This window comes from Muricoccus nepalensis (assembly GCF_006438825.1).
In the GTDB taxonomy this organism is placed as follows: domain Bacteria; phylum Pseudomonadota; class Alphaproteobacteria; order Acetobacterales; family Acetobacteraceae; genus Roseomonas; species Roseomonas nepalensis.
Genome location: NZ_RCZP01000015.1, coordinates 1 through 57,671, shown reverse-complemented (window position 1 = coordinate 57,671; position 57,671 = coordinate 1). Strand labels below are relative to the sequence as shown.

At 64.9% G+C, this 57,671-nt stretch carries 36 protein-coding genes and 4 pseudogenes (1 of these 40 running past the window's edge); 19 read left to right on the top strand and 21 right to left on the bottom strand.

Annotated elements, in window-relative coordinates; translation table 11 throughout:
• The 4 genes from EAH89_RS15770 to EAH89_RS15755 form a co-directional block, all read right to left on the bottom strand.
• A protein-coding gene (locus tag EAH89_RS15770; protein WP_140884653.1) for an AAA domain-containing protein crosses the window boundary here: on the bottom strand, nucleotides 1-3,298 show its 5' portion. 1,526 nt of this gene lie to the left of the window's left edge; only the first 3,298 of its 4,824 coding nucleotides appear in the window; the start codon lies at nucleotides 3,296-3,298; the stop codon falls past the left edge of the window.
• A gap of 446 nt (nucleotides 3,299-3,744) precedes the next feature.
• Entirely contained in the window at nucleotides 3,745-7,608 is a 3,864-nt protein-coding gene (locus EAH89_RS15765; protein ID WP_140884652.1) for a hypothetical protein, read from the bottom strand.
• 627 nt (nucleotides 7,609-8,235) lie between these two features.
• Entirely contained in the window at nucleotides 8,236-8,727 is a 492-nt protein-coding gene (locus EAH89_RS15760; protein WP_140884651.1) for a DUF421 domain-containing protein, read from the bottom strand.
• A 1,784-nt stretch (nucleotides 8,728-10,511) separates the two neighbouring features.
• Nucleotides 10,512-11,132, bottom strand: coding sequence for a hypothetical protein (locus EAH89_RS15755; protein WP_140884650.1), 621 nt, complete (start codon nucleotides 11,130-11,132; stop codon nucleotides 10,512-10,514).
• 290 nt (nucleotides 11,133-11,422) lie between these two features.
• Here EAH89_RS15755 and EAH89_RS15750 point away from each other — a divergent pair, with 290 nt between their 5' ends.
• Nucleotides 11,423-11,770 (top strand): H-NS histone family protein, encoded by a 348-nt coding sequence (locus tag EAH89_RS15750; protein WP_140884649.1) that lies wholly within the window; start codon nucleotides 11,423-11,425, stop codon nucleotides 11,768-11,770.
• Nucleotides 11,771-12,425: 655 nt separating this feature from the next.
• Here the strand turns inward: EAH89_RS15750 and EAH89_RS15745 are convergent.
• From EAH89_RS15745 to EAH89_RS15725, 5 genes are all read right to left on the bottom strand, one after another.
• Nucleotides 12,426-12,845 carry a hypothetical protein gene (locus EAH89_RS15745; protein WP_140884648.1) on the bottom strand — a complete coding sequence of 140 codons (420 nt, stop codon included), beginning with the start codon at nucleotides 12,843-12,845 and terminating at the stop codon, nucleotides 12,426-12,428.
• 173 nt (nucleotides 12,846-13,018) lie between these two features.
• Nucleotides 13,019-16,366 carry a UvrD-helicase domain-containing protein gene (locus EAH89_RS15740; RefSeq protein WP_140884647.1) on the bottom strand — a complete coding sequence of 1,116 codons (3,348 nt, stop codon included), beginning with the start codon at nucleotides 16,364-16,366 and terminating at the stop codon, nucleotides 13,019-13,021.
• A complete protein-coding gene (locus EAH89_RS15735; protein ID WP_140884646.1) occupies nucleotides 16,366-19,074 on the bottom strand; it encodes a PD-(D/E)XK nuclease family protein in 2,709 nt (902 codons plus the stop codon). The genes EAH89_RS15740 and EAH89_RS15735 overlap by 1 nt, the downstream gene beginning before the upstream one ends.
• Before the next feature lie 433 nt (nucleotides 19,075-19,507).
• Nucleotides 19,508-20,275, bottom strand: a complete 768-nt coding sequence (locus EAH89_RS15730) for a hypothetical protein (protein ID WP_140884645.1) — start codon at nucleotides 20,273-20,275, stop codon at nucleotides 19,508-19,510.
• A 226-nt stretch (nucleotides 20,276-20,501) separates the two neighbouring features.
• The gene (locus EAH89_RS15725; protein WP_140884644.1) at nucleotides 20,502-23,888 is read right to left on the bottom strand and encodes an AAA domain-containing protein; all 3,387 of its coding nucleotides are present in this window, start codon (nucleotides 23,886-23,888) and stop codon (nucleotides 20,502-20,504) included.
• Between the two features lie 333 nt (nucleotides 23,889-24,221).
• Between EAH89_RS15725 and EAH89_RS15720 the strand changes: the two are divergent.
• From EAH89_RS15720 to EAH89_RS33445, 9 genes and pseudogenes are all read left to right on the top strand, one after another.
• Nucleotides 24,222-25,450: pseudogene (locus EAH89_RS15720) on the top strand (IS3 family transposase).
• A gap of 239 nt (nucleotides 25,451-25,689) precedes the next feature.
• Complete coding sequence (locus EAH89_RS33450) at nucleotides 25,690-27,288, top strand: SH3 domain-containing protein (RefSeq protein ID WP_408906301.1); 1,599 nt, start codon at nucleotides 25,690-25,692, stop codon at nucleotides 27,286-27,288.
• Between the two features lie 94 nt (nucleotides 27,289-27,382).
• Nucleotides 27,383-30,550, top strand: coding sequence for a tellurite resistance TerB family protein (locus tag EAH89_RS15710; protein WP_161993620.1), 3,168 nt, complete (start codon nucleotides 27,383-27,385; stop codon nucleotides 30,548-30,550).
• Nucleotides 30,547-31,908 carry an ATP-binding protein gene (locus EAH89_RS15705; protein WP_140884641.1) on the top strand — a complete coding sequence of 454 codons (1,362 nt, stop codon included), beginning with the start codon at nucleotides 30,547-30,549 and terminating at the stop codon, nucleotides 31,906-31,908. Before EAH89_RS15710 ends, EAH89_RS15705 begins: the two co-directional genes overlap by 4 nt.
• Nucleotides 31,850-34,162 (top strand): DEAD/DEAH box helicase, encoded by a 2,313-nt coding sequence (locus tag EAH89_RS15700; protein ID WP_140884640.1) that lies wholly within the window; start codon nucleotides 31,850-31,852, stop codon nucleotides 34,160-34,162. Before EAH89_RS15705 ends, EAH89_RS15700 begins: the two co-directional genes overlap by 59 nt.
• A 390-nt stretch (nucleotides 34,163-34,552) precedes the next feature.
• Nucleotides 34,553-35,692, top strand: a complete 1,140-nt coding sequence (locus EAH89_RS15695) for a DUF3616 domain-containing protein (RefSeq protein WP_140884639.1) — start codon at nucleotides 34,553-34,555, stop codon at nucleotides 35,690-35,692.
• Between the two features lie 374 nt (nucleotides 35,693-36,066).
• A complete protein-coding gene (locus EAH89_RS31765) occupies nucleotides 36,067-36,339 on the top strand; it encodes a hypothetical protein (RefSeq protein WP_162559125.1) in 273 nt (90 codons plus the stop codon).
• Entirely contained in the window at nucleotides 36,281-36,709 is a 429-nt protein-coding gene (locus EAH89_RS32190; RefSeq protein ID WP_206667570.1) for a glutathione S-transferase N-terminal domain-containing protein, read from the top strand. Before EAH89_RS31765 ends, EAH89_RS32190 begins: the two co-directional genes overlap by 59 nt.
• 21 nt (nucleotides 36,710-36,730) lie before the next feature.
• Nucleotides 36,731-37,189, top strand: a pseudogene (locus EAH89_RS33445) (hypothetical protein); the annotation flags it as partial.
• Nucleotides 37,190-37,789: 600 nt separating this feature from the next.
• Here the strand turns inward: EAH89_RS33445 and EAH89_RS15685 are convergent.
• From EAH89_RS15685 to EAH89_RS15665, 4 genes are all read right to left on the bottom strand, one after another.
• Nucleotides 37,790-38,851, bottom strand: a complete 1,062-nt coding sequence (locus tag EAH89_RS15685) for an IS3 family transposase (RefSeq protein ID WP_140884638.1) — start codon at nucleotides 38,849-38,851, stop codon at nucleotides 37,790-37,792.
• Between the two features lie 295 nt (nucleotides 38,852-39,146).
• The gene (locus EAH89_RS15675; RefSeq protein ID WP_140884636.1) at nucleotides 39,147-39,464 is read right to left on the bottom strand and encodes a transposase; all 318 of its coding nucleotides are present in this window, start codon (nucleotides 39,462-39,464) and stop codon (nucleotides 39,147-39,149) included.
• A gap of 103 nt (nucleotides 39,465-39,567) precedes the next feature.
• Entirely contained in the window at nucleotides 39,568-39,960 is a 393-nt protein-coding gene (locus EAH89_RS15670; RefSeq protein WP_140884635.1) for a hypothetical protein, read from the bottom strand.
• Nucleotides 39,961-40,316: 356 nt separating this feature from the next.
• Complete coding sequence (locus tag EAH89_RS15665; RefSeq protein ID WP_140884634.1) at nucleotides 40,317-41,321, bottom strand: hypothetical protein; 1,005 nt, start codon at nucleotides 41,319-41,321, stop codon at nucleotides 40,317-40,319.
• A gap of 256 nt (nucleotides 41,322-41,577) precedes the next feature.
• Between EAH89_RS15665 and EAH89_RS15660 the strand changes: the two genes are divergently transcribed.
• Nucleotides 41,578-42,639 carry an amino acid ABC transporter substrate-binding protein gene (locus EAH89_RS15660; RefSeq protein WP_140884633.1) on the top strand — a complete coding sequence of 354 codons (1,062 nt, stop codon included), beginning with the start codon at nucleotides 41,578-41,580 and terminating at the stop codon, nucleotides 42,637-42,639.
• A gap of 325 nt (nucleotides 42,640-42,964) precedes the next feature.
• Here EAH89_RS15660 and EAH89_RS15655 read toward each other — a convergent pair whose 3' ends face one another.
• The 3 genes from EAH89_RS15655 to EAH89_RS15645 all read right to left on the bottom strand — a co-directional run bounded on the left by EAH89_RS15655 (nucleotide 42,965) and on the right by EAH89_RS15645 (nucleotide 44,655).
• A complete protein-coding gene (locus EAH89_RS15655) occupies nucleotides 42,965-43,405 on the bottom strand; it encodes an ATP-binding cassette domain-containing protein (protein ID WP_140884632.1) in 441 nt (146 codons plus the stop codon).
• A 90-nt stretch (nucleotides 43,406-43,495) separates the two neighbouring features.
• Nucleotides 43,496-44,026 carry an isochorismatase family protein gene (locus EAH89_RS15650; RefSeq protein WP_140884631.1) on the bottom strand — a complete coding sequence of 177 codons (531 nt, stop codon included), beginning with the start codon at nucleotides 44,024-44,026 and terminating at the stop codon, nucleotides 43,496-43,498.
• Complete coding sequence (locus EAH89_RS15645) at nucleotides 44,026-44,655, bottom strand: TetR/AcrR family transcriptional regulator (protein ID WP_140884630.1); 630 nt, start codon at nucleotides 44,653-44,655, stop codon at nucleotides 44,026-44,028. Before EAH89_RS15645 ends, EAH89_RS15650 begins: the two co-directional genes overlap by 1 nt.
• Before the next feature lie 83 nt (nucleotides 44,656-44,738).
• Here EAH89_RS15645 and EAH89_RS15640 point away from each other — a divergent pair, with 83 nt between their 5' ends.
• Both EAH89_RS15640 and EAH89_RS15635 read left to right on the top strand, forming a co-directional pair.
• Complete coding sequence (locus tag EAH89_RS15640) at nucleotides 44,739-46,259, top strand: 4-hydroxyphenylacetate 3-hydroxylase family protein (protein ID WP_140884629.1); 1,521 nt, start codon at nucleotides 44,739-44,741, stop codon at nucleotides 46,257-46,259.
• 464 nt (nucleotides 46,260-46,723) lie between these two features.
• Nucleotides 46,724-47,497 carry a Crp/Fnr family transcriptional regulator gene (locus EAH89_RS15635; RefSeq protein WP_206667569.1) on the top strand — a complete coding sequence of 258 codons (774 nt, stop codon included), beginning with the start codon at nucleotides 46,724-46,726 and terminating at the stop codon, nucleotides 47,495-47,497.
• A gap of 20 nt (nucleotides 47,498-47,517) precedes the next feature.
• Here EAH89_RS15635 and EAH89_RS33095 read toward each other — a convergent pair whose 3' ends face one another.
• From EAH89_RS33095 to EAH89_RS31285, 3 genes are all read right to left on the bottom strand, one after another.
• Entirely contained in the window at nucleotides 47,518-47,646 is a 129-nt protein-coding gene (locus EAH89_RS33095; RefSeq protein WP_277753839.1) for a hypothetical protein, read from the bottom strand.
• A 196-nt stretch (nucleotides 47,647-47,842) separates the two neighbouring features.
• Complete coding sequence (locus tag EAH89_RS15625; protein WP_161993619.1) at nucleotides 47,843-48,205, bottom strand: Crp/Fnr family transcriptional regulator; 363 nt, start codon at nucleotides 48,203-48,205, stop codon at nucleotides 47,843-47,845.
• A gap of 71 nt (nucleotides 48,206-48,276) precedes the next feature.
• A complete protein-coding gene (locus EAH89_RS31285) occupies nucleotides 48,277-48,501 on the bottom strand; it encodes a cyclic nucleotide-binding domain-containing protein (protein WP_161993618.1) in 225 nt (74 codons plus the stop codon).
• Nucleotides 48,502-49,304: 803 nt separating this feature from the next.
• Between EAH89_RS31285 and EAH89_RS33440 the strand changes: the two genes are divergently transcribed.
• The 5 genes and pseudogenes from EAH89_RS33440 to EAH89_RS33350 all read left to right on the top strand — a co-directional run bounded on the left by EAH89_RS33440 (nucleotide 49,305) and on the right by EAH89_RS33350 (nucleotide 54,489).
• On the top strand, nucleotides 49,305-49,667 hold the full coding sequence (locus EAH89_RS33440) for a CopD family protein (RefSeq protein ID WP_161993617.1): 363 nt from the start codon (nucleotides 49,305-49,307) through the stop codon (nucleotides 49,665-49,667).
• A 403-nt stretch (nucleotides 49,668-50,070) separates the two neighbouring features.
• Nucleotides 50,071-50,640, top strand: coding sequence for a carbonic anhydrase (locus tag EAH89_RS15610; RefSeq protein ID WP_241667043.1), 570 nt, complete (start codon nucleotides 50,071-50,073; stop codon nucleotides 50,638-50,640).
• 759 nt (nucleotides 50,641-51,399) lie between these two features.
• A complete protein-coding gene (locus EAH89_RS15605; RefSeq protein WP_140884624.1) occupies nucleotides 51,400-52,038 on the top strand; it encodes a plasmid pRiA4b ORF-3 family protein in 639 nt (212 codons plus the stop codon).
• Nucleotides 52,039-52,250: 212 nt separating this feature from the next.
• Nucleotides 52,251-52,601, top strand: coding sequence for an H-NS histone family protein (locus EAH89_RS15600; RefSeq protein WP_140884623.1), 351 nt, complete (start codon nucleotides 52,251-52,253; stop codon nucleotides 52,599-52,601).
• A gap of 1,091 nt (nucleotides 52,602-53,692) precedes the next feature.
• A pseudogene (locus tag EAH89_RS33350) lies at nucleotides 53,693-54,489 on the top strand (EAL domain-containing protein).
• Nucleotides 54,490-55,089: 600 nt separating this feature from the next.
• Here EAH89_RS33350 and EAH89_RS15590 read toward each other — a convergent pair.
• Nucleotides 55,090-55,797, bottom strand: coding sequence for an HWE histidine kinase domain-containing protein (locus EAH89_RS15590; protein ID WP_140884622.1), 708 nt, complete (start codon nucleotides 55,795-55,797; stop codon nucleotides 55,090-55,092).
• Between the two features lie 108 nt (nucleotides 55,798-55,905).
• On the opposite strand from EAH89_RS15590, the gene EAH89_RS15585 reads away from it, so the two are divergent.
• Nucleotides 55,906-57,134 (top strand): IS3 family transposase gene (locus EAH89_RS15585; RefSeq protein ID WP_241667042.1). Its coding sequence is split into 2 segments (ribosomal slippage): nucleotides 55,906-56,242 and nucleotides 56,242-57,134, totalling 1,230 coding nucleotides; the frame shifts between segments, so codons are not numbered across the junction.
• A gap of 254 nt (nucleotides 57,135-57,388) precedes the next feature.
• On the opposite strand, the pseudogene EAH89_RS15580 reads toward EAH89_RS15585, so the two are convergent.
• Nucleotides 57,389-57,671: pseudogene (locus EAH89_RS15580) on the bottom strand (IS630 family transposase); the annotation flags it as partial.

Below are 57,671 nucleotides of genomic sequence, written 5' to 3'. Positions count from 1 at the left end.
GCAGGTCCAGCGGGTCGTCGAGGTCGGCCGAGACCTTCAGGATGCGCTCGGCGACGTTGTTGGCGGCCTCGTGGCCCTGACTGACGACGAGGATGCGCGGCATGCCGCCACGCCGGACCGCCCAGTGGACGAGGGCGCCGATGAAGAGACTCTTCCCCGTCCCGGGAGGCCCCTGCAGTAGCCCGACGGGGCCGCGGCGGAGGATTTCCCTCAGCGCGGAACCCTGCTCGTCGTTCAGCCTGTAGCGCTCGAGCTCGGCCTTATCGGGCAGGGGAGTTGGGAACTCCACGGGATCGAGGCGCAGGCGCTCGTCGAAGTAGTCCACGAGGCGCGGCATCAGCGCGGCGTCCGCCACGATGCGGGTGACCGCCATCTGTCGCCGCTCGAAGCTGGCGCGGCTGTTCGCCTCCCTGAGTTCCAGGCGATCGCCGCTGGCGACGGCGGCCCTGTGATGGACCTGCCTGAGAACGAGCCGGGTCGGCTTGGAGGCGCTGACGTCGAGGTCGCCGATCCGGCGGCTCCCGAGGGTGACCTTCACGCGATCGCGGTTCGCGAACTCGTACGCGAACTCGCCAGGCTCGACGTCGATGACCTGCGCGCCGGTCGCTTGATCCTCGTACAGTCCGCCCGTCGCGATGACATATGGCAGGGCCTCCTCTTCGGCGGCGATCACCGCGTGCCATCGATCGCGGGAGGACGCCTCCGCCGTGAGCGGCGGTGGCGCCTCGACCTCCGACCCGATTTCCTCCTCGGCCGCAGGATCGCCCGCCTCCGCCACTTCGGCCACGTCGACCTCAGGTCGCCTGGCGTCGAGCGCTTCCGCCACCGCCGGAAGCTCCAGGAGGGGATACAGGCCCTGCTCGGTCCACCGGTCCGCCTGCTGGAGCTGGATCACGCCCCTGATCGTCGCGACCCGGTATCGCTTCGCCCAGTTCAGGTGGTGCGGTTGTATTTCGACCAGCTCGCAGTAGGAGGGCTGCCGATCACTCTCGAAGCGCAGACGCAACTTCTGGTCGAAGCCGAAGATCTCGAGGGTGCCCTCGCCGTGGCCTATGACGACATGGAACTCGCGGTTGTCCCCGAGGAACTCCGCCCTATTCCGCAGATCAATCACCCCGATCGCGAGGGTCATCTCGGGAGCCTTGGGATCGATCGTCCGCTCCAGCTCTCGCAGGAGGCCGTCCAGCGCCTGATGGCCCTGCTCGACCCGACCGGCCGCTTGGATCAGGCGGCTCCCTAACGACGGTCCCTCGGGGGAGAAGCCCGCCCTGGCCAGCAGCTCCGCCACGATCGCCGCGACCGCGAGCGCATCGCGCGCGACGGGTGACGGTCCCTCGGCGCCGTCCTCCGTCGCGCTCAGGCGAAAGAGGCCGTCCAGGACCGGACGGGCGTCATCTCCCCTCCCGACGACCAGGATCTTCTCCGAGGACAGCGATCCGTGGACGATCCCGTAGCCGTGCATCTCTTGAACGGATCGGATGAGTGCCGCCGCCACCGCGATGACCTCCTCGGGAGGGTCGTCGCGGAGCTGGTCGAGGGTACGACCGTCCGGCTGGCGGGTGACCACGAAGGCCCCGGCCTTTCCCCAGCCGAAATCGACGACCTCCGGGGTCCACCCCGTTCCGAGCCGCCTCAGCCGATCGGCCCTGGACATCAACGCCAGGAGGCGGACACCGGACGCCTCGTCCCGCTCGACGCCCGCCCAAACCACGACGACGACGCGTTCGGCATCCGACCCGGAGACCCATCCATGCCCTTCGGGCACCTGGACGAGCGCGGTCGGCATCCATCTGAGATAGGGTAGGGTCTCGACATGCCAGACCGACAGGGCGCTCCAGAGCCCCGCCACGTCCGCCTGCCGTGTCAGGACGTCGTAGTCCGCGTGCATCTCCGGCGCATCGGTGAAGCGCCGGTCGGGATCCCGCTCGAGGGCCCGTCGGAACCATGGTGCCAGCTCCGGGGGGATCTCCGGATGGAGTTCAGCCGGGAGCCGCGGCAGTCCCCCATCGGAGGGGATGTCCTCGCCCGTGAGCATGCGCCACGCGATCATACCCAGGAGGAGGACGTCTTCCGAGAGTGGCTGCGGTTCGGTCCCCTGACCTCCTCCGGGTAGCGCCGCGCCGCCGAGCAGGAGATCGGCGCGTGGCACGGGACGGTCTGCCTGCCCCGGAACCGCCGCAGCGCCGAATGCCGAGAGCCGAATCCGTCCGGTGTCGGGCTCGAACCACAGGCTGTGACGTCCGAGATCACGGTGAGCCACGCCCAGCCGGTGGAGCCCCGAGGCGACGGTCAGCAGAACGGCGAGGAGCTCCAGGCGCTCGGCGATCGGCCGATGGTTTCCCCTGCCCAGGTGATCGAGCAGCCTGCGAGCCGACCTACGCAGGTCGAACACCTGCCAGAACTCCATCCCGTAGTCCGGATCGAAATGCCGCAGCGGCAACGTCGACTTTGCCGCGAAATCGTCGTCGCCTGCCTCGAGGTAGGCCAGCACGTCGCCCTCCCTCCCCACAGCCGCACGCCGGTGGCCTTCGGCAGAGACTGGGGTGGGGAGGCGCTCGCAGTCCCAATATCTCAGGAGGCCGTGGCGTTTGGACTGCTTGTTCTCGCAGCGGTACTCCTTCCAGGCGGGCGGGCCGTGGTCCTGGAGGGCAGGGCCGTCTGCGACGTATCCCTCGAACGATGCTTCTCGCGGGATGACCGCCCCGCCCCCCGTGAACCACTTCCGAAGCCAACCGGCGGGCTCCTCCCACGTGAGCGGCTTGTCCAAACGCCAGCCTCGCGGCTTCAAAGGGTACACCGCTTCGTAGGCAGCCTGGTTGGTGATCACATGGAGGAAGTCGCGAAGCAGCCTTGTGTTAGCCTTGTCGATCTCCGGTAGGCCCGAAATGTCTGCGCCCTTATGGGTGAACACGATATGACCCTCGACGTGAGGCGTCGGTGACAGGGGCTTCACCTCTCGGGCGAGCAGATCCCTGAGGACAACGGAATTCTCGTTGATCTTGGTGGCAGCGGACCGTTTCCGGCGAGCGGAGCCAAGATACCAAATGCCGCCATTGCTCGTGACTGCCCCGTCCCAGTCCTTCAGATCGATGACGAGAATCCGATCGTGGGTTACCAAGACCACGTCGAGCTCGCGTCGCTGCCCGTCGGGCGTGTCGTTGCGGATCGACAGGTTGGTGAAGCCGAACCAGCTACGGCAGAAGGCGTTTTGGGAGAGGGCGTCCTCGATCGCCTTGACGCCGCTGACCTCCCTTGGATGAATGCCCTTTGGATCGAGACGCTTGAGTATCACATCCACGGAGGCGACCCTGGTAGCCGGTTGCAGCGAATCGAAGCGACGTTGCCCGGACGGACCATACCATTAGTCCCGGCCGTCCTCGAGCGCCGACGATCGCGAGCTCGTCGACTCCGTGGAGCGGGAGATCGCCTGACTAGTCGGGCAGATCCGGGATTTGGACCGCTAGGAGCCTGTCCCCGTGACCGAAGGGGACCGGCTCCTGGCGATGGAGTACGTCCGGTCGCTGAACGAAGCCGACGCATTGCCGCTTCGGTGATTCCGGATCCAGGCTAACCCTAATCCCTTGTAGAGGTTGACCGGTGTTGAGTTGACCGGATCGGGACGCGCGGGACGACCTGCCGCCTGTTGCGCTGTATCAGTCTGGTCCTCCGTCCAGCCCCGTCTTCCCCTCGTCCGCTTTTGCTCTCGCAGGAACGACATCCCGTCCCGGGCACACGCTGGGTCGCCTACTCGAGATCGTTCTTCGCCGCCTGCTCGTCCTGCCGGATGGCCTGTCCCAGGTAGTCCTCGGCGATCCCTCGAAGCAAACGCGCCGCGTGCGGGAAGTCTCGCCGCATCATCGCAGCCCACTCCGTGTATCGGGCCGCCTCCGCCCTCTCCAGTGCGCCTCCGTCAAGCAGGCCTCGCGATGTCGCCCCGCGTCCGTTCATCACGCCAGTGTGGAAGCCCCGGTCGAGATCCTCGGCCCGCATCGCCCCCAGCACCTGTCGAACCGCCCGGTGCGGCCACGCGCCGTCGCCGGGATCGTCCGGCGACTGGGCCAGGAGCCTGCCAATGGTCAGATCGCCCACCGCGGCCCTATCGGCCTCGGCGCACAGGCGCCTCGCCTCGACGACCCATTCCTTCAGGGCGGCCGCATTGATGTCCCCGGAGGCCTGTCCCGGCAGCGGCGACATCCAGCAGGAGAGCAGTTCATCGGCCTGACGGGCCCGTGCAGCGCGTACCTCGAGGGTAGCGGCGCCGAGGTCCGGCTCGACCGCCCGGTCCCGCCTCAGGAACTGTATTCGGATCAGGCTCACGAACACGGACGGATTGGCGGCAAGCCCCGCATGCAGCAGGCGCGGTCCCCGCTCCGTCCCGACGAGGAGTTCGAGATACGCCCACTCGAGCGCCATCACCGCGTCACCGTCCACGCCCGGGGCGCGGTCGATCTGCCGAAAGAGCTGTTCGACCTCCCACTGAAGGTTCAGGAAGGCATCCGCCCCCGCGTCGTTCACCTCGTTGACGAGGCGTTTCGCCAAGCGCACGAGGAGCGGCCCCGGCAGGTTCGGCGCATCGGGCCGGGTAACGAGCATGAGTGCCGTACTCGCCCTCCCAACCTCCAGGAGACGCTCCAGCGCGTGGGCATGGTCGGCCGCAACCGCACCAGCCTCGGGGATTGCCCATGCCCACCGCCAGTAGAGGTTCTCCACCTCCGGTCCGAACGCCTCCAGTCGACGCCATGTGTCGGCCGTCTCGGGCAGGACGCAGTGAAGGGCCGCCAGCGCCGGGGCCGGTAAGGCTCGTGCCAAGGCGACCGCTACCCAACGGTCCAGCCACGCGGAACCGAGATCCGCGTACTTCCGGCGCGCGTAGCCGTCGAGGAGCGGGGGCACGCCACCGAGATCCGCTGTCGGCAAAGCCAGCATGGCATCCGTCAGCGCCGCGTCCTGCGCGACGTCCGTCGCGTCCGCCAGGGCTGCCCCGAATGCGGCCGCGGCAGGTAGCGCCGAGGCCCACGTTGTGAGGGCCGAGGCCTCCATGCTCGCGAGCAGGGACCGTGCGGCGTCGGAACGCCGCGCCTGCACGGTCCGCTCGTATTCGCGCCAGTCCGGCGCCCGGCTCTCGGCGAGCTGCGGCTGACCCTTCTGGAATAGCCATTCGACCCGGCCGAAGGGGTCGGAGGGGGCGAGCCGATCGTGCAGGCTTTCGAGAGCGGCTTCCACGCCTTCCGCCAGCGGTCGCCCGCCGCGACGGGAACGAAGGCGATGGAGGGCCCCGCGCACCGCGTTCCAGGTCGCGACCCGGTGCAGCGCCGCCATCGTCGGATCGGGCAGGCCGAGGCGCGTGACTACCGCGTGTTGTATCTCCCCCGGCAGGAACTCCAGCCGCGGCAGGATCTCCAGCACCCTATCGACACCGCCAGTCTCGACGAGGTCGCGGAGCCTGCTGCGCAGGGCCTCCTGGAACCCGGCGCGATCCTCGCCGGTCCAGGACATCCACCTTTCGGGCTTCGCGGGCAGATAGACCGGCGGATCGTGCAACGTCCGGAAGCCTACCCCTTCGGCAGAGCGGAGAAACAGCCTCCAGGCCGTCCCTGGTGCCTCCCGGATCACCGCTTCGACCGCCAGGAGGCACGCCGCGGGATCAGCGTAGGTATGGGGATCACTGGGCCGCAGGAGGATCCCGGCCAGCGACGCGAAGGGGCGGTTGCCCCACCTCCCTCCAGGATCGAGGACGTCGAGCCGCGCAAGGAGTACGAGGCAGCGCTCCAAATACGCGGGATGCCAGGCGAGGCGCTCCAGCGCCCAGAGCGCACCGGCGTGCCGACAGTGCCCGGTCACGGCGTTTCCGCCACCGTCCGACAGGAGCGACCGCGTCTCGTCCGGATGCTCGACCACAAAGGTTTCCAGGGCGGACAGCACCGCCTCGGGCGCGGCCTCAGCCAGCAGGGGAACCACGCCGTCGATCGAGGCCATGTCCTGCCAGGCCGCGAACCCGGCGAAGACCCGCTCCACCACGAACTCGATTGAGCGACCACATGTTCCGTCCGGCGCAGTCAGCCCGATCCCGTCGCCGTGGTGTGCCACGACCGCGAGCGAAGTCGCTAGACCTTGGCGGAGCCAGTCCGAGTGCGGACGATCCTTCCCAAAAACGCTGGCCATCCATTGCCGGTCCTCGGGGAGGTCGTATCTAGGATCGCGCTCTATGAAGACCGCTGCTGCCGCCCTGCCCATCGCAACCAGGTCGTCCTGTCCGACGTGCTCTCCGAGAAGGTACCACGCATCAAGGGGCGAGGTGAGGCGCCAAACGTCCCCGGCCCGCCGGAGGGGGGCGTCGTCCGAAGAGACCGCCGGGGTCATCGGCGCGACGACGTCCGCGTAGTCCGCGCCGCCCGCGAGGCCAGAGAGGACGGCGCGATCGAGGAGAGACGTCGGTGCGGTGGTGAGAGGGCCTAGTTCGGTCCACCGGACGATGTCGCTCCAGGCTCCCGCCAGCAAGGCCGGGACAAGCGCTCTGCCGCGCCTCCCCGACGCCCAAGGCGGTCGACGCACCGAGGCCGTCACCGAACGCCTCCGACGCAGGACGGCGATGCTGCGTCCGCATCCTTCCGCCACGCCACCCGCGTCCTCGGGCCGGATACCGGCATGCAGCAGGGCTTTCCGCAGGGCGAACCGGTCGAGGCGCGGCAGGCGCATCACCCCCGCTCCCCTTCTGGCGAGGTCCCGGCCGACCCCGAGATAGACGTGATGTCCCCGCGAGAGGGCGAGGCCCGCGTCGGAGAGGGCGGCGTCCGCGATGGCCGCGATCACGAGCGGCTGCCCCCAGTCCGCCGCGGCGCGGAATGCCTCTTCCGTCGTGGCAACGACGCAGCGGGCGAGGAGCCGGTCGCGGGCCGCGTCCGGCCATTGCGTGGAGGCCGCGAGGAGGAACGCGATCGCCTCGTCGGGAACGTCTCCCTGGACCTCAAGGAGTCCGGCCGCTCCCTCGATCCAGGCACGGACCGTGGCGACTTCCCAGCCCCGGCCTCCGAGCAGCATGTCCGCCGTCGTCGCTGGTCGGGTACGGGCGGCCCAGGACGCCCACCAGCCCTCCAGACCATCGAAGGCGGCGGAGGGCGCGATGCGGAGATGCCGGGCGAGCCACAACGCGACCGCGGGAGCCCCCTCGAGCCACTGCTCGATCTCGCCCGCGGCGACGACCCACACGTCCTTCCAGCGCCCCTCGGCCCTCTTCTCCCGGACCCAGGCGTGACGCTTGGGCCAGGATCGCGGCGTGACGAACACGTAGGTCGCGACGGCCGGATCCAGGTCGAGGGGGCTTCCCGACCTCTTCACGTAGTCGTCTTCGGCCTTGCCGCTGGCGGACCGATCCGTCCCCATCTCCCAGCCGGACGCGCCATCCGGAAGGTGCGGAGAGTTCGACACGCAGACGAGGCGACCGTCCCAGCCCTCGTCGGACACGCCGTCTCCACCGGGAAAATCGATGGTCGACACGGATGCCGCCGTCGCCAACACGAGACGACGCATCAGAAGGGGCAGCGTACCCTGGCAGTCCCGCTTCTCGTGTTCCGCCCAGGTCGTGATGTGGCTCGCGGTGATCAGACGCACGTCACCCCACTAAAACAGGTCACGCCGCCGTGGAAGAGACGAGCGGCCACGCCTCGTCCAGGCGACCCGTCGTCCGTCGCGCCGGTTAGCCTGGTGGGCGACAGATCGGGCGTGCGGGGTCGATGGGCGCCCCGATCCGATCGCGACGTCGGTCGGCAACGCTGGTCGCGTGTCGGGCAGGGATGCCTCGAATCGACCGCCCCGAGTTCGTTTCGGTTTGGTCAGCATCCCGTCGGGTCGCCGAGCCTCTCTAGGTCGGCGGCGGCCCTCTCCCGAAGACGTCGGACAGGAGGACACCGCGTCTCGCACTGACCTGCCCTGGTTAGAGGCAGGCCAGCCGGTCCTCTTTCATGGCGTGGCCCCTATCTCCAGTTTGATCCTACGGCGGCAACCCTCCTGTCCTTACGGCATGCCACTACTCCAACGGCGCTCCCTTGGTGGGAGCCGCTGGTATCCGCCTCAGGGCACCCGGAATGGGTGGGAATGCAGGGCTTCGCAGCGACTTCGACATCGTTAGCGGCATTTGGATGATCCGCGGTGCCCAGCCGTCCGATGTGGCCATCCTGAACTGGGAACTGGTGATCCCCGTGATTCGGCACGACCGCGTAAGTTGCTTAATCGTCTCGGTCATGATCCCTGCCCGCCCTTGAGGACTGTGATCTTCCCACTTGGCTCCAGCACTATCAGCCGGGTGTCGGCTACGTCCTCGACGCCCGACTGGCGCAGGGCTTCCTGGAGGTCGGAGTGGCTGATGGACTCACGAAGCAGGGCGGGCGCCTTTGCCCGCCCGTCGCGTGCGAGCTCGATCGGGGTGCCCTCCACGAGGCCGGAAAACCAAGCAGAGCGAGCGGCGACGTTGGCGAGCACCCAGTGCACTGCCATCAACAGGGTGGTGGCAGCCAGGGTGCCGCCGAGAGGGGCGCTGCCGGTCAGAGCTCTGCTGAGATTTGAGCCGACAATCACCGAGACGATGATGTCGAGGGCTGACCACTTGCCGAACACCCGCCGCCCGGCAATGCGGACGAGAGCTAGCCCGTAGGCGAAGACGACCAAGGCACGGGCGCATTCCTGCCACCAGGTGACCTGACCAGTCGGTCCGAACAAGTCGGTAAGGCTCATCGGCCGAGCCCTCGTGCAGGAGGAGGCGTTTCCATGTGAGGTTCAGGCATCGAGCGCTCTCTCGTAAGACAACAGATCGCGTTGCCTGAGCACCAACACCTCCCCTTGAGTTTCCAAGCAGGCACATGGCTGGCTTCGTGCGAGCTCAGGTCACACATGCGCCCGATGGCGTGACCTCACCGCGAGCGGGCCACCTTTGGTACTGTCCCAGGGACAAGAAGGATCACAAGCGAGGAGGCGACTTTTACCACCGCATGGGTACCGGCGCAGTGCAGGACGTGTGTCGCATGCGCCGGACCCTCCCGCTCCTCACGTGCCTGATCGGACTTCCGGCATCCTCGCTATGGTGGTGAGTGCATCTGGCCCACCATGGCCTTTGGTGGGGCGGGCACGGCAGCAACGTATTGGCGAGCGATGAGGCCGCGTTTCCGGACGGGGGCGCCATGTTCCAAAATACGACGGTTTGGATGAGGACCGAGGTGTCTCGACCTCCTCCGCTCGAGACGCGGGCAGACCTTCAAAAGGTCGTCCTGACGCTCGGTGATTACAATCGCCCCTGAATCATTAGGGATCGACAATCCTAAACGGCTCCTTCAACGGACGCAGAACTCGAGCACCACGGCCGCCGAGGTCTGCTAGGTTGCGGGACCCACCTCGCTACGGATAACAATGACCACTAATATCGGCATACGCCAACAATGGTGGGCAGTGTCGTGACCCGTCCTGCAGCCAAGCCAGTTTCATACGCCGCCGCTCCAGTGGCCGACTTTCCCTCCGCCGTGCACAAGCGCGAGATAAACGGCTCAATCGTCCGTTGCGGTCTCGACGGGGTAGATCCCTCTGATGCCTCCCAGGAGTCTGTCCTGTTTGGCGGCGGGCCGAATGCTCCGGCCGTTGTCAGCGACGTGTCGGAAGCCTGTGTTGGGCTCGATTCCGGTACGGGGGGTGCCAACAATCGCACCTCTACCGGCCGTCTCTCCCGTGTGACTTCGGGGCAAAGACTGCCTGGCACCAGTGTCGAAGCGCTTAGGACCGCACTCCAAAGCAAGTTCGGTCAGCCCACCTACACGCTGCACGAGGGACGTACTCTACAATGGATCGGGCGCGATCCTACGAGGGCGGACAGCTCTGCTGTGGTAGTCGTTGCACGTATCGTTGACCGCCGCGGTGGTGGGACGATTCTTGGGATGGAAATCAAGGAATACGTGGATCCCTCCCCGAGGACGGCACCTGCTCCCGCAGCCTCTGCAGCACCACGACTATGAGGTGCTAACGGATCCGGCCCGCGCACCATGACACCCTGCGCTCGAAACTCAAGGACGAGGAGTGGCTGCTGACCGAGTGGTCCGAGGGCGCCAAGGATTCTTCGACGGTACGAAGCTTGGCAAAGCGCCTCCTATCTCGGAGACGTGCGGTAGAGGTCTCGCGTTCAAGGCCTGCTCACTGCGAACCGCAAGACACGCCTGCCCCTGTGGAGCGCCGCGGGGTTGGACCGGGACCGCCTCCGAGTGGATGCGTTTGGCGTTACGGTGCCCTGAACTATCCTGAGCGCCTTGCTGCGGTCCGGCGCGGGGCCGTATTCCGCCTCTACCGCGGAGCAGTAGGAAGGACGTTCGGCGATTTTAACGCGCCCCCGAGCAAAATGCCTACTGCTAGGGCCCAAGTCGTCCACTTCGTCTGAGACCATCTCAATGCGCTGAGGTCGAACCACAAAGCCGAAGACGTCGTTCACGGCGACGGCCACCCGCTTGAGGCAGGCCTCAACCCGTCGCGCAGCCAACTCCTTACCTCCGCATGCCAAGGAGCGGTTTGTCGTCTTCCCCCGGGGTGTCTGCGGTAGCGACCTCCACGGGAACGCTGCCGTTTTGGAGAGCACTCAGACCACGACGCGACACCGTATACTGAGACGAAACGGCGGAGGGCGTTACCCGCACCAAGCCAGCATCTTGCAGATGGCTAAGCGTTGGCCGCAGATCTTTTGCATAAACTTCGAGGGTCTTAGCGATATCGTGGTTGGAAACTGGACCACTTGAGCGGCCGACTTCTTGAAGGACTGTAAAAGCAAAAGCATCTCTGCCAGCTGACGAGAACTCTTTCATTCGCTGATTACGAACTCCGCTGTTGGCCACTCCGCCCAACGCACTGATTGTGCCCAGCATGAGGGCATCCCCGGGTGCAATGCTGGTGCCCGGTGTCGGGATGGTTTGTCGGGAGAACACGATGTGTGCCTCGTTTAGTGTGGATTTTAAGAGCCGTTGAATCGACAACTCATCATCCGCAATGGCCTCCGCAAGAATGTCTGAAAGGCAACCGAGCTGCTTTTCGGCAAGTCGGATCTGCCCCGCCTGGAGGGCCTCGGAGAAACGTGCGGTGAGCTGCGATACTTCGGCCTGGTCGATCGGCATTGACTCTCTCCTTGAATCTCTAAGTGTGAGTTGCGGGTGCTGCAGAACACAAGCGTTTTGTGCAAGAAAATTTGAACTTTCCTGGCGCGGGTAGAGCTCAGGAAATGATGGCATTGCATTTCATGAGAATGGAGCCTCGGCATCTGACCACCCTCGGCTCGAGGGGCTGGCTTTTGGGCGCAGGATTTGGCAGCCCTCCTACTAAAGCTTGAACAGCTATCAACGGCTTCTACGTGATGGTCAATGCGAGGTATGCGGCCCGTAGCGCTATGTATGCTAGGAGAACGTAGTTGGCTAAAATAGGCGTTCATCTCGACTCCCTCAGCGTCGGCGAACTCAACAGCTTGATAGAGGAAGCTAAAGCTCGCCTTGAAGCCAAGAAGGAGGGCGCGAGGGCAGCCCTCATAGAGGAGATGACCAGCAAGGCCGCCGAGCTTGGGCTCAGCCTCGATGCGCTTCTTGGCAAGCAGGCTGCGCCACAGACCACGGTACGTAAGGTACGTGGTGACACGGGGCAGTCAGTGGCCATCAAGTACAAGGGACCAAATGACGCGACGTGGACTGGCCGCGGCAGAATGCCTCGCTGGCTCACAGAAGCTGTTGAACGCGGCGCGAAGAAGCAAGATTTTGCCGTTTGATCGGCATCCCCGCCAGCGGCTTAGCCTCTGAAGAAGCAGGTAGGTGAAGCCTCCTGCGGTGCTGCAGACTGAGCATGCTGGCGAACAGAACGGTCGAAGGCAGATTTTTCCACGTGTAAGTCACACTACAGCCACCGGGCCCTCCCCTTCAGGGCCAATCAGTTCAAGCGCGCCTCTCGCCGTGGCTATCCTAGATACCATTTCGCGCCGCCTCAACTTCAGCGAGCGCGCCCCCTCGTCTACCTTTTGGGCTTACCAGATGAGCACATCTAGTTTGCGCTCCTTCTCCTCCTATCCACCCAGAATACTCTTTACATGCTGGATCCCGGCCGCAAGACGGGCGCATTGCTTCCTCGCAGCCAGCGCTGCCCAGATCCCTTCCCCACCGCCTGGATTTCTTTCTCTGCGGCTTTGACGTCCACAAGGCGTCAAAAAGCGCTGAATTGGAACCTTCCCAAACTTGATTTATGTCCCTGGGTCAACGCAGAAAACTCACGTCAGGCCGGGGTTCCGATTGGCACCGATCGTGACAATTTTCAGTGCTGGGAGGAGGATAGTCGAAGGTTCAGGGGAGGACTACTAGGCACGCTACTCAGGGATCGGCACCGGACGGGTCGCATCATCGAGTGGTGTCGTGACGACACAGCCATAAATGTCAGCCGCGAAGTGGTTCCGGTGAGGGCTTGAAGCCCGCCTTTCGCAGGCGTTCCGCAGCCAGATCTAGGGCGTTCAGCGCATCGTCCCCCCGCCGATCAACCATCAGTGGCTGGATGTCCTTATTGGCTTTGATGGCGGCGCGCACCTCCCGGAGCCACTTGCGGCTCGCCATCGCCACTTGCTTCGAAGGAGCGCCTAACGCTTCCTCGACGGCTAGGCGGTCCGGCTGGCCCAGGATGAACAGACGGCCGAACATGCCCTGCGCCTCCGACACATGATAAAGGTCGTCCGCGTTAGGTGTCCTTCCGTTGGCGAGCTCCAACAAGGCGTCACAAGCGGCAAGGTAGAATGCACCGGCTTCGGGCGTGATCGGCTTGCGGCCGCCAGGATCACGGCAACTGGTCGTATCAGCTTCCATAAGATCTCCAGAGAGCGAACGAAATGACTGGTTTCGTAACAAGCAAGCCGCTTTCCGACCAGTCCCGACGTTTCAGCGGACGGCATCTGCCCCCCCAATTAGCCGAGAGCCCGGCCAAGGCGGCCGCGCAGGCAGCCAGCTCACTCACGCGTGGAAGCTTGGGGGGCCGGTGGTCACGGTCTAATCCGGACCACGAGCGGTGGCGTCGGCGAGAGGAAAACCAGCAGCCCTTCCGTCGCACCGGTGCTCCCCAGATACTGGCTGAGTTGGCCGCAGTACTCCGTCACGGCCTTCTCGCTCGGCGCGACATCGCTCTTCCAGTCGATCACTTGCGAGCAGCCGCCGTCCGGCTCCAGCACCACGGCGTCGGCCACCCCGAGTATCACCGTCTCGGCTCCATCGAGGAGCCGACTCACCGCAACGGGCCACTCCGGCACGAGACGGGAGCGGACGGCCGCTATCTCCGGCACGGCAAGCCCGCGCATCACCGCGTCCGCCATCTCCAAGGTGTCGGCATCGTTCGGCGCCAAAGCAACCTGGGCGAGGAGTTCGGCGCCGCGTCCTGCAAGCGCTTCCTTGGTCTCTGACGTCTCCCCGGTCAGAACCTCCTCCAACAGCTTGTGGAGCACGAGCCCGCGCGCCAGACCGCCCCGCGTTGCACTGACCTCGGCAACACCAAGCTCCTCTCCGACCAAGGTCGCGACGTTCCCCGCATCGGCCTGCTCGGCGAGGTGGGGCGTCAGCCGCCGGAGACGAGGCGTCGCGTCCATTATGCGATCGGCTTCGGCGTCGAAGGTCGTCCGGTCTTGGAGGTTGGGCGAAGCTTCCGGCATCTCGATATTCGCCAAGGGAAACTCATCGCCGAAGCAGGCCATATCCGTGAGGCCCAGTTCGAGCAAGGCGGCCCAGCTCTTCGGCTGGGGGCCGCCCGGCAGCCGGGGCACCATGAGGAGATCCCGCGGACGGGTCGCCGCCACGTACCACAGGCGCTCGCGCTCAAAGCGCACCTCGCGCTCCTCCCGAGTCAGCGCATCGCCGCAGCCCCAGGGGTGGATGCCGTAGACCGCCATGTGGATACGGCCCAATTCGTCGCAGGCGTAGTCGACCGTGCCGGACAGCTCGGAGGAGGTGTTGACCGGGATGACTACCGGCCATTCCAGGCCCTTGGCGGCATGCATGGTCACCAAGCTCACGGACCGCAGATCGGCGTCGGGGCGGGCATCCGGCGACTTGTCGGCCGCTTCCCATCGCTGGCGCATGCGCTCGGCGAAGGCACGGATGCCGCGCACGTCGTAGGCCCGCGACATCTCCAAGAACAGGTCGACGTTGGCGAGGGCAAGTTCTGCGACGCGTCCCCCGCGCTGCCGCAGCTTGGCCCGGACGTTCAGCCTTTCGACAGCACGGCAGAGCAGGATGTGCGGGGAGCAGATGCGCTTGCGTCTCGCCAGGGAGGCAAGCGTGACCAGCGTGCCCCGCAGGCCCTCGTCTGGCACCAGGTCAGGGTCCATGTGCAGGCCGAGCTGCGCCGGGACAGGACGCCCGGCATTGTCCGTCGTCGGCGGCTGCGCCGCCACCGCGTCAAGCAGCACCTCGTCTGGGAAGCCCACCATCGGTCCTCGGAGAAGGGCGCCGAGCGCTAGGCGGTCTCGGCTGTCCGCCAACACGCGCGCGAGCGCAATGAGGTCTTGCACCTCTTGGCGGCGGTAGAAACCCTTGCCCGCCTGTGTCGCCACGGTCAGCCCGGCATCCTCAAGCGCGCGCTCGTAGCGCCACAGGTCCGTGCCCGTGGGCGAGAGGAGCGCGATGTCGCGCGGCTCGCACGGCCGCAGCCCGCCTTCGGCCCCGCGGTCGCGAACCATGGCACTGCCGACGAGCCGCAAGCAGAGCTTGGCGACCTCGTCGGCTTCCTTGTCGCGCACCTCGGCCGCCTTGGGTTTCTCGAGCTCGAGCAAGAGGCCAGCCACGCCGGGGGACTCCAGGAGGTCGTCGCCGTCGGCCGTCAGGTCCGCGAACCCGGCCTGCCCGTCGGCGGAGAGGCAAGGACGGAACCGCTCGTTCACGTACTCGAGAATGCCCACGCGCGACCGGAAGTTCCGCGAGATGGAGAGGACGCTGGACGGGTCGTCGCGCAGCAGGAACTGGCGCGCCCTGAGGAACGCGGCCAAGTCGGCGCCGCGGAAGCGGAAGATAGACTGCTTGGCGTCTCCGACCAGGAACAGCGATCCGCCACGCAGGGACATGTCCGTCCAGGACGTGCCCGCTTCGGCGCTGGCCGGATCCCCGCAGAGATGCCAGAGGATCTCGAGTTGGACGGGGTCCGTGTCCTGGAACTCGTCGACGAGGACGGCCCGGAAGCGGCTTGCTAGCTCGGCGCGGACCTCGGGGTTCCGAGCCAGCAGGAGACGGGTCTTCTCCAGCAGGTCATCAAAGTCGAGCGCGGCCGCGTCCCGCTTGGCCGCATCGAAGCGCTCCAGCATCTGACGCGCCTCGCCGGACAGGATGTGGAGAATGCGTCCAGCGGCGGCCGATCGAAGCTCGCCGTGCGCGTCCCGGCACGCCTCGTAGAGCTTGATGGTCCGGTCGCTGAGTTCGTCGGCGTGCGCCTGGGTGCCCTTGCCTCCGCCGATGATCTTCTGCCAGGCGGTCCTGCTGCTGACCCGCGAAGAGGCGTTGAAGTCGCCGCCTGCAGTGGAGCAGCACCCCGGGGGACGCAGCGCGATGAACCAGGGGAGCGATGCGGTCTCCTCAGTGGGCAGCGCGGCGAGCTGTTCCTCCAAGGCGTCGACGATCAGAGGCAGCTTCTCGATACACCTGCCCGGCGCTAGTTCGGCGACGAAGGCCCGCAGGGCGGACACGGCGGATCGGAAGCCGTCCAGGGCTTCGGCGGCGACGCAGGAGCAGTCCTCGACGTCGGCGCCACGGCGGGCCCGCATGGCCCCGGCGAGTTTGCGGAGCGCGTCGGCCGTGCCGGACGGATCTGCGAGGTAGAGCGCAGCGAACGCGTCGTCGGCTTGCGGCTCCCCGGATAGGCGGTCTCGCAACCAGCCCGCGAACTCGTCGTCGAGCATCAGCTCGGCCGCGTCCTGGTCGAGCAGCGCGGCGCCCGGGTCTATACCGGCCTCGACCGGGTACGGCGCCAGCAGCATCCGGCAGAAACCGTGGATGGTGGTGCAGGCGAGGCAGTCCAGATCCTCCCTCGCCCGCCTGAGGTTCGCGCGTTGCACCTCGTCCGGCCCGCTGGGGAAGGCGGCCTCTAGGTCGCGTGGTACGGCCCCGTCGGCGACCAGGTCCACGAACCGTACGATTCGCTCCCGCAGTTCGCTCGCGGAGAACTCGGTGAAGCTGATCGCGGCGATCTCGGACGGGTGCCTGCCTGTGGCGAGCAGCACCACCACCCGCCCGGCCAGGACCGAGGTCTTGCCGGATCCCGCACCGGCCTGCACCAGCAGGGTCCGGTCGATGGCGGTGAGCGCGGTGGAGCGGGCGGCCGCATCCTCCAGGAGGGCTGAGTCGAGCGGCATCAGGGAACGTCCCAGAAGGCGGTGATGTCTGGACCGAGCAGCTCACGCGCGGCGGATTTCTTGGGGCCGAGCATGGTGCCGGGGACGACGGGCAAGGCGAAGCCGAGGTCGTCCACCTCGCCTTGCGCATTGCTCTTGGGATTGCGTTCGTCCTTGTAGCGGGAGCCCGCCGCCACGCCGGGAAGCGCGAGTCCGTTCAGCATGTTGGCCTCGGCGGCTGCCAGGGCCTGGGTGAGCTTGCCCATCGCGGCCTTCGGATCGTCCAGCGGGTCGTACTCTCCCTCCGTGGGAGCGCCAGCTTCCTTGGAAGGGTAGAGCAGGCCGGTGTCGATGATCGCCTCACCGCTGAGTAAGGCCTCGACGGCGAAAGCGTAGAGGCACCGCTGCACCTCGCGTCCGCCGCGGAGTTCGTAGCGACGCTTGAACCGGCCGGTCTTGTAGTCGACCACCCGTGCCCGCGAGCCGTCCCCGGCCACGTCGACACGGTCGATGCGCCCGCCCACAGTCAGCCCCGTCCCGGGGACCGGTACGGCTGCGGTCGTGTCCCAGGGCGCCTCCTTGCCCTCGGGCCGTGCGAGCGACCCGAACGGGACCTCCGAGTAGGAGCGCTGGCCCGGCAGCGGGTCGAGAGGGTAGAGCAACGCGTTACTCGCGACCGCGCCAACCTCGTCCAGGGTCCGCCGCCAGAGGAGCATCGGCGGGACCGGTTGCTCCTGCTCCCAGCGGATGGCGAGCTCGGTCAGCTTATCGGCAACGAGACGCTCGACGGTCCCCGAATCCAGGGCTGTGCTGCCACGCGGCAGGTCCGGCACCACTGCGTCAAGCACCTGGTGCACCAGATCGCCGAATGCGCGTCCGTCCATCTCGAGCGGTGCGCTGTCGATCTCCGGTGCACGCATCCCGAGGGCGTATGTCCACATGAACCCGATGGGGTTGCGCAGGAGCATGGCCAACGAGGTCGCGGACTGCGTCCGTCGGAGCGCGGCCACGATCGCGGGATGGCTTCGGCGCGCGACGAGGCCGTCGTGCGTGGTAATGTTGGGGTGACGCCATGCGCGCCAGCATTCGTCGGCGCGCCCTGCCTCTTCCGTGGCCGAAAACTCGTCCGGCCGTGCCATCAGCCGGTCCGGCTCACTCATGGCGTGCCGCGGGATGCCGGTGCGGTAGAGGAGCTCCGGCTCCTGCTCGGTAACCAGAGGGCTGACACCGAGCCGCCTGCCGCCTGCCTCGCGGCGGCTGAAGGAACGGACCACCTGCGCCCCGGCCGATGCCTGGATTGCCAGGAAGCTGCGCCGGTCAGCTGCGGAGATCGTGGTCTCCTCCAGGACAAAGCCGTCGAGCACGCGCCGGGGCAGCAGCGGATCCTCGGTCGACGGACGAGGCCAGGACTGGGCGTTGAGCCCGAGCAGCCAGACGTAGGGGCGTGGGCAGGAGGCGAGCGCCGACGCTGGCATCCACATGACGCAGGCCGCTTGGTCGCGTTCGCGGTCCTCGGGCAGGCGGATGCTGGCGAGTTCCCGGTCCAGCGCCGTCGCGGGCGCCTGCATCAGCGCGCGGCGCCAGAGTTCCCTGGATGGCCCACGGAGCAACCGCTCCCCCAGCTCGGCGGCGCCGTCCGGTCCCGCCGCGAGCTTCTCGACGAACGGCAGAATGACCGAAGCGACCGCTTCGTCGCCGTCGCGCCCGAGCGCGTGCCGCCAGTACTCCGGAGCGCCCAGTGGTGCCGAGGGGGGCAGCCTGCGTGACCAGTCAGCGGGCAGGTCCTTGAACTCCGGACTGCCCACGGCTCCGGACAAGGAGACGGCGCGCCGCACCCGTTCGCGGGAAAGGCCGCGCAGCAGCACGTCGGCCAGCGCCGCCGCGGCCTGGCCGTCAGGAGTGTGCAGCGCGTTACGGCCGTGCCCAAAGTGGACAGGAATCAGGCACTCCTCACTGAGCGAGGCAACGAAGTCGTCGTAAGGAGTGGTGGAGGCGGCCGCGATCGCGATCTCGTCAGGCTTGGCGACCCCGGACGCTATGAGGCTACGGGCCCACCTCATCGCCTCGACTACCTCGTGGCGGGGGCTCGCGCAGCTCACCGTCCGTGTTGCCGGGTGCCTGGGTGCCGCGCGGCGGACCTCGACGCCGCTGGAGACGATCCAGGTCGGCACGGGGAATGGCCCGGCGTCCCAGCACACCGGCACGACGGTGGCGAGCCCTTCGACTAGCCCGCGCCAGCACGGCGCGAGGTCCGGAAGGTGCCGCAGCTCGACAGCGCCGACCATGGCTGGCGCATGCTCCAGCCTGCCGAGCGCTCGGCGGACGAGATCAGCGGGCTTCAACTGCCCCTTGGGCAACCGATCGAGCACCGCTGCCTCAATGCGCGCCAGGGCTGCAAGGCGCGGGTGGCGACCGGCATGTGCCTCCAGGTCGAGATCCGCGTCCCAGGCGCGGCGCAAGCTGGTGGCCAGCGTCTTGGGAACGCCGGGAAGGTGCCGGATCTCGGCCAGGTCGCCGAGTTGCTCGTCGGTCGCGGCCCGAAGAGCGTCGGACACGGACTCGACCAGCAGATCGGGCTGAACCGGGCTGAGCAGCCCGCCTGCTAGGCGCGCGGCTAGCCCCTCTATCGGGGTGACGCGTGCGCCGTTACCCGCACCCGATCGTGCAAGGTCCAGCCTCGCCGCCTCGAACTGGGGACGCGCGGCAACGACGATGGTGCGCCTGAGCATGGAGGCCCCTAGTCAACCGAGCAGGGCGACCTCCCCACTACAGGGGCGCAGGGTTTCGTGAGCGACACCTGTAAGTCCAGGAGGAATGCACGCACTACCATCATTAAGTAATTGTTCGTGCTTTGTTCTTAAATCTAAACCAAGTACGTTGTGGTGTCGGTGCACGAGAAAGACGATCGGAAAATCAGATCTATCCTCGCGCGGATAAGCATGCTTCGACCTGGACTTCGGAAGACGTCCCGTGATGAGCGATCGTCACGCTAGACCTCCTAGTGTGATGCTGAAGCCTGTTGGGGTCTGTTCATGAAGGCCAGGAGACGGTGAGGTATGCTCAGCCCTCGCCGTCTCTGCCACCTCGCAAGGATGCGCGTTCAGGCGCGTCTCGCTGCGCACTCATTCGGCCGGGTGCAACTCCAATATTAAGCCAGTTTCGCTAGCCCTCCAGAAGGCCATTTCTGCTAAAGCCCAGGAGCAGGCCGTCAAGGCGCCTGAGATCCTGGGGTGTCGGGTTGCCTGCGGGGTGAAGCCTCACTGCCAGCTCACGCACGCCTTCCACGATCGCCACGGCTTTTCGCAGGTTAGGCACTTCGCCCGGCCGCAGCCGAATCTCCGGGGCAATCCCTAGAAATTGGAATGAGCGGACGAGATGAATGTCCGGCTTGCATGCTAGGCCAAAGTCGGTAAGCAAATGAAGCACTGTGATCGTGCCCCAGTACTCCCCTTTCTCCTTTCGCAAGGTCTCGACATTAGTGAGGAGGTCCGCCCCAACCAGGTCGGCATAGGGCGCCCTCGGCGAGCGCTCCACTCGCTTTCGAAGAGCCGCCGCCGCGCCTTGGATGGCGAGCATCCTGTGGGCTGCGATGCCAAAGTCGGAATACAGAAGCCTTGCTGTCTCCCCATCCAACTCGAATGCTTTTCGCTTTCTCCCAGGTTCAACCCGGCGCACGTGAAAGGATGAGTCCGGAAGCCCAATGGTGTGCCAGGCATCTCTCAGGTGCGGGGCTGCCGCCTGTACCCGGACTTCCGCGGAGGAGATTCGCGCGTTCGCAAAGACCGGCTTGTCCCAGAGGATCTCCCAGCAACTCGCGGGACCGCTGACTAGGGCATCGCGCGTGTTGTCCGCCAGAGCCTGTGCAAGATCGTAGGAAGCGGGCGCCCTCTCCCGCAAAGCTGCCTCAAGCCGTCTGAAGGTCGCAATCATCCCAATGGACGCCTCATCCAATTTTTCCAGGGGCCGCCGCCAAACTCCTGGCTCAAAGCAGCCGTGACGATACTGACGCTCTGGTCCTGGCGGGAGCGTGCAAGCTGCAGCGACGTCGCCGCATCGACGTCATGTGAGCTAGGGGCGTCGAGCCACGCCATTCCCGGCAAGCTGGCCTTGGCGTCAGAAGCAAGCCGCACGGACCACCATGCCAAACAGATGATCCTCAATCGATGAACGGGTAAGCGGCCACCCATCGCGCCAAGCTACCCACGGGTCGGTCGTCCGACCGCGCCAGCATCTTGGGATGGGCGAAGACCACAAAGCTCTCCTTTGCGCGTGACACCGCCACATTCAGCAGATTGGGCTTCTCGTCCAAAAACGCCGTTGAACCAGGATCGGTGGCGCCAATCGAGAACAGCACAACAGGCGCCTCTGCACCCTGGAGACGATGCACGGTCCCGATCACCATGCCGTCGAACTCGGCCGAGGACAGGACCTTGCGGATCGACTGCTCAAGCAACCGGGCATGGGCACGGTAGGGAGTGATTACCACGAGCGACCTGCCGAGCGGCTTGCCGCGCGAGACCGACCTGATGGCGGTTTCGTTCTTACGAATCCAGTCCACCACGGCCGCTGCCTCGGCACGATTGTGCAGGGATCCTTCCCTGGGTCTCTCGATCTGCCCTGCCACCGCCACATGGGCCACCGGCATCATATGGTTGTCTGGCTCAGGTTGCCTAACAGGGATCATGCGGCCCCCGTAAACCTCCTTGTTGCACCACTCGATGATGGCTGGCAGGCAGCGGTAGTGCCGGGACAGCATGACAGGTTCGTGCATGCTCGCCCGGTTTGCTAGCAGCATGGCCGACCCACGCGACACCGAACCTGGCCCCTCCGCAATCTCCAGGGGCACCCCCTTGAGGCGGCAGGCGCGGCGCAGCAGGTCGTCCCTGGCAGCCGTCTCGCTCCAGACCGGCTCGAGTTGCAGGATGTCTCCCACGACCAGGGCGCGCCGGGTGTAAGCCAGGGCGGCCGACACGATCTCGGGCTGCGCCTGCCCCGCCTCGTCGATAATGAGGAGGTCTGCCACCCCCCAGGCCATCCCATTCACGGGGTTTCGCATGACCATGGCAACACGAGGAATACGGTGAGCGGTCGCCACTACGCATGGAGCGATCATGAGGGCGCCATCGATTTCGGCTCGGAGTGCCTTCCCTGGTTCGAAGACAGGGCCGCTAGGCGAGGACGTCCTTTCCCGGTGCCACATCAGGTGACGCGCCTCCCAGTAGCGCGCAGCCAGATGGAAGGCGATGACGCGGGGTCCGAGGTCCATGAGGTCCTCGAAGGCATGGAACACCTGGGACGGGGTGACTAACTCTGTCCCGTTCAGGATCTCGGTGAGCGCATCTACCGATATGGGCGATGCGCCCGGAGCGCGCCGGATTGAGATGGCCGCGCGGACAGCCGCTATCACTGGCCGCTTACAGGCATTCAGGCGGTCCAGAGCGGCCTGGTAGGCTCGCCAACGATCAGCGGCAGCCTGGAGCCGTGCGACTTCCGCACGACCGGCCACCAGCTTCCCGGTCGCCTCTACAAGTTTGGCGCGGGCTTGTGTTAGCAGTTCAGGAGCCAGACGTGCCGGATCATCAGCGCCGCCTTCTGTCTCTGGCATCTCGATATGGGCATCCCACACCAGTCGCACGGCTTTCGCGCGCTGCCCCGTCAGTCGAGCGAACCAGCCGAAAATTCCACCCCGATTAAGCGTGCGATCCGCTTCCTGCAGACCATCCACGCGCTTCTGCCAAGCAGCCATGTCGTCGCGCAGGAGCACCGCGTCGCTTTGAACCTGGGGAAGGCGCGCTTCCGCACCGACATCGCCAGGCCTGCACTCTCCCCGTTGACGAGCGGCCTCGCTCAGCAGCGGCAGGATGAAACGCAAGGCCTGACGGGCATCCCGTTGGGCCTTAGCCACCTCTCTCACACGCTTCCGCAGTTCCGCAGCGGCCTGATCGACCGACAGCCCCCCGAGGCCGGTGTAGACGCCGAAACAGGCCAGCCACTCTTCTTCCGCCTTCCCCAGGCCGTGCGCCAGCAGACCTGATGCCGCACCGAGATACTCGGGGATAGGAGGCGGCGCGTTCTGAGGCGCAGTTCTCCGAGCGAGGATCTGGAAGCGTCCCCACTCGGCGGCAATGTCCTGATGCTGCTTTAAGGCAGGCTTTCCGCCCGGTTTTAGTGCTGCTGCGACGGCCTGACACGCCGTCACGATTTGCGCCCTGGGGGAGAACCAGCCAAATGAGCGCACTCCTCGTAGCCAGCGTGCGTGGAGAAGTCCGTTCATGGCAAATTCGGCCGCGATGTCGCCGAAGCCATCGATCACGTTGGTAACGGCCTTGTTGGTAGCGGCGGTCGCCAGGATGAAGGCAGGACCGGGCATCGCCTCCTCCCGCAGCAGCGGTGCCACAATGGCAGAAGCAACCACCCCCTTCATCATAGAAGTCTTGCCCGTGCCCGGCGGTCCCTGAACCGCCATAATGTCGGAGACCGATGTTGTCAGCACGGCTTCTCGCTGGGATGGATCGAGCGGATAGCATTTGCGGCGGGAGCGATCCGTGTCGTCGGGCGAATCCATGTGGCCGAGATGGGCGTCAGCCGCTGCCATCAGGCTCTCCACGCCCAGAGGGGCGAGGGGCTGCCCAGCCTTCTCGGTCCAGCGGTCCATCAATCCCGGCAGCGGCGCGCCAAGCTGGTACTGCAGTATCCGGTCGTAGGTTTCGGCGATGCCCTGCGCTGCGCCGCTCTTGTCGTGGTATTGAACCAGGCGCGCCACCAGGGGCGTGCGGCCGCCCATGGCGCCTGGAGCTTCCGTCAGGTCAGAGGAGAGCGGGTCACACCTCGACACGACAGACAGGAGATTGATCCCACGCCGAATCCACTCCTGAACATCTGCCGTGGTCTCTGCCTGGAGCTGGTCCCGGTTCCAGCTTTCGGCCTCGTCCGATTGTCCGATGAAGCTGTCGTTGGCTAGCGCTCCCGGACGATCTAGAAGCCTATCGTTCAGGCGCGGCAGCGCCTCTTCAGGAATGGTCAGGCGCCCCCACGCCCTGCGGTCGTGTATCGGCTCAATGCCGAACGGTATGGCGAGCAGGACTCTGGCGGGCGGCTCGGTCCGTCCGATCAGGAGCATGAACGGTTTGGGATCGTGCACATCGATTGGGAGAGCATCGGGAAGCGGCGTCGGTACCTGGAGGGGGATGTCGTCACCAACTGGATCCTCCTTGAGGAGCGCATCCAGGTCTTCGATGCCAATGGCGTTGCGCCAGTACCCGACGATCTTTCCAGCCCCGAGCGCCTTGCGTGCCACCCGCCCGGGGAGTGGCATCCAAGGCATAAGGCGCAGGTCATCAGCGCTAGGTGGAGCGTACCAGAACTTGGCTGTGGGGTCCCAACGCGCACCGGCGGACTTCGCCAAGTCCCGCTCCTCATAGTCTACGCGAAGCCATAGGCCTCCGTCCGAACGGGGTGGCGGGAATGGCTTAGGCGAGTAGGAACGCTTTGCTCCCCTGGACGCATCCGGGACTGGTGCACTGGCGCCAGGGTCCGATTTCATGAGCGAGTTCCGTGCATCTTCAATTACTTATGCGTGTGCGGTATCTGGTACGCAAGCGGGGTCGCACTTCCCACCTAGTGGTAAATCGCTCTGGCGCGTCCAGGGCGCCATGGCCCTCATCGAAGGAGCAGGTTCCTGCCTCTCCTCGGTGAAGTCCGTCACGTTCTCCTGTACGTAGCCTGGCTTCTCGCATTCGGTGATCAGGTACATGGCCCAGCGGTCCTTACGTCCGCTGCGGAGGGCATTATGCACGACCGAAAGGTCACCCTTCCTCCGCCCCACGGTTGAATGAGACGCCCCGCAAGCGGACGGTATCCGCCGATGGGGTGCACGATGACGACACAGACGACGGATGCCGCTGGTCCTGGCCGGGGTGGTCGGATGTCGCGGCAACGCAAGCGGGATGCGGTACTTCGGCTGCTCCGGGGCGAGGACCTGGAGACGGTCTCGCGGGCGCTGGGTGTGACCGCGGCGACCCTGAGCGGCTGGCGCGACGCCTTTCTGGCGGGCGGCGAGGCAAGCCTGGCGACGCGGCCTGCTGATGGTGAGGCGCTGGAGAGCGAGCGGCTCAAGGCGCGGCTGGGCGAGATGCTGCTCGAGCGCGAGTTGCTGGAGGCGAAGGTGGCGGCGCTCGAGGATGGCCGCCCTTTGGTCCGGCGGAGGTCACGGCCATGAGCCTGACCACCTCGCCGAGCAGCGGCAGGCCTTACGGCCTGGCCCGGGTGTGCCGGATCTGGCGGGCCGCCCGGGCCACGATCTACCGCCATCGCCTGCCGCCCCGAACGGAGACACCCCGGCGACCGGGCCCGGTCGGGCCAATGGCAGATCTGGCGCTGCTGGAGGCGATCCGGGCTGTCCTCGCGGCTAGCCCCTTCCATGGCGAGGGGCACCGCAAGGTCTGGGCGAGGCTGCGCGTGCAGGGCGTCCGGACCTCCCGCCGCCGAGTGCTGCGGCTGATGCGCGAGCACGACCTGCTCGCCCCGTCCCGTGTCGGAGCGCCTCGCGGCCCGCGCAACCACGACGGCACCATCATTCCCGACACCCTGGACACCATCTGGGGCACCGACATGACCACCACCTGGACTGGCGAGGGCCAGGCGGCGGTGTTCGTTGCCGTCGATCACCACAGCGCCGGCTGCGTCGGCCTGCATGCTGCCCGGCGCGGCACCCGCTTCGAGGCGCTGGAGCCCCTCCGGCAGGGCGTGCGCCAGCACTTCGGCGGCTTCGCCAAGGGCATCGCGGCGGGCCTGTCGATGCGACATGACCATGGCTCGCAGTACATGTCCGATGCTTTCCAGGGCGAGCTGACGTTCCTCGGCATCGAGAGCTCGCCCGCCTTCGTGCGGGCACCCGAGGGGAACGGATGCGCCGAACGCTTCATCCGAACCTTGAAGGAGAACCTCCTGTGGGTCCGGACCTTCGACACCGTCGAGCAACTCCGCCAGGCGCTGCTCGAATTCCGCCAGACGTACAACTCAACCTGGCTCATCGAGCGTCACGGCTTCAGAACGCCGGACGCTGTCCGCCAGGATCGGCTTCCACCCGTGGCTCTCGCCGCATAGGCTTCAATCAGGTGTCTCAGAAACTGCGGGCGGTACACCCTGGACAGGGAGCTTGCTCGGTTGCCAGGGGTGGTGCTCTCATCTTAGCCTTCCCTGACCGCTCACGGTCCACCTAGATCCCTTCCTGGCATGGCAATGCCTTGGTCCTATCGCAACCGTGAACCTGCCTAAGGCTAGACAGTCGCGCAGGCTGTCAGACGAATCTTACGGTGTGGGAAGGCGTCTGGTACGGTGGCGACATGACATCAAGTGCCCAGCTAGACGGGTTCAAGTTCCCAAGGATCGAGTTCTGCTTGGCCGATGGACGAATGGAGGTCTCAGCATCCGCTCCGGGCGTCAGCGTTTCTGACCGTGCCGAGCCTTCTACTGCGCATTCGCCACCGCAGATTTCTTCAGGCGACGTGGGGTCCCTAATACGTTTGGCGGCGGAGGCCGCTCGACGCGTTGAAACTGAACTGCCCGGTCATCTGGCACGTCGCGACCGAGCGTCCCGCAGGTGGGCCAGGGCATCGCGCTTTCCGCTTGCCCCCTTTCTCTCCTGGCGCCTGGCTGCGCTCCGGTCGGCCGCCGCCATCGCGGAGGCCGAACTCCAATCAGCCGCGTCCCAGCGGAACGCATGCCGGATCACTGTCCGCTTCGCCTTCGGAAAGCGGGTTACGCGAGCATATCTGGCGGTTGTCGCTGCGTTCGATGAACTTAGCAGGACAGGGACAGCCTGGGAGGTTGGCTCACTCCCTGCAACCCCACCATCCCACCCCTTAGCAGGCCCGCAGATCCAACGAGACGCAGTACAGTTCGCCCCCACTTTCCAGGCATTCATGGACGCCGGATGGCCTGGGCTGTCGGTTCGGAAACTTAACGGCTCCGTGGTTGAACTTTACCCCGGCTTTGTCATGCTGCGCTCAGGCGATGACCCAACGCTCGTGAGCGTGCTGGAGACGAAGCTGGAATACTCCGAGCGGGCTGTCGCCGAGGCGATCTCACCAGCGGCGGATGCCACGATCCAGCACCTTGCCTGGGAACGCGCCAACAAGGATGGCAGCCCAGACCAACGATACGTCAACAACCGGAGCGTCCCCTTCGTTCGGTACGGCCTGATCATCGTCAGAGGGCCAGGCTTTTCTCCGCGAAGCTATCTGATCAGCAACCTCAAGTCCGCACAGGGCTTCGCGACCGCCTTCGCTGACTATCAGCGTGTCCTGACTGAGGAGGCACAGGCTCCAAGGGATGTCGCCGATCGACGGACGTCAATAGCTGAGCTAGTCAGCCTCCGCGCCGATAACCGCCCTGTGGTCACGGTTCCTCCCCCGCCTCAGACGGGCCGAGCGCACGAATACACGGCGGCTGCAGCCGTCGCTGCCGTCTGCGCCTGGGCCGTCCTGAGCAATCCATCCCTTGGCGGGCAGGCCACGGCCTGGGCGTCCCGTCAGTTGCCAGATCGCGCGGCCTCGCCGACCAGCGAAGCGCCTCCCGCTTTGGCAGTACAATCGATCGCCCCGGCACAGCACTCGGCTTCGCCGGAGCCCACTCACCCCACCATACTGGGCCAACCAGAATTGCCGTCTCCAGTCCTGGAAGGCTCACCATTGCCGACAGCTGAAGCGTCCGTCTCGGTCACGTCTCCGGCCACCAGAAATATCCCGCCCGCTCGCGAGCAGATCGTGACCAAGAGCGGCGCGAACATACGGTCGGCGCCGAACGGGGAAGCCGAGGTGTTGCGGACGACCTCAAGCGGTACACGCCTCAATGTCTTCGGGCGATCCGCAGGATGGGTCCGGGTTGGAGGGACGGAAGCATGGGGCTGGATCCACTCGAGCCTCCTGGACACCGCGCGTTGAGGATCACCGGCCCAAACATCGGTCACGTTCCTGGACGGGTTGGCCTCGCTCAGCACAGGCTGCCACCTCTCAGCTCTCGATCTTCAGGCGCTTGATGCCGTCCGACCTCGCCATCCTCCAGATCGTCGGCGGTGCCCTACTTTCCGGGTCGGTTTTCCTGATTGCTCGAGCTGTCAGCCGCTCACGGGATCGATCCTGCACCGACGCACTCCGTGGAGATGCAGTCCCGTTCATCGGCTCTGCCGAGCAATGGCACAACGATGCCGAGCAGCGTGCCAAGTTGACACTGGATCAACTGGTCCGGCTGGAGAAGTCCTTGCCTACGGTGGGACCGCTAACCGTACGCACCGCCGCCCCAGCTTCCGAACCAGTGACGCCCCGCCTGGCACAGCCGTACTCTCGGGAGTTTCACACGTCATCCCTGGTGGCGCATCCGGAAGAGCCTCGCGGTTCAGACGACGAGGGTACTCGAGAGCAGTCTGAGGCCACCTTCCAGCCCGAGGAGGCCATTCCGGTCCAAGCGGCACCGGCACCATCGCAAGGGCACCCGATAGTGCATCTTCCAGAGGTGGCAGCACCTGCTGAACGATTGCTCAACGCGATCCGGGGGCGGGCAGACGGCGATTCCATCCGGCCCGATAAACAGACCGCACCAAGCCCGACTGCTGCTCCTGCCCAGCCGAGTGACGTGGTTCCGGCCAGTACGAAATCAGGCATTTCGAACATTGCTCCGCCAGACCTGCGGCCGAACCTCGCGGCAACCGTATTCAAAATTCATGATTTGGATCGGGAGTATCGTGACGAGGCCACCTCACAGCCCAAGGTCAATCAGGCCCCCACCGCCTCACCACGCCCGACCGCTGCGGAGATTGTCGCCCAGGTTCTCGCTGCCTTGCCGCCTGCCAATCCGCAAGCTCTGGGGAGAGCAGCAACCGTGCCTGAGCGCCAGATCGCCCAGAAGCAGGACGATTCCGGCCTCTCAAGAGTTTTCATTCGTGAGACCGAGAACCCGGCCTCGCCCGGGACGTATGCTCCCCAACCCGAAAACGGGTCTGGAGCTTCAGGGGACGACAATGCGCTCTCCAACTTTTCGCTTCGATCTCCCTGGGATGCCGGTACGCCCCGTCCGCCATTGGCCGGTCACGATGCACCAACCCGCCCGTCCGAGCAGGCACGCAGCGCCTCAGAAGGGGCCGTCTGGATAGCGCCGGGCGCTGAGATCACCATACGGCATACTCGCATCTCCGGCGGGATGATCTACGTAGGCGAAAGCCTCCCCAATCCTAGGGGCTGGGGGGATGACAACGCTCTCATCAACCCCTCGCTTACAATCGCCAGGAAGTACCAGCCCGGGGATGATATCGGGGTATTCCACTCGCCCGAATACGCCCACCTGACTTCGGCTGGGCGGCGCGCATACATCGACTGGCTTGCTGAAGGGCGATCTGATCCAAAGGCTGAGAGTGGCCTTGTCCTCCTGTTCTTCTACGGTTTGGAGCGAAGGCTCTTCCATGAGCGGGAGGTGTCGGAGGCGCCAGTGCTGGTCGCCGAGGTGGAGCGCCTGCTCACCATTTACGGAGCCCAGGGACCGTTCCGGAACCACGCAGCTAACTTCTTAGCTGCTGCAGCTCTCCTCGTGGGCAAGGCACCGGGCAGGGTCGAACCGGCACCTGCGACAGAATGGCTGACCGAGATCCCCCTCGCGACGCTGCTGCATCTCGGGGCAGTGCTGGCCGAGGGAAGGCCACTTGATGCTGACGATGCGCTCCTCTGGGTACTCGGTACGCCCGAGGCACGCCTCAGGACTCCGGGCCAGCGCTGTTTCCCGGAACTTCGCCAAGTCTTCGCTGCCCGCTTCGGCGGAAGGCATCCTAAAGGCCTCGCTCTCCGCACGCCCAAGCGCCGCATCACTGCGACCTACCGCGCCGCCAGCGGTTCCTTCACTGCTGTCATCCCCGGTGCCCATGAGAACCTCCCAGACATCTCCGGGATCAGCGCCCCACTGGGGGAACTGCGAGACCTCCTGGAGGCCAGCCAGACGGATCTTGAAGCCTACAGCCGCCTTCTTGGACGCAGGCCCGAGGCACGCGGCAGTCTAGAGGCTGCGGTGCTGCTGCCCGCACCCCTTCGGGAAGCGGCAACGGCCAAGGCCGCGGAGGAGACCCGCAAAGTCCTGTTGCCCCTGCTGGAGGGCAGGGCCCTCACGACCATCGCCCCTCGGGCCCTGTTCAGCGCTTTTGGTATCACCTTCGATGAAGGCGCGAAGCGACCCCCCGCAACCGTGCTCGCCCAGCTTACCCAACGGCTAGATGTGCTCGGTTTTGGCTTCGAGCCTGATAGACGCTACGGCAGCGAGGCGGTGGCGGTCGCCGCAGACATGGTGCTCTTCGAGGCACCTGAAGGCGCGCCCGTCGATCCCGAGCGCCCCGCCTTCATGCATGCGAAGGTCACAGTAGAGGTCGCGATCCTTGCCGCGGCGGCCGATGGTGATGTCTCCGACCAGGAGTTCGACGCGGTGATCCGCAACGCTCGGGCGATCTCCGGACTGAGCCCTGCGGAGGCCCTACGTCTAGAGGCCTTTACATGGTCACTGCGTATTCGCGCCAAAGGTGGCGATGCCCTGCGCCGTCTCGCGGGCCTACCCCTCGAGGCCCGGCAGGCCATCGCACGCTCGGCCATCGCTGCCGTACTCTCTGATGGCCAGGCATCTCGAATCGAGGTCGCATTCCTTGAGCGACTATACCGGACCCTCGGACTGCCACCCGAGACCGTACATTCCGCGCTCCACCAGGGAACGAGCACCGATGTGCGGGCATCCCGCACGGGGGTGCATGCCCCTGCCGCGCCTGGAACCCGCCAAGGCGTTGCTCTCGATGCTGAGCGGCTTGCACGCATCCGCCAGGAGACAACGCAGGTCTCCTCGCTTCTCTCCGGTATCTTCGCCGACGAACCGGAGCCTGTGGCAGCCACCGACGATGAGGCGCCCGTGCTCGCGCCGCCTGCCGAGATGGCCGCCCGGTTCAGTGGTTTGGACAGCGCTCACGGAGCCCTGCTCGAAACAGTGCTGGTTGCTAGCGAACTAACGATAGTCGAGTTCGAGACCCGGGCGAAAGAACTGCGCTTGTTTCCGGAAGGGGCGATCGAGACCATAAACGACTGGGCCTTCGACCACTACGAGGAGCCTGTCCTCGAGGCAGACGGCGACCTCGTGATCGTCGTGGAGCACCTGCGCGCCCAACTCCTGCTTGAAGAAGAGAAATGACCGTCCAAGCAAAGATCCGTCCCCGTGACCGCGACACCATCATCCAGGCTCTGTCGGCGGGCGTCGTCCCACGCGTCGGCCTACAGCACGTCCAGGTCGGACGGGCACGAGAATTCCAGGCTCTGGTCCGGGACGTCGAGCGTATTGCTGAGGGCGGCTCCTCTATTCGGTTTATCATCGGCGAGTACGGCGCGGGGAAGAGCTTCTTCATGAGTCTCGTCCGGCTCGTCGCGCTGGAGAAGCGGCTACTGACGGTCCATGCGGACCTCGGCCCCGACCGGCGCCTCCAGGCCTCGAACGGTCAGGCGCGCGGCCTCTACGGCGAGAGTGTCCGCAACATGGCGACCCGCACCAAGCCGGATGGTGGTGCCTTGCCCAGTGTTTTGGAGCGCTTCGTCGCCGACCTTGTGAAAGTAGCAGACGAACGAGGTGTCCCAGTCAAGCGCATCCTGGACGAGCGCCTCGTCCATCTGCAGGAGGGGGGCGGTGGCTACGACTTCGCCACAGTGGTCGAGGCTTACTGGCGGGGCAGCGAGGACGGCAACGAGGAACTGAAGGCCAACGCCTTACGATGGCTCCGCGGCGAGTTTTCGACCAAGACCGAGGCGCGGCAGGCGCTGGGGGTCCGCACCATCATCGGCGACCAGGACCTCTACGAAGGACTGAAGCTGATGTCGGCTCTGGCCAAGCTCACTGGATACGCTGGACTGCTGGTCGTGTTCGACGAAATGGTCAACCTCTACAAGCTCCAGAACAAGCAGGCGCGCGAGCAGAACTACGAGCAGATCCTGGCCATTCTGAATGACGTTCTCCAGGGCAACACCGGAGGCATCGGCTTCGTCATGGGCGGCACCCCCGAATTCCTTACGGACACTCGCCGCGGCCTCTACAGCTACACGGCCCTCCATTCCCGTCTTGCTGAGAACTCCTTCGCCCGCGACGGTCTCGTAGACCTGTCCGGCCCCGTGCTGCGCCTCCAGAGCCTGACGCCCGAGGAGCTAATGATTCTCCTGATGAACGTCAGGAACATTTTCGCAGGCGGCGATCCATCCCGGCATCTCGTTCCGGATGAAGCGCTTCAGGCCTTCATGGTCCACTGCAGCGAGCGCATCGGTGAGGCCTACTTCCGGACCCCGCGCAATACGGTAAAGGCCTTCTGCCAGCTGCTATCCGTGCTGGAGCAGAACCCCGAGGCTAACTGGCACACCCTGCTGGGAACCGTCGAGGTCGCGCCGGACGTGCCCGAGGATGATAGCGACATCCTGGAGCCGGAGAGCGCCATAGCCGGAGGGATGAGTGATGGCGCTACAGACGGGAAGGACTCGCGTGACGGCGAACTCACCGCTTTCCGTCTCTGACCCAGCGCAGGCCTATGACCTTCTCCATCCTGAGGTCAGGCGCTGGGTCCATAACCAGGGTTGGGCCGGGCTGCGCGAGATCCAGTCCCGCTCCATTCTAGAGGTCCGGCAGGGAAAGGGCGACGTTCTCGTCTCCGCTTCTACGGCGGCTGGGAAGACGGAGGCGGCTTTTCTGCCGGTGCTATCGGAGGTCGCGGACGAGCCGGTGCACGGCCTCGCGGTGCTTTACGTTGCCCCGCTAAAGGCCCTCATCAACGATCAGTTCGGGCGGCTGGAGCTACTCTGTGAGCGGTTGGAACTGCCGGTGGTACGATGGCACGGCGACGCTCCCAGCTCCGCCAAGACCAAGCTCCTGGCCAAGCCACACGGCGTTGTCCTCATCACCCCGGAATCCATTGAGGCTCTGTTCTGCCGTCGGCCAGCTGCCGCCAGGACGCTGTTCGGGAACTTGCGCTTCATCATCATCGACGAACTGCACGCCTTCCTGGCGGGGCCGCGGGGTATCCACCTTGCATCCCTTCTCCGCCGCATTGACACCGCGGCTGCCAGTCCCGCCCGCCGGATTGGCTTGTCCGCAACCCTGGGCGACCTGAGCGCGGCGGCGGCTTGGCTGCGGCCCACCGATCCGGCGAGGGTCCGGACGGTCAGGTCCACCCTGCCAGGAAGCGAGCTCCAGCTCCAGGTCCGCGGCTACATCGAGCCGCTCCAACCCGCCGAAGCTGGTGAGAAAGGGGAGGTCGACGAAGCCGAAGAAGCCGCGGGTATGGCCATCAGTGCAGTGGCGGGGCACCTGATGACAACCATGAGGGGAACGAACTCTCTGGTGTTCGGCGGCTCGCGGCAGCGGGTCGAGGTACTCGCCGATCTCCTTCGGAGGAAGTGCGAGGCGGACAGGGTTCCGAACGAGTTCTTCCCTCATCACGGCAATCTGTCGAAGGAGATTCGGGAAGATTTGGAGGTGCGGCTCAAGGAGGGAAGGCTGCCGACGACAGCGGTCTGCACCTCCACCCTGGAACTCGGCATCGACATCGGCTCGGTGGTCTCGGTAGCGCAGATCGGTGCCCCGAGGTCAATTGCTTCCCTGCGGCAGCGGTTAGGTCGTTCGGGGCGCAGGGTGGGCATGCCAGCCATCCTCCGCATCTACGTCATTGAGGAAGATCTGGGTTCGGACCCCAATCTGCTTGATGCCCTCCGGCAGGAGACGGTGCGCGCGGTCGCGGCCATACGGCTGCTCGGGAGCGGGTTCATCGAGTCTCCCGGCAGCGTGGAAGGCCTTGGGTCGGCGCTGCTGCACCAGGTGCTATCAGTGATCTGCGAACGGGGAGGTGCGCGGGCCGAGACGCTCCACCGGGTCCTGTGTGGCCCTGGCCCCTTCTCCGGTGTGGGAACCCAGCTCTTCCTGGATCTCCTACGGAGCATGGGAACGGAGGAGTCCAAGCTGATCGAACAGGCGTCGGATGGCACGCTGATGCTTGGCGCTGCCGGTGAGCGCCTGTCGTCCTCACGGGACTTCTATGCGCTGTTCGAGAGTGGCAAGGAGTGGCAGATCGTCACCTCGGGGAAGTCGCTGGGATCCCTCCCTGTGAACAATCCGGTTCTGCCTGGAAACCTTACGGTCTTTGCGGGGCGTCGCTGGATCGTGCGGGACGTCGACGAGGCCGCTCATGTCATCAATGTCGACCCTCACAGGGGCGGCAAGCCACCGCTCTTTGGTGGATCGCCGGAAGCTGTCGACGACCGCCTCTCAGCGGAGATGCTCTCGGTCTACATGGAGGACGGCGAGCCCGGGTGGGTGGACGTCACAATGGGGCGCCTACTCGCCCAGGGAAGGGGAGAGTTCCGCCGTCTCTCACTGGGCACCAAGCGTGCCCTGCGTGCCGGGAACGACGTCCACCTCATGACTTGGCGGGGCACCCGCTCAAACGGTCTCCTCGCTATCCTTCTCGGTGCCGAGGGGTTCAAGTGCTGGGCGCACGACATTGGCATTGTCGTGTTCCAGCCCGACTTAGACCAACTGGCTAGAAGACTGGCAAAGCTGGAGGCTGAGGGAGTTCCCGATTTGGAAGCTGTGGCGGCGGACGTCGGCGCGCTTGCTTCTGGGAAGTTCGATGGCCTAATCGCGCCGAAGGTCCTTCAGTCGTTCTGGGCTTTGGGCATCCAGGGGACGGCTCAGGAGGTTAGGTCGGTCGTATCCCCTCTAAGGATCGCAGATCTCGACGATACGGTAGAGACAAGCGAGGCCCACGAGCCCTGACTTCGCCACCTGCTCCCGCACTGTGTCTGGGTTGACGTCCGCCTACCCGCTTCTTCATGGCGGTTGCGTCGGCCTCCGAGCGTATGCTGCGCCCACGCGGTCGGGCGCCTACTCCCGTTACGGATTCCCCAAAGCCGTCCATCGCGCCTTCCTCGCCGCTCCCTGGAAGGATTCCTACTACGCCGATTACGTCAAGCTGCAGGACGGGTCGCGGTGACCATGCCCGACACTGATCTCCCTTCCTCAACCGGATGCCTGTTCCCGGCGATGACTGCAAAGCTGTTCCGCGATGCCTCGCAAGGGGAGATCGCTTCCGTCCAGGATGGTGGCCGTGGATGGCGAGGCTGCTACCGATGCGCCGCCAGCGCCACCCCGTAAGGAACCATCACGATGATGAATGTCCTGTCCTGCCGGGCGGTCCGATCGAGCGCTCTGCCGTCTTTTCTGCTGCTCGCGATGGCCTGGGCCGGGGCAACCTACGCCCAGCCTGGCGCCTCAGGAACGCCGAGTTCCACCCTCCTTGCCATTGACGGAGTGATCGAAGGCGAGAAATCAGGGCCTGCCGAGAACGTGAGCGGTATCTCATGTGCGCGCCCACGTCCAAGCGGGCAACGGACCTGCATCATGGTCGATGACGAGGTGGGCTTCGCCCAGCGTGTGACCCTGGACGGAAATGTGCTCCGCGCTGGTAGTCGGGCATCCAACTCGGTCCCGATTTTGACGCGCCTGGACGACCCAGAGATCCGAGGCCGACGTCCCACCGGCCTGGGCTGCCCAGTGCACACGGGCAAGTTCACTCAGCTCGACGGCGAGGGTATCGCGTTCCAGGAGACGGGTGCGGACGGGAGCGGATTCTTCTACGTGAGCGGTTCCCATGGCTGTTCGCGGAACTCCGGAGAGGAGCGGCCATCCCAGTTCATCCTGGCCCGCATTCCCTATGATGCGGCGACCGACAGGTTTGGGGCGGTCGTCCGCACCTGGCGCCTCTCCGAAGCCCTGCACACAGCGGCAATCCTCGGGCCACGGTTCGGTCATCCCCTCGACAACACAGGTGGTGACGGCGGTCTCGACATCGAGGGAATCGCCGTCGATCGCGATCGTCTGCTCGTCGGGTTCCGGGCGCCGAACATTGACGGAAGGGCATTCATCCTCCCCGTGCCGCTGGGACCGCTGTTCGCAACGGAATGGGCTGTGGTCCCGGAGCAGCCGATCGAGCTTCCCTTGGAAAGACAGGAGGGCATCCGCGACCTCGCCTCAATGGCCGATGGGCGGGTGCTCGTCCTTACCGGCCCCGCACCGGACAAGGCGGATGTCCAGCCTCGGCTCATGGCATTCGATCCCAGGATCGGTGCTGCCTCCCTCGTAGAGATCGCCAAGCTTCCTGCCCCGGAATCCAATGGTGCCAAGTACGAAGGTGTGACCTTCCTGGAACAAGGGGGCGGCGCGGTGAGCGTCGTTATCGTGCAGGACGGACCGTCTAATGGGCGCCCAACCAGGTACCAGTTCTCCATCCCCCACAGGTCGCCATAGATCGGGCCTCGCTACGACCGGAGCGATGCCATGCGGTCGGCCTGCAGCGTCAGCTTCTCGGGTGACCAAGCCGATCATCCGGGTTGTAGTTTCAGGCCGCCACAGCAGGTTACCAATCGACGCTGGCCCGGGCTCGAGCAGCGAGCAACATAGGTGAGAGCAGCCCTTGAGCCGGATCGGACGAGAAGTGCCCATGCAAGCAGTTCAGGAAAAGCCAGAGTTCAACCGGCGCCTGCTCCAACTCTGGTTGGCGTTTACCCTATCCAAGCACTGGGACTTCACCATGTCGCCTTCGAGGCCGGTCACTCGGGCGGGGTCAACCTCAACACATACTCAGCATGAGAAGACTGGTCGCGAGGAAGGGAGGCTCGCCCGTGACTAACATCCCAATCGAAAGCCAAGCCAAGATCATCCTGATCTGGCCGGGACCTGTTACCGGTTCCGAGGGCACCCTGAGCTTTTTTGTGGAGTCCGAAACCAACGAGGGCGAAGGCTGCACCCTGGTTACATCCGACGACCTCGAGGAGCACGGCCTCATCGAGCCTTTCAAGGCTGAGCGACTCGTCTCCCTTCTGACAATCAGATCTTGTGCTATGCCGAAGGTGGCATTCGCGTCACCCAGTCAGGCTCTCATACGTCACCGCTGAAGGCGACCTCGCGTCCTCCCCCTACGCCCGCAAGGCGCTGGTCTGCGCGCATGAGCTTGGACTGCAGAGCGAGTTCGAGGTCGTCTCGGTCGAGACCAGCCCGATCCAGTCCAGCTCCGAAGTCAACTTGGCCAATCCTCTTGGGAAGGTGCCGGTCCTCCTGCGGGAGGACGGCCCGGACCTCTTCGACTCTGCCGTTATCTGCGAGTACCTCGACAGCCTGGTCGCGGGCTCGAAGCTCTTCCCGCAGGCTGGGGAGGAGCGATGGCGCTCTCTGCGGATGCATGCCCTTGCGGACGGGCTGTGCGACGCGGCGCTCGCAGTCCGCCGCGAGCGGAACCGGCCGCCCGAACTGCGATGGCCGGACTAGGAACGAGCCCACCTTAGCAAACTCAATCGGACCTATGACTTGCTGGAGCGAGACTTGATGCTCCTGGACGGCCCTGTTGGGATCGGCCAGGTCGCGTTGGGAACAGCGCTCGGCTGGATCGAGTTCCGCGCCGTCGGCGATGATTTTCGTCGGGGACGGTCGCGCCTTGCGTCATGGTACGAGGCGTTTCGGCACCGCCCCTCCATGCTTGCTACGCCGATATCGGAATGCTGGCGCACCGAAAGCAAGTGCCAAGACCCTCGGATCAATCCTTCCTCCGGGAGCAAGGTTGGAGCCAGGCAAGCAGGGTTGGCACGCGTCGGTAGGGTCAGACGCACGATGTTCATGAACAGTCGTCGCTCGGCGAGGACGGAAGGGGTAAGCGTTTCCAATATGTCCGGGCGCTCGAGAAAAAATCATCCTGCTGTTCATGACCCGTTGGTTAGGATGGTTCCGGTCACAAGCCCTGATCCAGGTTGAAACCGCATGGAGAAATGCAGCGGTTGCTCAGTGTCCTAGGATCCTCGCTGAGGCCTTGCTCGGGGCCAAGCCTCCTACCCCAGCACTTTTTAGATTGAGGGGCTCCACGGGCTTCTGTGTGGCTTGGCGCGGCATCGAGATAGGCGTTGGTCCGTCCTGCTGCGGAGAGCGGGCACACCGGCTGGAAAGGACGAATCCTCGCCTCATCCGCAAAGTCACCCGGCCGATCGATGGTCTAGCCGCACTGGAACATCAGATCAGCGGTCTTGAACTGACCAAAACAATGACGCTGCCCCCAATCCCACCCTCGCTGAAGTAGCGGAGCAGGCCATCCTCAAGCGGCGACACGCCGCGTCGACCAGCACCAGGGTTTTGGAGAAGCCTGGGACCGCCGCCTGTCGAACAGTACTCTACGCTCGTTCTTTCAAGGCATAAGGGTCAGCCGCGGTACAGGGCACGTAGCCGGGCGCAGATTAGCCTTGCGCCTGGATGGGCCTGCGGCTGGGTCCACACCCACAGTCCGGCATTGCTGGTCTTGTCCGACCCACGAAGGATGTAGAAACGTGACCTTCCCCCGCACGAGTGGACAGGGGTTACGGCCTACGCGGCCGCGGCGAGTTGTTCCATTTCAGCTGGGGCTTTGTAGCCGATCGCTGAGTGGAGGCGGGTTCGGTTGTAGAAGGCTTCGATGAAGGCGAAGAGGGCAGATCTTGCGGCTTGTCGGGTCGGGAACGGCTCGTCCTCCCCGAGTTCGGTCTTGAGGCTGCCAAAAAAGCTTTCCATGGGGGCGTTGTCCCAGCAATCACCTTTTCGGCTCATGGAGCAGAGCATGCCGTGCTTGGCGAGCAGGCGGCGGTAGCCGCGGGTTCGGTTGTAGAAGGCTTCGATGAAGGCGAAGAGGGCAGATCTTGCGGCTTGTCGGGTCGGGAACGGCTCGTCCTCCCCGAGTTCGGTCTTGAGGCTGCCAAAAAAGCTTTCCATGGGGGCGTTGTCCCAGCAATCACCTTTTCGGCTCATGGAGCAGAGCATGCCGTGCTTGGCGAGCAGGCGGCGGTAGCCGTGCGCAGCGTATTGGCTCCCGCGGTCCGAGTGCAGCAGCAGTTCCGGACCTGGTCGGCGGTTGGTGATCGCCATCTGCAGGGCAGCGATCGTCAGCTCCTGGGCCATGGTCTCGCGCATGGCCCAGCCGACCACTTTGCGTGAGAAGAGATCCAGCACGACGGCGAGATACAGCCAGCCCTCACCAGTTGGAATGTACGTCATGTCCGCCAGCCACACCCTGTTGGGTCCGGAAGCGGTGAACTGGCGGTCCAGAAGGTTGGGGGCGACGGGGAAGCTGTGCTTGCTATCGGTGGTCACCCGAAAGCGGCGTTTGGTCCGTACTCCGATGCCGTGCTGCCGCATCAGGCGCGCCACCCGGTTGTGGCCCACCCGCTGCCCCTCGGCCTGCAGGGCCGCATGGACCCGTGGACTGCCGTAGCGGCGTCGGCTCTCGGCATGCACACGGCGGATGTCCCCAAGCAAGGCCTGGTTGGCCTGCGAGCGGATGCTCTCGGACCGGCCCCTCCACGCATAGTAGCCGCTGGCGCTCACCTCCAGGACCGAGCACATCACCCGCACAAGGAACATCTCGCGATGGTCCTCGATGAAACGGAACCTCATCTCGGCGGGCCCGAGAAGATGCCGATAGCTTTTTTTAGGATGTCGCGCTCCATCTGCGCCCGCTCGAGCTCCTTCCGAAGCTGTCGGATCTCGGCCTGCTCCGGTGAAGCGGGCAGCGTTACCTTGCCAGTGCCCCCTTGCCCTGCAGCCAATCCCGCTGGTCCATGACCTCGCGCCCGCCAGTTCCGCAGCATCGATGGCTNCCACGCATAGTAGCCGCTGGCGCTCACCTCCAGGACCGAGCACATCACCCGCACAAGGAACATCTCGCGATGGTCCTCGATGAAACGGAACCTCATCTCGGCGGGCCCGAGAAGATGCCGATAGCTTTTTTTAGGATGTCGCGCTCCATCTGCGCCCGCTCGAGCTCCTTCCGAAGCTGTCGGATCTCGGCCTGCTCCGGTGAAGCGGGCAGCGTTACCTTGCCAGTGCCCCCTTGCCCTGCAGCCAATCCCGCTGGTCCATGACCTCGCGCCCGCCAGTTCCGCAGCATCGATGGCTSGATCCCAAACTCCYTCGCCACCTGCATCAGAGGGCGGCCGCTGCTCTCCAGCAGCAACACCGCCTCCCGCTTGAACTCCTCCGTGAACTCCCGTCGCGTCTTGCTCGTCATCAGGGCGCCTCGCTCCCGCAGGAGCTTATCTGAGGTGTCCACCAACACGGGGGAGGGTCATCCTCGTCGCCGCTACCGTGATGGGTGACTTCCGATCCTACGTTTACCGCCGTCCTTCGACAGGTGCGCGGTTCAGGGTGCAGGTGTCGTTCCCACAGGCAAGCCGCAGCCGATAGGCCGGTTCCCCATCCTGTGGCGGAAACTCCAACTCGGCCGTTCGCGCCTCCTGCCATCGTAGGAAACGCAACGGGGTGTCGCCGACGGAGCGGAAGATCCGGCGGGCCCACCGCGTGTTCGGGTCGGCGAAGACGGTTAGGGTCTCGACCTGTCCGAAGGCATCGTCCCGCTCCAGCAGGACCATCAGGCGGCCGTCAGGGGAGAGGTGGGCGACGGGCGGAGCGCGGACAGGCAGCCAGGGCGTTGCCAGCGCGGGCGCGTCGGGCATTCCCGGCGCGAGCGCGGCGAGCAGGGCAAGGACAGCGGGGCTGACAGTCATCGGTGCATCTCCGCAGGACGCAGAAGCCGCGCGGTCAGCACGATCCGGAGCACCGGTACCCGCGCCGACGGTTCCGGTCACGTCCACGATCCGGTCAGTGGCACGGAGGTGACCTACGCTAACGACCTCTACTCTGCCGCCGACGACGGCTTCGACGCCGTGGCCTGATCCAGGGTAGGGGACCGCGTCAGGCAGTGATTGGTATCCGCCCTGCGGTACTGCCAACTCGGTGACACCAGTAGGCGCTTCTTCGCCCTTATCGACCTCCGCACGCGGGAGAGTTGGAGGCTGAAGAACTTCGCCCGAGCCTGCAGCGGCGCCTGAGAACGCGACGGTCGCCTTCCAGCCGCGACACTTCATGGACGCCCTTCCCGTGCCGGTATCGCCGATCCCGGCCAGGGCAGGACGACATGCCGCCGCGTCCTGTCCTCGTGAACGAAACCGCTGACCGCCACGGGCGGGCGGTCGCGTCCCATCCCGTAGGTGGCCGGGTCGTAGTCCCATCGCACGTCGCCCGAGAATTCCTGCCCCGCCACGGAGTACGGAGCCGCGTGGTCGTACGTACTCTCCAAGGGCGAGCCGTCCTCGTTGAAGGCGATGATCCAGGGCATCCTCCCCACCACCGGGGATTCCAGGGGCTTGTCGAGGGGGAACGCGAAGTCAAGCTGTAGCCATACCTGACGCAGCTCCGGCCGGGGCTGGACGCTCGTACGCGGCGGCAGGCTCCACCCCCTCCACGTCGGCGCGCCCGACAGTTCGCAATTCCGCAGCCGTCCCGCGTTCGTCAGTTCGACCTCACCCTTCGCGCAGAGCCAGCCATCGACCTCCTGTGCGTCCGCCAGCCCGACGATCCATCCCCCCTCTACAACGCGCAGGCGGCCGCTCGCGCGGACGCCGAGGATCTGCGTTGGGGCACGGAGAGTGGCGGCCTCAGGGCGGCGGTGGGACGGGTCGTCCCACACGACTTCCGTTCCAGCGGGGAGCGGGAAGCCGCTGATCACCTGCGGCCGGTCCAGGATCGTGGTGATGCGAGCCATCTCGATGCGTCGCTGCAGGCGTGAAAGAGGCGTGCCCGGCTGGAAAGCCTCGTAAACCCACAGATACAAGGCCAGCAGGACTGCCGCGCCGATGCCCGCGCCCCAGAGAAGAATGAGGAATGCGCGAGGCCAGGTCATGAGGCCGGTTCCTGGTGTCGCCGCATCTTCCGTCTCGCCACCCCGACCCCTCGCGGCATCCTTTACCCCATCCTGCCCCAGACCCTGCTGCACGGCATGCCTGCCGATGAAGCGTGACATTTCACAGAGCATCGGCGACAGCGCGTAACGCCCTCCCGAGATCGGCGCGGTGAAGGGGAGTTCCAAGGGCGAGCCGTACCGCGTTCGATGGAGTGCTCGTCGCCGAGGTGCGGCACTCTGCGCGACCTGGGGGGGCAGGGCCCTCACAGGGCAGCCCCACGGCCTCAAGGATAAGACGGTCCATCACGTCTTCCGCTTCCGGGGCAGCCGGGTCATACGCTTCGACGTATAGGACGCGTTGCAGGCAGGGTCCTGATCCCATCCTTCCTCCAACCATCAGCGAGGCTCCAACGTTCATGATGAACTCGACGGAGCGATCGCGATGGCCCGCCCACGGCACCTTGTACTCACCCTTTGCGGGATCTCTGCCGCGTTGGTCAGCCTGCTCGCTCCGGCTTCATCCTCTGCTCAGTCACAGGAAGGCAACGCTGCGAGCAGCAGGTCGGCCACGCTGGACGCGGTGCGCGCCCGGCGCCTCGTCCTGTGCGGCGTCTCGGGAGAGTCGCCGGGCTTCTCCCTGCCAGATAGCCGCGGCGAGATGCGCGGCCTGGATGCCGATACTTGCCGCGCCGTCGCCGCCTCTGTCCTGGGCGATGCCAAGCTGGTGCGCTTTGTCCCCCTCTCGCCTCAGGCGCGCTTCACGGCCCTGCAATCGGGCGAGGTGGACCTCCTGGTGCGCAACACCAGCTGGACGCTGACCCGGGAAGCCTCGCTCGGCCTGACAATGGCGTGGATCAACTTCCACGACGGCACCGCCTTCGTGGTGAAGGGCGATGCCGGGGTGACCTCGGCGAAGGGGCTGGACGGAGCCACGGTCTGCCTGCTGCAAGGCACCACGACGGAGCTCGACGTCGCAGCCTATTTCCGGGCCAACGGCCTCAGCTTCACGCCTGTCCTGTTCGGCGGGGTGACCGAGACCGGGGCTGCCTTCCTGGCGGGGCGATGCGATGCCTGGGCCAACGACGCCTCCTATCTCGGGGCGTTCCGGGCCACGCAGCCCGACAAGGGGCTGGTCATCCTGCCTGAGCGAATCAGCTCCGAGCCCGTCGGCGCCATGGTGCGCAAGGGCGATGACAGCTGGTTCGACCTCGTGCGGTGGACGGGTGCGGCGCTTGTCGCGGCAGAGGAGGCTGGGGTGACGAGCGCGAACGCCGCCGAGCAGAGGCGCACGACCGCCGATCCGTCGGTGCAGCGCCTGCTAGGCACCCAGGGCGATCTCGGGACCGCGCTGGGCGTTGACAGCGCTTGGGCCTTCAACATCATCAGTCAGGTCGGCAACTACGGCGAGATGTGGGAGCGGAACCTGGCACCGCTCGGCATCGAGCGAGGCGCCAATCGCCTCGCCTCCCGGGGCGGCCTCATGTACGCGCCGCCGATGCGCTGAGGTCGTCACGACCAAGGCTGCCTCAAAGGCGACCAGAAGGTCACGGCCCCCCCCCATTGGCTCGCCTGCAGCACTTCGGGCGCTGAGCTTTCGGAGAGCAGGGCAGGCAGATTAGGCTCCAGCCTCATCTCCCACCTGCGCCGGAGTTCCTGCCGTCCTGGTCATCCAGCGACGCACTGAGGTGGTACTCGACACCCCCGGCTTGAGCGAGAATGCGGCTTTTCCCCCAAGCTGGTGGGGCAAGCCCTTCTACGTGCCTGCCCACAAGGCGAGGGCGCCTCAGAGACCAATCGCGCGATCTGCTACCTTCCACGCCAAGACGGCATCATGGGTGACCAGCAGTACCCCGAGGCCCCGCCCCGGTGGCCGGTTCGCGCAGGAGCAGCATGACGTCCTGCTGGGTCAGAGGATCCAGCCGCGAGGTCGGCTCGTCCGCGAGCAGGAAGACGGGGTCGAGCGCCAGGACCCGCGCGAGGGCGAAGCGCTGGAGTTCGCCGCCGGACAGCGCGTCCGGCCTGCGTTCCAGCAGGGCTGGGGCGAGCCGCAGGCGCTCAAGCAGCCCGATGATCGCGGCCCAGCCGATGCCATGACGTTGGGCCAGATCCCCGAGGGCCCGCCGCATGGTGAGATGTGGAGCGAAGGCGCTGGGCGGGTCCTGGTACAGCTTGCTGAACTGCCATGAAGCTACCCCGGGCAGTCGGCGCACCGCCCCTGCATCCGGCTGCAGCAACCCGAGCAGCACGTCTACCTGTTCCGGGATGGACACTCAGCGGCTGGCCGATCAGTACGTGCGTCCACTTGACAGCACGCCGCTGAACCATTCGGGCGGCCAGAATGGGCGGTCAGCGTCTGCTCGTTACTTAATGAGCTTGACGACACTGCGGAAGCGCGGGTGCTCACAGGTGGCGAGCCATTCGAAAACCACCATCTCCGTCGTGACGATCTCGGCTCCATGTCGCTCCATGCGACGAAGCGCGGCCTCCTTGCTCTCCTTACGTCGTGCTCCGAGCGCGTCGCGCACCACAACCACCTTCCTGCTTTCTGCCAGAAGCCCGAGCACAGTTTGCAGGACACAAACATGCGCCTCGCAGCCCGCTACGACGAGCACCCTCTCCGGCGGCAAGCGATCCAGGAACCCGGATGCTCGCACTGCGTCGAAGGTCATCTTGTGCACGGTGAGGCCGGGCGGACCGAGTTCCGGCATCGTGGGTCCGAGCCCGGCTGGATTCTGCTCGGTGAAAAGGACGGGGATCTCCAATAGCGCCGCGACATCAAGAAGGCGCCGGGCGTTGGCCACCGCGTCTTGGCCGCTCTCGATGGCGGGCATCAAGCGGGCTTGGAAGTCGATCAGGAGTAAAGCAGAGCGCTCACGGTCGAGAACCGGCATCACCCCTGTTCCTGCACCAAACGACCGATGCACTCATCGACATAGGCTTGCATCCGCTCGGGGGCACTAGCGCCGAACATCCGGATGCGACCCGTGTGAAGCAACAGGAGTAGGCCGGTGGCATGAGCGAATGTGTCGACCATCAGGAGTTCGGCCTCCGGGCGGGGGGCGCCGAGTTCCATTGCAGCGTCAGCAATTGGTCTGAGCGCCGCCTCGAGGAATCCATTTAAGGCCTCGTCGCGCTCCCGGCCGAGCCCCTTCGGCTTCATGCCACCGCGGAACAGGTAGAAGCCAAGGTCGAGGTCCCGGGGGTTCTCGGCGTAGAAGTGGAAGAAGGCTACCGCGGCGGCCCGTAGCTTGGCCTCGGCGCCCAGGGCTCCGGCGACGGCCTCGTCGACGTGGCGGCGGAGTGACGCCAGGGATCCCTGGAGCACCTCGGCGTAAATTGCCTCCTTCGAAGCGAAGTGGAAGTAGAGCGCGGCCGGGGTGTACCCGGCCCGCAGCGCGATGGCCCGGAGGCTGGCCCCCTCCAGTCCCTCGGCCGTGAAGACCTCGCGCGCCGCCTCCAAGATCAGCCCCCGCTTGTGGTCGCTGACCGCCTGCTGCCGCTCCGCCCGCCCTATGGCCATGCCAATCCTTCCAGAAGTGCTCTTACGCTTGACTCGGAATCTAACGCTGTTCGATAACTTGAACACCAAGAAAGGGGAATGGCATGCTGATGGACGCCGCGGCGTATCGGGAGTCCCTGCGCGCCTACAGCCCCCGTGTGTTCGTCAACGGCCGAAAGGTCGAGAGCGTGGCCGACGAACCCCTGCTCGCCCCGGGCATTAACGGGGTCGGCGTGACCTACGACTTCGCGCACCATCCCGAGCACCAGGTCCTGATGACGGCGCGCCAGGGCACCTCTGGCAAGACCGTTAACCGGATGCTCCACATCAACGAGACCTCGGCCGACCTGCTGCATAAGCTCGAGGCCGTTCGCCTGGTCTGCAAGGTATCTGGCTGCGCCCAGCGCTACCTCAGCCACGACGCTCTCAACGGCCTCTTCCAGGCGACCAAGCGCACCGACGGGGAGCACGGAACGGACTACCACCAGCGCTTCCTCGCCTACCTGCACGAGGTCCAGAACAGGGACCTGACCCTCGGTGTCGCCATGACCGACGCCAAGGGCGACCGTTCCCTGCGCCCGGGCCAGCAGGCCAACCGCGACGTCTACGTGCACATCAAGGAGCGCCGCCCGGACGGCATCGTCATCCGCGGCACCAAGGCGATCGTCACTGGCGCCCCCTACATGCACGAGTTCCTCGTCATGCCCTGCCGCACCCACACCCGGGAGGACGCTGACTTCGCGGTTTGCTGCGCTGTGCCAGTCGACGCGCCGGGCGTCACCATCGTGGCGCGGCCCGCCGGGCGGCCCGGGGAGGCCGCGGCCAAGTTCTCGGCGAAGTACGGGCAGTCCACCGGCGTCGTGATCTTCGACAACGTGTTCGTGCCCCATGACAAGGTCTTCCTGGCCGGGGAGACCGAGGAAGGCGGCTTCCTCACCACTTCCTACGCCACCCACCATCGCCACTCCTGCATCGGCGCACGGGCGGGCTTCGGCGATCTCCTCATCGGTGCCGGAGCCCTGATGATTGAGGCGAACGGGCTCGACCCCAACCGTCACGGGCACATCCGGGACGCAATGGTCGACCTTATCACTATCACAGAGAGCTTCTACGCCTGCGGCGTTGCCTCCTCCGTCTACTGCGTAAAGGATCCGGCAGGGTCGGTGATGCCGGACGCCGTGTTCTCGAACATTGGCAAGCTTCTGCTCGCGACGAAGATCTACGACATGCACAAGGTCGCCCACTACGTCTCTGGCGGGCTCATCGTGGCGCTTCCGGGTCCCGACGAGGACCACAACCCCGACACCCAGGCGTCACTCAGCGAGGTGCTGATGGGACGTCAGGATATCGCCGTCGAGCAGCGCCTGGAGGTCGCACGGCTGATCGAGGACCTCACCGTCTCTCACCAGGGCGGCTGGTACTCTCTCATCTCCCTTCACGGCGGCGGATCCCCTGAGGCGATGAAGCGGGAGATCTGGCGCAACTACCCAGTGATGGAGAAGGTGGAACTCGTCGAGACCCTACTGGACCGTGGCGTCCTGGATCAGGGGCAGCGCGCTTCGAAGCAGCCCGGCCGTTGCTGCGCCACCGGCTGTGACGTCCCGACCCCCTCCAAAATGTCCTAAACCTTCGGGCGGCCCCCGTTCCCGCCGCCGAGTGACGGCCTCTGCCGCCGGGCTCCGGTGCGGCGGCCCCTTCGAAGCTGACAACGGCACAGCAATGGGGCGGGAGTGTAGAAAGCGTTGAACCGAGGCCCTACCTAAGCTCGGTCTACGCCCTTAACTCAACGCGGATAACCTACGTGAGGGTGGGGTCCTGATCGAGACCGGCTGGCACCCCTTCTCCCGGCCGAAGTTCCCCGTGGAATGAGTGTTTTGCGGCCAGTTTCCGGATGGCGCCTGGTTCGGCACCGAAGCACAGGCCAGTATTGGACTGCCCGCATTCTACGGCCGATGTCCCCCTTTCCTGCGGTGGCCTGATCTATGTTGGCAGGCTCTTTCAATGGGAGGACCTATAGCATCAAACGTCGCACCCCGCTTTGGGGCGCCCGGGGCATGGATCAGATCTGCTCCTTCTGGAGCAGCGCGCCGTGCAGCAACCTACCATCAGCCACACCACATCATACACTGAGCACCCGCCCGAGCGGCACCGCCTCGTCCGCAAGCTACAGAGCATCACGCGGCTGACGGCCGAGGAGCGGGAGGCCATCCTGGACCTGCCCATGACGGTTCGGAGCTATGTCCGCGGACAGGACATCGTCAGGGATGGCGACCGCCCGAGCGAGTGCTGCCTGATCCTGGCTGGCTTTGCCTTCCGCTATAAGCTCCTGCCCGACGGGCGACGGCAGATCATGGCCTTTCACACGCCGGGTGACATGCCAGACCTGCAAAGCCTCCATCTCCAGGTCACGGACCACGGAGTGGCGGCGATGATGCCGACCCAGGCGGCCTTCATCTCGCACAAGAAGATGCAGGTTCTGACAGGGCGCTTTCCTGGGCTACTGCATGCCTTTTGGCGCGACACGCTGATTGATGCCGCCATCGTCCGCGAGTGGTTAGTCGGGAACGGCAGGCGGGACGCCCACGAGCGCATCGCTCACCTCATCTGTGAGATGCTGCTGCGGTTCAAAGGCGTGGGCCTCGCCCCGAGCGACACGTTCAATTTACCCGCGACCCAGGCGGACATCGCGGACGCGCTCGGCTTATCCAACGTACATGTGAACCGCGTGTTGCAGGACTTCCGGCGGGATGGACTGATCACCTGGACCAACTACACGGTCAGCGTCCTGAAGTGGGATGAGTTGCAGGTGCGTGGCACCTTCGATGCAACTTACCTGCACCAGGTCCACAAGGCTGCCGCATGATCCCGGACCTCACCCTGACATCAGTCCGGCTTGGAACAGGCGCGGCAGACGAGGACGGGCGGCTGGTCTTCGCAGGAGATCATCTGGTCGCGGTGCTCGTGCGCCTCGCCGAGGGGCACGACGACGCGGGGCACTGGTTCTTGGAACATGGCTTCGGCAGACTTGACGTGTCTCTGCCTCCCACTTTCCCCGACCTACCGGCTGCCGAGAACTGGATTGCGAGCAGGCTGAGCGGCACGGCGGACCGTGACGCCACCCTGGCGCTCAACCAGACACACCTCCCAGTTCCTGGTCCCCTATCATAGCAACCGGTGCCGCCTCGACGGGTGCGGCGGGGCAGAGGAGCTAGATCAGCCCTCTGAGGCGCTTGCCTACTTCGCTGCCCGGCTCGTCCTTTGCCCGGTCGAGATGCAGGTAACTCGCCTCAAACTTGGCCGCTTTCCGCAACCCAGCGGCATAGAGCACAGTCCAGCGTTTCCCTTCTGTGGCGATTAGCCCGTCCTCACGCAGTCTTTGCAGCATGCGGTTGACATGGACGGGTGTGAGGCCGGTGGCATCGGCGAGGTCGGACTGGGTAATCGGGAAGTCGAAAGACTGGTCCTGAGCAACGCCCACTGCACGCATCCGCAGCATCACTTCGTAGATTAGGAAGGCGATGCGGCCAGAGGGCGTCGCGTCGCCCTCGTCGATGATACGCTCCCGCAGCACACTCTCGTCCTGCAACGTGTTCTACCAGAAGGCGAGCGCGATGCCAGGGCGGTGGAACATGAGGTCTCGCATCATGTCACACGACACCAGGCAATAACGCTCGGTGCCAAGCTACCGATACTGTGGTCCATCTCCTTCAGGATGAAGATCTCGGCGTCGCAAGGGTCACCCGGCACGAGGAAGGCCATGATCTGCCGGTTGCCGTTCTCCAGTAGCTTGTAGCGGCAGGCGGGGCCGGACATGACAATGTGGATGTCGGGTGAGTGCTCGCCCTCGCGGATGATGTCCTCGCGCAACCCACACTCCCTTTGGTGCTTGGATGTGAGGTCGTTCAGCAAGCGCCTGTCGTCATCCGAGAAGCGCCTGTACTGCTCCATCTTCATGACCATTGGATTTTCCAAGAGCCTGTCCTCCACTTTAAACGGCGCCTGCACGTCGATGCTCTATAGGAGCACCGAAAACGAGGACGGGTTTCTCCTCTGCCCAGTCGGAGGCGACCAAGTATGCCTCCTGCGGAATGGCTGTTTAAGGTTTTTAACCGCCGACCGACGGCAAGCTGACTAGAGGTCTGCTGGTGGTGCTATCCCACTCGAAAGTGCCATTCCATTCTCGATCCGAACATACCGTTGAAGCCAAATCTCGGCGGTCGGTTCTTGTGTTGCTTTTTAGGGCTTTGGCCGCCTGCACGATTTTCCGAAATCTGCCGCCTGCTGCCAAATGAATTTTGCAACGATGGCTATTGGTTTGATGGCAACTGGCGCTTGGCTGACCTCCCAGGTGGCGCTGGCATCGAATAGTAAAATCGTCGACACCGAATTTTGGGGTGTGATGCTGACGTCCCGGCCCGGGATCTCCGCAGTCATCATCGGACTAGGCCTGCTCTTTTTCGATGGTGCAACCTTGATGGGCCTTGGTGCCATGATCCTTGGGGCAGCGGGGATCATGGCCGTCGCAGGCGGCTACACCGCCATTAGGCACACGACGCAGCATGGTCCACAGGCTCTGCTGGTAGCTCCCTCAGTGATACCTCTTTGCGGGCTCCTACTGGGCAAGAAACTTGTGGTCACTGGTTCTGGCATCCAGGCGAGGAGGCTCATTAGTGGCGCGCTTGGTCGAGGGGTGGGTATGCGCCACCACGTGGGTGGTGACTGGTCTTGTCTTGGCGGAGGCAATCCTCGTCTGGCTGCTCGTCACGCGTCCGGACGCCCCCGTAACGACGCCATATGACTCAGCTGTTCTCGCAGAGATTGGTTTGGTTCACGTGCTTCTTGGTTCTGCCGCCTGGCACCGGTTCAGGCTAACCTCAGCCCTGACTATTATCATGCCTGGGGCTGGAGCTGGAGCTCACCTTGCAGCCTCGCTCGGCTGGGAGATCTTGGCGATGGTTCTTGTGTTCTGGGCCGTGTCGGAGACGACCTCAACTAGCCCTTCAGGCAGGGATGAACCTACACAAGCGGGCTGATCCCGGTTCGGGACTGCTCGTCAGAGGAGCTATAAATCGCAGTAGCTTCTCCGGGAGCAGCTTGCCCTTGCCATTTGATGGCCACCGCTCCTGATCTCGCCCTGATGGTAGTGAAGGTCATTGCACCTATTGAGCCATTCTCTCCACGGGACTGCGGACATTCTCGCCGCACGCGTGTACCGTCGGCCGCCCCTCGTGTGGGCACGATAAATATGGAGGACGCGTGATGCAGATCGATCCCTGCCATTGCTGCGGGGGCTTACTCCACCCGCGTCCCCAGGGGCGCCGAGCCCTGGGCGGCATAACCACTAGCCTTCTGGCCGCCATAGCGCTGCCTAGCCGTGCTCAGGCAGCCGATCCAGTCCCCAGGACCACCCTTTCGCCCGATGAAGCCCTTGCTCAAATGAAGGAGGGTAACAGTCAGTTCCGCACGGAGGCCCCGTACCGGGCGGCGCAAGGCCGCGAACGGCGCGTTGAACTTGCGCGCGGCCAAGCTCCCTTCTGCGCCCTGGTCGGCTGCTCTGACAGTCGTGTACCGCCGGAACTGCTCTTTGGCCGTGGCCTCGGCGAGCTCTTCATCGTTCGCAACGCCGGGAACACGATCGACACCGCGGCACTGGGCAGCATTGAGTATGGCGTCGGCGTGCTCGGCTGCCCCCTCATTGTCGTCCTCGGGCATGAGAGCTGCGGTGCCGTCGCCGCGGCGGTAGAGGTGGTGCAACGCAACGCCATCTTCCCTGGTGTCATTGGGGAAATGATTCAGCCGATCATCCCCGCCGTCCTTTCCGTCCGGCGTCCCTCCGGCGAGATCGTGCTGGATGAGGCTGTCGCCGCCAACGCCCGGCGGGTCGCCGCCCGCCTAAAATCGCAGAGTCCAATTGCTCAGGAAGCAGTACGAGCGAATAAGCTCAAGATCGTCGCCGCCCGTTACAAGCTCGATGACGGCAACGTCGAATGGTTTGAAGACATCTGAGCTCTGGACAGCCGACTTTCGGCAGTTAGAGTCATCGCGGCACGTCGCAGGTGATCGACCAAGCGTTAGCGGTCCAGACGGTTGCCTGGACCGCTCACCGCATCACTGCCCTGGGCGCTGTGCTTGAACGCGCCTTGCTCATCCAGGCTGGCTTGGCGATGCTGGAAGGGGCAGCGGGGTTCCTGGCCTGGTATGGGTCCCGCGAGTGGCCGTGGGTGGCAGGGAGCCTGTTCCTGCTCGCGAACTGGCCGTGCGGTCCACCCCGAGGCGTTATACCCTCGGGTCCGGCGGCGCGAAACGGAACTGGCTAATTGGGGGCTGAGCGGCCCTGCTCGATGCAGTTGTGTTAGTAGCGTCCGGGGCCTGCTCTCGCTGTTCCATGCATCCACCGTGGCGCTTCTCCAGTTTGTCAAGGGAACGTGGAAGACATCCGAACCATTCCGCTGCTCGCCGTAGCAGGAAGGTGACAGCGCGGCTCTGGACCAATGCTCATGGTGATAGGCCATTGGCTGGCCTTGCCCGCGTCGTTCCTTCCAGGAGCTCTCGAAATGGACGCCGGAGCACCTGTAAGAGGCGGCGAGGCTGACCGATGTTCCCACGTGCCCCATCAGAGCGGAATGGAGTGATGCCCCAGTCGGGTGTTCGACGCCGAGTGCGAGGAGGGGGGCTGAATAAGGTTGCCGACCTTGCTTCGGCATGGCTCCAATGACGGCTGCCCTAACCGTCGGCAGGTGAAACGGAGTTACAGGAGGCAGGGGCATGAACAGCAGCATTGCCCGTCTCAAGGTCACCCTCGACGAGGTAAAGCCCGCGGTCGTGCGCCGAGTTGAAGTGCCGCTGACAATCCGGCTCGATCGCCTACACCTTGTGCTTCAGGCCGCCATGGGATGGACCAACAGCCATCTCTACGAGATCCGTGCCCGCGAGGTGGGCTGGGGCATTCCCGATCAGGATTGGGGCGGAGGTCCTCTCGATGCCCGCAAAGCGCGCCTCTCCGACGTTATCGAGGACACGGGCGCGAAAACGCTGCGGTATCTCTACGACTTCGGGGACGGTTGGGAGCACACGGTTAAGATCGAGCGCATCACCGATGCCGTTCCCGGCCAAACGTACCCGCAGCTGATCGATGCCGTCGGACGCTGCCCGCCCGAGGACGTCGGTGGTCCATGGGGTTATGCCGAGTTCCTCGAGGCGGTCGCCAATGAGCAGCACGAGAACCATGCTGCGATGATCGAATGGGCTGGACGCCGTTTTGATCCTAATATAATCCATATTGATGATCACGCGAAGGCCATTGCGGTTTTTGCAAAGGCATGGACGCGCAAGCCAGCCGCTAAACGCGAAGCGGCTACGACGTCAATCGTTGGCCGCCGCAAGAAAAGCAGTGACGCTGAGTAAGCGCACGAACGAGAGCGTGTGATTGCAAGATGACGCGTAGACATGGGAATCCCTTGCCCAGGAGACTTTAACATCGCTCTTTGCTCGGATGCGATGCAGATCTTGAACTGGCGGAATAATGGACGACGTTACGCGTGAAAGGCAACAAGGGTTCAATCCGTACGGCAACGTGCTAGGATAGGTAGTTCAGCTTGCTCTGCGAAGGACATTACATGGCAACTAAACTCAACGTTGATCTCGAAGCACTCTCTGTGCAGGAACTCACCAAGCTTATCGACGAGGCACAAACCAAACTTGCTGATAAGCGCGAGGGTGCCAAAGCCGCGCTACTGGAGGAGATGGCCAGCAAAGCAGCGGAGCTGGGCATGAGCCTGGAAGCACTGGTGGGAAAAAGTCCCGGCCCTCAGAGCAAAATGCGCAAAGTACGCGCCGACAGCGGCAAGCCAGTGCCAGCAAGGTTTCGTGGGCCGGACGACAGCACGTGGAGCGGACGTGGCCGTATGCCCAAGTGGCTCAGCGAGGCTATCGAGCGGGGGAAGAAGAAAGAGGATTTTGCCGTATAAGGTCTGGTCTGATCGGTTAACAACTGTTCAATTCTAACTGCTCCTGGGGGCTCGTTCGTCCTGACGAGGCGGAAGGTTGAGGAGAGGTGGTCGGAGCACCTCCCCTTGACGGCAGTGTTCGCGGCGAACCGATCTGCCAGGGATCGATGAGTAGAGGTCTGGCTCGGTGTCCTAGGCTTCGAGTCAGACCACAATGTGTCTTGCTCAATATTAGGCTTGAGCGCCTCCAGCATTCTGTGTTTGCTGGCGAACAGGCGGCAGTCGCCGACGAGGATCTTGGAAGGCTAGTGCGTGTTCGGGACCATGCCCGATGATAAGCGTGACCAGTGGGAGATCGCTCTCTTCTGTTAATGGAGTGAACGCGTTAGCCGAGAAACCTCACCGCCCAAGGCGGCAGTTGTAAGCATGGCAAGCTGTCCCGTCTCTGCTGCCCGACGAGCCTCCGCCATACAAATGGTTGCATCGCGGCAATCAGTCTTCGAAATCAAGGCAGGTATCAGCTGTGCAGGATTACGTCCTGAACCGTCATAATCCTTGAACCAACAAGCACGTGCCGATGCCAGGGCGTGCACCGCGTCGGGAGCCCGGAGGAAGTAGGTGGCTCCTTCCCCAGGAGTGGCACCAGGACCGACGAGGATGAGGACGACAGTCCATATGGGATGGCCAGCAGCATCCGGTTGGCCAACGACGCCGGTGTATGCGTTCGGGTCATCAAAAGGCATGAATGGAGTCCAGTGGGTGGATCAGCCGCGCGACTGTTAATCACGACATCGTGAGTAACATGTCAAGGTGCCAGACGCCGCTTCCTGATCGAGCGCTCAGGCCGAGGCGCGGAAGGCACATGCCTCAGTCTGAACAGATCGACCGACATTTGTGTTCTTCACGGTGAGCGCGCTGCAAGCCTCCGGCACACGTATTCCATGCCTGGCAGTCTTAGATCCAATGGCCTGAGAGGGGGGCTTCAGGATCTTTTTAGTCTGTTGGTGCATCATCCAAGCCTCTTCTCGCCCGTGAGGGATGCTCACTGATCGGAGGCAATCGCCCCATCGGTGCCGAACCTTTGGGTGGGGTGCGGTGAGAACCGACCACAGATGATTGATACGATGTCCGGAACCCGAATGGATGCTGACCCTCAAACACTCGGCGGTGCCTGCGGTGATTGTTCAAACGGTCTAGCCGCGCCCTTTCCCTTCTCCATGGCCTTCCAGCCCATCGTGGATTTGGCCACTGGTCGTGTGCACGCCTACGAGGCCCTCGTGCGCGGCCCGGCGGGAGAACCAGCGCTGACGGTTCTGTCGCAGGTCACCTCGGCGAACCGCTACGCCTTCGACCAGTCCTGCCGTGTCAAAGCGATCGAACTGGCGTCGCGCCTGGGGATGGTCGGGAGCGGCGCCACTCTCTCCATCAACTTCATCCCGGGCGCCATGTACCGCCCGGAGAACTGCGTCCGTGCCACCCTGGCGGCGGCGCGCCGCCACCGCTTTCCCCTGAACCGTCTTCAGTTCGAGGTCACCGAAGGCGAGAAGGTGGAGGACCCCAACCACCTCACCAGCATCTTTCGCGAGTATCGGGCGCGCGGCTTCCGCGTGGCATCGACGATTTCGGCGCGGGCTACGCGGGCCTCGGACTACTCGCCCGCTTTCAGCCGGACGTGATCAAGCTCGACATGGAGCTGATCCGCGGGGTGGACCGCGACCGCGTCCGGCGCGCCATCGTCGGCGCCGTGCTCTCCGTCTCCGCCGAGCTGAACATCACGGTAGTAGCGGAGGGCGTGGAGACCCGGAGCGAGCTGGACGCGCTGCGCGACCTCGGAGTGAGCCTCGTACAAGGCTACCTGTTCGCCCGCCCCGCCTTCGAACAGCTGCCACCGATATCCATAGTTACCTGAGTGATACATCAACGGCTTTTAGCCGCAATTTCTTCCTTCCACCCGATTGAAAAATTCGCTCACTGCATTTTCTGTAAGAGCATATCGGGTGATTGGCGTTGCGCACATTTGGTGGTTTAAGACGTAACCGTTCACCAATGCGTGCGGGTTCGTTCGACGCCGACGCTATGCGCTAGATGACGCGTCGACCGGGCGTGTACCTTGCCCATGCGCGGTCCTGACACCATATTCAAAGTGGTAGTCGGAATAGAAACGGTCCATGCCTGACGCTGTATGCAGCCGATGTGGTATTGTTTTTGAGGTGCACCGAATATTTCGCCGAGCTGATGGAAGTCTGCATTGGACGCAGGCTCCTAGCGCCCGACATGGAATGAACCACATGGTTCATCAAATTTGCCCCGTGCGACGAGCTGCGCCCATCGGTTGGACGCCGAACTGCCGTCATGAGAATGAGGCCGTCGAGCAACTCGTACATCGTGTCATCGATCTTGGTGAGTAGACGTCGGACCACTGAGTGCGGTCAGGCGTTGATATACCGCGTGATGTGCCCAAACCTCCGTCTCTGAAGGCATTGTAGAACCAAACTGGTGCGATTGCTCATCAGTGTCGACGTTGCTTTTCGTAGTTCGGCGAGCTGTTCGGTGCTATCGCAGTTGATCTCCTCGTCAGTCGCTGCACTCCGACTTGTGGGATAATTGAGAGCCTCCGTGCGGGATCACCGGCCGCGCTCCCGCGGGCGGTCTGCATGGCCAAGGATTGTACCGTCGCGAGCGCATTTTTGGCTCGGTGGTTCAACTCCGCCACCACGAGACGCAGCCGCCTCTCGCTGTCTACGAGCGAGGCGGTCGCCGCACGGCGCTGTCGAGTCTCGGCCAGCAGTGCCTGGGCGAGCTGGTCTGCTTCTGGCAGGCCGAGAGCCCGAGCGCGCGGAGCCAGATTATCAAGAGAGGCGGCGAGCTTCAGGAGATCGGTGATCGGCCGCAGCACCCCGCGAGCGATCTCACGGGCGAGGAGAAGGCCGAGCGTGAGGACAGCGGCTTCGATCGCGAGCAGGGTTAACGCGCTGATCAAGGCGGAGCGCGTCAGCGTCGCTTTAGGAACCGCAACGGCAACACCCCACCCGTAGGGCTCTGGCAGGCGGGAAAAGGCGGTGAGGACGTGGACGCCGTCCGGGCTAACGGCCTCCAGAACACCGTCGCTAGCGCCCGACGTCCAGCGCTCCAGCAAATCGGGGGTAATGGGGTGGCCGACGAAGCGGTCCGGCTCAGATGACCATGGCGCACACTTGCCGTCCTTGGATCGAGGCAACTGTGTCGGTGGTTAGGCTCCGACTTCCGGCGTGTTGGAGTGGCCCCCATTTCGGCCGGACACCGGGCGTAGCCACAAGGGCCTAGGCTTACGCCTGGGCATACGCCTATGCCGAACGACCCCACGCGCGTCGAAATCATCGCCAGCCGCGAGCGCCGCCGCCGCTACAGTGCCGACTACAAGCTCCGGCTGGTCGAGGAGACCATGCAACCGGGGATGACGGTCTCGGCCGTTGCCCGCCTGCACGGCGTCTCGCCCAGCCTGCTGTTTCAGTGGAGGCGACGCATGGCCGAGGGCGGCAAGGCAGCGATCCAGGCTGACGGCGAGGTGGTGGCCGCGGGGCGGCTGCGCGAGCTGGAGGGCCGTATCCGCGACCTTGAGCGCCTGCTCGGGCGCAAGACCATGGAGGTGGAGATCCTACGGGAGGCCCTCAGCGCCGCCCGGGGAAAAAAGCCCGTCTGGCAGTTGCCGTCGCCGCTACAGGGCGGTTCCCGGTGAAGGTGGTGGCCGAGACCCTGGGCGTGGCCCGCTCCAACCTGGTCGAGCAGGTCCGGAGGGGAGCAAAGCCCCGGGGCCGCTACCGGCGCCAGGGCGACGACGAGTTGCTGGCGGCCATCCGCCAGCTCACCGACGCCCGGCCCACCTACGGCTACAGGCGGATCACGGCCTTGCTGAACCGTGCCCGCCGAGCCTCCGGAGCCGAACCCCTGAACCACAAACGCGTCTACCGGCTGATGCTGCGGGGGCAGCTCCTCCTACAGCGGCACGGCACCCAGCGGCCGATCCGGGCCCACGAGGGCAAGGTGATCGCCCCGGCCTCGAACCTGCGCTGGTCCTCGGATGGCCTGGAGATCCCGTGCTGGAACGGTGAGGTGGTGCGCCTGGCGTTTGCCATCGACACGCACGACCGCGAGGTCATGGCCTGGATCGCCACCACCGGCGGCGTCAGCGGCGAGATGATCCGTGATCTGATGCTGGCCTGCGTCGAGCGCCGATTCGCGGCCCTCCGGGCGCCCTACCCCGTGCAGTGGCTCGCCGACAATGGCTCGGCCTACGCCGCCCACGACACGCGCGACTTCGCCGTCGCGCTCAACCTCATCGCGTGTTTCACACCCGTCCGCAGCCCCGAGAGCAACGGCGTCAGCGAAGCCTTCGTGAAGACGCTCAAGCGCGACTACGCCCGCATCAATCCCAGGCCCGATGCCGCTGCCGTCCTCCAGCAGCTCCCCGGCTGGATCGAGGATTACAACGAGAGCCACCCCCACAAAGGCTTGCGAATGCGCTCACCCCGTGAGTTCATTCGCGCCCAGTCCCAACCAGCCCCGTGTCCGGTTTAATGGGGGCAACTCCACATTTCAGGCCCCCTTTTTAAGCGTCAGTCCATCATGGATGGCGCGTTATGGAAACGAGGAGGCGGACGTATGGTTGCTATTATGTTCCACGCTTCAGATACTCTTTCGAAGCCTTATGGAGCAACTGGATCCGGCGTGAGGCGAGACCTGGCGCAACGATGCCTTCTCGTGCGGCAAACTCGCCGCACGTCTCGACGCGGCGAAGGTGTTGTCCGGCAGAAGGAACCTAGTGCACTGACTCAGACAGAAGATGCAGGGAGCCTGGCCAGCTTGTCGAGAATGATGTCGGCGGACTTGATCCAGGCGAATGGCTTGGCGGCCTTGTTGTGGTCTCGGATGTAGCGAGTGATCGCGTCCTGCAGGTCGGGCACCGACTTGAAAACGCCGCGGCGGATGCGCCTGCGGGTGATGGCCGAGAAGAAACCTTCGACGGCGTTGAGCCAGGACGCCGAAGTCGGCGTGAAGTGGAAGATCCAGCGCGGGTGATCCGCCAGCCACTGCTGCACCTTGGGGTGCTTGTGG

Excerpts from the sequence above, each read along its gene's own strand:
- EAH89_RS15760 (WP_140884651.1), bottom strand. The coding sequence starts at position 8,727 with ATGAGCCTTACCGACTTGTTCGGACCGACTGGTCAGGTCACCTGGTGG.
- EAH89_RS15755 (WP_140884650.1), bottom strand. The coding sequence starts at position 11,132 with ATGCCGATCGACCAGGCCGAAGTATCGCAGCTCACCGCACGTTTCTCC.
- EAH89_RS15745 (WP_140884648.1), bottom strand. The coding sequence starts at position 12,845 with ATGGAAGCTGATACGACCAGTTGCCGTGATCCTGGCGGCCGCAAGCCG.
- EAH89_RS15740 (WP_140884647.1), bottom strand. The coding sequence starts at position 16,366 with ATGCCGCTCGACTCAGCCCTCCTGGAGGATGCGGCCGCCCGCTCCACC.
- EAH89_RS15735 (WP_140884646.1), bottom strand. The coding sequence starts at position 19,074 with ATGCTCAGGCGCACCATCGTCGTTGCCGCGCGTCCCCAGTTCGAGGCG.
- EAH89_RS15730 (WP_140884645.1), bottom strand. The coding sequence starts at position 20,275 with ATGATTGCGACCTTCAGACGGCTTGAGGCAGCTTTGCGGGAGAGGGCG.
- EAH89_RS15725 (WP_140884644.1), bottom strand. The coding sequence starts at position 23,888 with ATGAAATCGGACCCTGGCGCCAGTGCACCAGTCCCGGATGCGTCCAGG.
- EAH89_RS33450 (WP_408906301.1), top strand. The coding sequence starts at position 25,690 with ATGACATCAAGTGCCCAGCTAGACGGGTTCAAGTTCCCAAGGATCGAG.
- EAH89_RS15710 (WP_161993620.1), top strand. The coding sequence starts at position 27,383 with ATGCCGTCCGACCTCGCCATCCTCCAGATCGTCGGCGGTGCCCTACTT.
- EAH89_RS15705 (WP_140884641.1), top strand. The coding sequence starts at position 30,547 with ATGACCGTCCAAGCAAAGATCCGTCCCCGTGACCGCGACACCATCATC.
- EAH89_RS15700 (WP_140884640.1), top strand. The coding sequence starts at position 31,850 with ATGGCGCTACAGACGGGAAGGACTCGCGTGACGGCGAACTCACCGCTT.
- EAH89_RS15695 (WP_140884639.1), top strand. The coding sequence starts at position 34,553 with ATGATGAATGTCCTGTCCTGCCGGGCGGTCCGATCGAGCGCTCTGCCG.
- EAH89_RS15685 (WP_140884638.1), bottom strand. The coding sequence starts at position 38,851 with ATGAGGTTCCGTTTCATCGAGGACCATCGCGAGATGTTCCTTGTGCGG.
- EAH89_RS15670 (WP_140884635.1), bottom strand. The coding sequence starts at position 39,960 with ATGACTGTCAGCCCCGCTGTCCTTGCCCTGCTCGCCGCGCTCGCGCCG.
- EAH89_RS15660 (WP_140884633.1), top strand. The coding sequence starts at position 41,578 with ATGGCCCGCCCACGGCACCTTGTACTCACCCTTTGCGGGATCTCTGCC.
- EAH89_RS15650 (WP_140884631.1), bottom strand. The coding sequence starts at position 44,026 with ATGCCGGTTCTCGACCGTGAGCGCTCTGCTTTACTCCTGATCGACTTC.
- EAH89_RS15645 (WP_140884630.1), bottom strand. The coding sequence starts at position 44,655 with ATGGCCATAGGGCGGGCGGAGCGGCAGCAGGCGGTCAGCGACCACAAG.
- EAH89_RS15640 (WP_140884629.1), top strand. The coding sequence starts at position 44,739 with ATGCTGATGGACGCCGCGGCGTATCGGGAGTCCCTGCGCGCCTACAGC.
- EAH89_RS33095 (WP_277753839.1), bottom strand. The coding sequence starts at position 47,646 with ATGTTCCAAGAACCAGTGCCCCGCGTCGTCGTGCCCCTCGGCGAGGCG.
- EAH89_RS15610 (WP_241667043.1), top strand. The coding sequence starts at position 50,071 with ATGAAGGAGGGTAACAGTCAGTTCCGCACGGAGGCCCCGTACCGGGCG.
- EAH89_RS15605 (WP_140884624.1), top strand. The coding sequence starts at position 51,400 with ATGAACAGCAGCATTGCCCGTCTCAAGGTCACCCTCGACGAGGTAAAG.
- EAH89_RS15600 (WP_140884623.1), top strand. The coding sequence starts at position 52,251 with ATGGCAACTAAACTCAACGTTGATCTCGAAGCACTCTCTGTGCAGGAA.